Source organism: Caballeronia sordidicola (genome assembly GCF_000729995.1).
GTDB classification, from domain to species: Bacteria; Pseudomonadota; Gammaproteobacteria; order Burkholderiales; family Burkholderiaceae; genus Caballeronia; species Caballeronia sordidicola_A.
Genome location: NZ_JNFG01000203.1, coordinates 1 through 56,799 on the forward strand (window position 1 = coordinate 1; position 56,799 = coordinate 56,799).

The 56,799-nt window shown below is 61.9% G+C and carries 53 protein-coding genes and 1 riboswitch (1 of these 54 only partly in view); of the genes, 25 read left to right on the forward strand and 28 right to left on the reverse strand.

Features of this window, described 5'->3' with window-relative positions; genetic code table 11:
- Positions 1-54: 54 nt before the first annotated feature.
- From FH08_RS0142250 to FH08_RS0142265, 4 genes are all read left to right on the forward strand, one after another.
- The gene (locus FH08_RS0142250) at positions 55-1,086 is read left to right on the forward strand and encodes a biotin-dependent carboxyltransferase family protein (protein ID WP_031364144.1); all 1,032 of its coding nucleotides are present in this window, start codon (positions 55-57) and stop codon (positions 1,084-1,086) included.
- 17 nt (positions 1,087-1,103) lie between these two features.
- Positions 1,104-1,856, forward strand: a complete 753-nt coding sequence (gene pxpA / locus FH08_RS0142255; protein WP_031364145.1) for a 5-oxoprolinase subunit PxpA — start codon at positions 1,104-1,106, stop codon at positions 1,854-1,856.
- Between the two features lie 243 nt (positions 1,857-2,099).
- Positions 2,100-2,819: a DUF969 domain-containing protein gene (locus FH08_RS0142260; RefSeq protein ID WP_031364146.1), complete on the forward strand. Its 720-nt coding sequence runs from the start codon at positions 2,100-2,102 to the stop codon at positions 2,817-2,819.
- Positions 2,816-3,772: a DUF979 domain-containing protein gene (locus FH08_RS0142265; RefSeq protein WP_031364147.1), complete on the forward strand. Its 957-nt coding sequence runs from the start codon at positions 2,816-2,818 to the stop codon at positions 3,770-3,772. The genes FH08_RS0142260 and FH08_RS0142265 overlap by 4 nt, the downstream gene beginning before the upstream one ends.
- A gap of 15 nt (positions 3,773-3,787) precedes the next feature.
- Here the strand turns inward: FH08_RS0142265 and FH08_RS49015 are convergent, their stop codons facing one another.
- The 9 genes from FH08_RS49015 to ahcY form a co-directional block, all read right to left on the reverse strand.
- Entirely contained in the window at positions 3,788-4,873 is a 1,086-nt protein-coding gene (locus FH08_RS49015; protein ID WP_075583454.1) for a TraB/GumN family protein, read from the reverse strand.
- On the reverse strand, positions 4,866-5,870 hold the full coding sequence (locus tag FH08_RS0142275) for a peptide ABC transporter ATP-binding protein (protein ID WP_031364149.1): 1,005 nt from the start codon (positions 5,868-5,870) through the stop codon (positions 4,866-4,868). The genes FH08_RS49015 and FH08_RS0142275 overlap by 8 nt, the downstream gene beginning before the upstream one ends.
- A complete protein-coding gene (locus FH08_RS0142280; RefSeq protein WP_031364150.1) occupies positions 5,867-6,862 on the reverse strand; it encodes an ABC transporter ATP-binding protein in 996 nt (331 codons plus the stop codon). Before FH08_RS0142280 ends, FH08_RS0142275 begins: the two co-directional genes overlap by 4 nt.
- Positions 6,863-6,864: 2 nt before the next feature.
- The gene (locus tag FH08_RS0142285) at positions 6,865-7,782 is read right to left on the reverse strand and encodes an ABC transporter permease subunit (RefSeq protein WP_031364151.1); all 918 of its coding nucleotides are present in this window, start codon (positions 7,780-7,782) and stop codon (positions 6,865-6,867) included.
- 4 nt (positions 7,783-7,786) lie between these two features.
- Positions 7,787-8,797: an ABC transporter permease subunit gene (locus FH08_RS0142290; RefSeq protein WP_031364152.1), complete on the reverse strand. Its 1,011-nt coding sequence runs from the start codon at positions 8,795-8,797 to the stop codon at positions 7,787-7,789.
- A 113-nt stretch (positions 8,798-8,910) separates the two neighbouring features.
- Positions 8,911-10,545: an ABC transporter substrate-binding protein gene (locus tag FH08_RS0142295; RefSeq protein ID WP_031364153.1), complete on the reverse strand. Its 1,635-nt coding sequence runs from the start codon at positions 10,543-10,545 to the stop codon at positions 8,911-8,913.
- A gap of 466 nt (positions 10,546-11,011) precedes the next feature.
- A complete protein-coding gene (gene metF / locus FH08_RS0142300; protein ID WP_031364154.1) occupies positions 11,012-11,851 on the reverse strand; it encodes a methylenetetrahydrofolate reductase [NAD(P)H] in 840 nt (279 codons plus the stop codon).
- 48 nt (positions 11,852-11,899) lie between these two features.
- A complete protein-coding gene (locus tag FH08_RS0142305) occupies positions 11,900-12,250 on the reverse strand; it encodes a phage holin family protein (protein WP_031364155.1) in 351 nt (116 codons plus the stop codon).
- Positions 12,251-12,330: 80 nt separating this feature from the next.
- Entirely contained in the window at positions 12,331-13,752 is a 1,422-nt protein-coding gene (ahcY, locus tag FH08_RS0142310; protein ID WP_031364156.1) for an adenosylhomocysteinase, read from the reverse strand.
- A gap of 33 nt (positions 13,753-13,785) precedes the next feature.
- Positions 13,786-13,919: riboswitch (S-adenosyl-L-homocysteine riboswitch) on the reverse strand.
- 119 nt (positions 13,920-14,038) lie between these two features.
- Between ahcY and FH08_RS0142315 the strand changes: the two genes are divergently transcribed.
- Positions 14,039-14,992: a LysR family transcriptional regulator gene (locus FH08_RS0142315; RefSeq protein WP_051888955.1), complete on the forward strand. Its 954-nt coding sequence runs from the start codon at positions 14,039-14,041 to the stop codon at positions 14,990-14,992.
- A 106-nt stretch (positions 14,993-15,098) separates the two neighbouring features.
- On the opposite strand, the gene FH08_RS0142320 is transcribed toward FH08_RS0142315, so the two are convergent.
- A complete protein-coding gene (locus FH08_RS0142320; protein WP_031364158.1) occupies positions 15,099-16,790 on the reverse strand; it encodes an OmpA family protein in 1,692 nt (563 codons plus the stop codon).
- 329 nt (positions 16,791-17,119) lie between these two features.
- Here FH08_RS0142320 and FH08_RS0142325 point away from each other — a divergent pair, with 329 nt between their 5' ends.
- The gene (locus tag FH08_RS0142325; RefSeq protein WP_031364159.1) at positions 17,120-18,820 is read left to right on the forward strand and encodes an isovaleryl-CoA dehydrogenase; all 1,701 of its coding nucleotides are present in this window, start codon (positions 17,120-17,122) and stop codon (positions 18,818-18,820) included.
- A gap of 102 nt (positions 18,821-18,922) precedes the next feature.
- On the opposite strand, the gene FH08_RS0142330 is transcribed toward FH08_RS0142325, so the two are convergent.
- The 5 genes from FH08_RS0142330 to fliE form a co-directional block, all read right to left on the reverse strand.
- The gene (locus FH08_RS0142330; RefSeq protein ID WP_235210680.1) at positions 18,923-19,258 is read right to left on the reverse strand and encodes an EscU/YscU/HrcU family type III secretion system export apparatus switch protein; all 336 of its coding nucleotides are present in this window, start codon (positions 19,256-19,258) and stop codon (positions 18,923-18,925) included.
- Positions 19,259-19,260: 2 nt separating this feature from the next.
- The gene (locus FH08_RS0142335) at positions 19,261-20,616 is read right to left on the reverse strand and encodes a flagellar hook-length control protein FliK (protein ID WP_051888957.1); all 1,356 of its coding nucleotides are present in this window, start codon (positions 20,614-20,616) and stop codon (positions 19,261-19,263) included.
- Positions 20,617-20,702: 86 nt separating this feature from the next.
- Positions 20,703-21,035 (reverse strand): flagellar protein FliT, encoded by a 333-nt coding sequence (locus FH08_RS0142340; RefSeq protein WP_031364162.1) that lies wholly within the window; start codon positions 21,033-21,035, stop codon positions 20,703-20,705.
- Between the two features lie 24 nt (positions 21,036-21,059).
- Positions 21,060-21,473, reverse strand: a complete 414-nt coding sequence (gene fliS / locus FH08_RS0142345; protein ID WP_031364163.1) for a flagellar export chaperone FliS — start codon at positions 21,471-21,473, stop codon at positions 21,060-21,062.
- Positions 21,474-21,830: 357 nt separating this feature from the next.
- Entirely contained in the window at positions 21,831-22,181 is a 351-nt protein-coding gene (fliE, locus tag FH08_RS0142350; RefSeq protein WP_031364164.1) for a flagellar hook-basal body complex protein FliE, read from the reverse strand.
- A 334-nt stretch (positions 22,182-22,515) separates the two neighbouring features.
- On the opposite strand from fliE, the gene fliF reads away from it, so the two are divergent.
- From fliF to FH08_RS0142435, 17 genes are all read left to right on the forward strand, one after another.
- The gene (fliF, locus tag FH08_RS0142355) at positions 22,516-24,300 is read left to right on the forward strand and encodes a flagellar basal-body MS-ring/collar protein FliF (protein WP_031364165.1); all 1,785 of its coding nucleotides are present in this window, start codon (positions 22,516-22,518) and stop codon (positions 24,298-24,300) included.
- The gene (gene fliG, locus FH08_RS0142360) at positions 24,290-25,285 is read left to right on the forward strand and encodes a flagellar motor switch protein FliG (protein ID WP_031364166.1); all 996 of its coding nucleotides are present in this window, start codon (positions 24,290-24,292) and stop codon (positions 25,283-25,285) included. Before fliF ends, fliG begins: the two co-directional genes overlap by 11 nt.
- Complete coding sequence (gene fliH / locus FH08_RS0142365) at positions 25,278-25,979, forward strand: flagellar assembly protein FliH (RefSeq protein WP_051888958.1); 702 nt, start codon at positions 25,278-25,280, stop codon at positions 25,977-25,979. Before fliG ends, fliH begins: the two co-directional genes overlap by 8 nt.
- Positions 25,973-27,523: a flagellar protein export ATPase FliI gene (gene fliI / locus FH08_RS0142370; protein WP_268810846.1), complete on the forward strand. Its 1,551-nt coding sequence runs from the start codon at positions 25,973-25,975 to the stop codon at positions 27,521-27,523. Before fliH ends, fliI begins: the two co-directional genes overlap by 7 nt.
- A gap of 24 nt (positions 27,524-27,547) precedes the next feature.
- Positions 27,548-27,997: a flagellar export protein FliJ gene (gene fliJ, locus FH08_RS0142375; RefSeq protein WP_031364169.1), complete on the forward strand. Its 450-nt coding sequence runs from the start codon at positions 27,548-27,550 to the stop codon at positions 27,995-27,997.
- A 45-nt stretch (positions 27,998-28,042) separates the two neighbouring features.
- Positions 28,043-29,602, forward strand: coding sequence for a flagellar hook-length control protein FliK (locus FH08_RS0142380; RefSeq protein WP_031364170.1), 1,560 nt, complete (start codon positions 28,043-28,045; stop codon positions 29,600-29,602).
- A 239-nt stretch (positions 29,603-29,841) separates the two neighbouring features.
- Entirely contained in the window at positions 29,842-30,336 is a 495-nt protein-coding gene (gene fliL / locus FH08_RS0142385) for a flagellar basal body-associated protein FliL (protein WP_031364171.1), read from the forward strand.
- 121 nt (positions 30,337-30,457) lie between these two features.
- On the forward strand, positions 30,458-31,456 hold the full coding sequence (fliM, locus tag FH08_RS0142390; protein ID WP_031364172.1) for a flagellar motor switch protein FliM: 999 nt from the start codon (positions 30,458-30,460) through the stop codon (positions 31,454-31,456).
- Positions 31,449-31,886, forward strand: a complete 438-nt coding sequence (gene fliN, locus FH08_RS0142395; protein ID WP_031364173.1) for a flagellar motor switch protein FliN — start codon at positions 31,449-31,451, stop codon at positions 31,884-31,886. Before fliM ends, fliN begins: the two co-directional genes overlap by 8 nt.
- A complete protein-coding gene (gene fliO, locus FH08_RS0142400; protein WP_031364174.1) occupies positions 31,883-32,431 on the forward strand; it encodes a flagellar biosynthetic protein FliO in 549 nt (182 codons plus the stop codon). The genes fliN and fliO overlap by 4 nt, the downstream gene beginning before the upstream one ends.
- Entirely contained in the window at positions 32,431-33,195 is a 765-nt protein-coding gene (gene fliP / locus FH08_RS0142405; RefSeq protein WP_031364175.1) for a flagellar type III secretion system pore protein FliP, read from the forward strand. Before fliO ends, fliP begins: the two co-directional genes overlap by 1 nt.
- A 19-nt stretch (positions 33,196-33,214) precedes the next feature.
- Positions 33,215-33,484, forward strand: coding sequence for a flagellar biosynthesis protein FliQ (gene fliQ, locus FH08_RS0142410; protein ID WP_031364176.1), 270 nt, complete (start codon positions 33,215-33,217; stop codon positions 33,482-33,484).
- A gap of 2 nt (positions 33,485-33,486) precedes the next feature.
- Positions 33,487-34,278 (forward strand): flagellar biosynthetic protein FliR, encoded by a 792-nt coding sequence (gene fliR / locus FH08_RS0142415; RefSeq protein WP_031364177.1) that lies wholly within the window; start codon positions 33,487-33,489, stop codon positions 34,276-34,278.
- A 103-nt stretch (positions 34,279-34,381) separates the two neighbouring features.
- Complete coding sequence (locus tag FH08_RS0142420) at positions 34,382-35,836, forward strand: DUF3375 domain-containing protein (RefSeq protein ID WP_031364178.1); 1,455 nt, start codon at positions 34,382-34,384, stop codon at positions 35,834-35,836.
- A gap of 2 nt (positions 35,837-35,838) precedes the next feature.
- On the forward strand, positions 35,839-36,489 hold the full coding sequence (locus FH08_RS0142425) for a DUF4194 domain-containing protein (RefSeq protein ID WP_031364179.1): 651 nt from the start codon (positions 35,839-35,841) through the stop codon (positions 36,487-36,489).
- A complete protein-coding gene (locus tag FH08_RS0142430; RefSeq protein WP_031364180.1) occupies positions 36,482-39,856 on the forward strand; it encodes an ATP-binding protein in 3,375 nt (1,124 codons plus the stop codon). Before FH08_RS0142425 ends, FH08_RS0142430 begins: the two co-directional genes overlap by 8 nt.
- Positions 39,853-41,031, forward strand: coding sequence for a Wadjet anti-phage system protein JetD domain-containing protein (locus FH08_RS0142435; RefSeq protein ID WP_031364181.1), 1,179 nt, complete (start codon positions 39,853-39,855; stop codon positions 41,029-41,031). Before FH08_RS0142430 ends, FH08_RS0142435 begins: the two co-directional genes overlap by 4 nt.
- A gap of 111 nt (positions 41,032-41,142) precedes the next feature.
- Here the strand turns inward: FH08_RS0142435 and FH08_RS0142440 are convergent, their stop codons facing one another.
- The 13 genes from FH08_RS0142440 to flgB form a co-directional block, all read right to left on the reverse strand.
- Positions 41,143-42,258, reverse strand: coding sequence for a Fic family protein (locus FH08_RS0142440; RefSeq protein ID WP_031364182.1), 1,116 nt, complete (start codon positions 42,256-42,258; stop codon positions 41,143-41,145).
- A 208-nt stretch (positions 42,259-42,466) separates the two neighbouring features.
- Entirely contained in the window at positions 42,467-43,741 is a 1,275-nt protein-coding gene (gene flgL / locus FH08_RS0142445) for a flagellar hook-associated protein FlgL (protein WP_031364183.1), read from the reverse strand.
- A 10-nt stretch (positions 43,742-43,751) separates the two neighbouring features.
- Positions 43,752-45,704: a flagellar hook-associated protein FlgK gene (gene flgK, locus FH08_RS0142450; RefSeq protein WP_031364184.1), complete on the reverse strand. Its 1,953-nt coding sequence runs from the start codon at positions 45,702-45,704 to the stop codon at positions 43,752-43,754.
- A gap of 344 nt (positions 45,705-46,048) precedes the next feature.
- A complete protein-coding gene (locus tag FH08_RS0142455) occupies positions 46,049-46,798 on the reverse strand; it encodes a flagellar brake protein (RefSeq protein ID WP_031364185.1) in 750 nt (249 codons plus the stop codon).
- A gap of 399 nt (positions 46,799-47,197) precedes the next feature.
- The gene (flgJ, locus tag FH08_RS0142460) at positions 47,198-48,184 is read right to left on the reverse strand and encodes a flagellar assembly peptidoglycan hydrolase FlgJ (RefSeq protein ID WP_031364186.1); all 987 of its coding nucleotides are present in this window, start codon (positions 48,182-48,184) and stop codon (positions 47,198-47,200) included.
- 57 nt (positions 48,185-48,241) lie between these two features.
- Positions 48,242-49,360: a flagellar basal body P-ring protein FlgI gene (locus FH08_RS0142465; protein WP_031364187.1), complete on the reverse strand. Its 1,119-nt coding sequence runs from the start codon at positions 49,358-49,360 to the stop codon at positions 48,242-48,244.
- A gap of 2 nt (positions 49,361-49,362) precedes the next feature.
- On the reverse strand, positions 49,363-50,055 hold the full coding sequence (locus tag FH08_RS0142470; protein ID WP_031364188.1) for a flagellar basal body L-ring protein FlgH: 693 nt from the start codon (positions 50,053-50,055) through the stop codon (positions 49,363-49,365).
- Between the two features lie 45 nt (positions 50,056-50,100).
- Positions 50,101-50,889 (reverse strand): flagellar basal-body rod protein FlgG, encoded by a 789-nt coding sequence (gene flgG / locus FH08_RS0142475; protein WP_031364189.1) that lies wholly within the window; start codon positions 50,887-50,889, stop codon positions 50,101-50,103.
- 23 nt (positions 50,890-50,912) lie between these two features.
- On the reverse strand, positions 50,913-51,665 hold the full coding sequence (gene flgF, locus FH08_RS0142480; protein WP_031364190.1) for a flagellar basal-body rod protein FlgF: 753 nt from the start codon (positions 51,663-51,665) through the stop codon (positions 50,913-50,915).
- A 36-nt stretch (positions 51,666-51,701) separates the two neighbouring features.
- A complete protein-coding gene (flgE, locus tag FH08_RS0142485) occupies positions 51,702-52,964 on the reverse strand; it encodes a flagellar hook protein FlgE (protein WP_031364191.1) in 1,263 nt (420 codons plus the stop codon).
- Between the two features lie 42 nt (positions 52,965-53,006).
- Entirely contained in the window at positions 53,007-53,750 is a 744-nt protein-coding gene (locus FH08_RS0142490) for a flagellar hook assembly protein FlgD (RefSeq protein WP_031364192.1), read from the reverse strand.
- Positions 53,751-53,760: 10 nt separating this feature from the next.
- Positions 53,761-54,186 carry a flagellar basal body rod protein FlgC gene (gene flgC / locus FH08_RS0142495; RefSeq protein WP_031364193.1) on the reverse strand — a complete coding sequence of 142 codons (426 nt, stop codon included), beginning with the start codon at positions 54,184-54,186 and terminating at the stop codon, positions 53,761-53,763.
- A 33-nt stretch (positions 54,187-54,219) separates the two neighbouring features.
- Positions 54,220-54,711: a flagellar basal body rod protein FlgB gene (flgB, locus tag FH08_RS0142500; protein WP_031364194.1), complete on the reverse strand. Its 492-nt coding sequence runs from the start codon at positions 54,709-54,711 to the stop codon at positions 54,220-54,222.
- 334 nt (positions 54,712-55,045) lie between these two features.
- On the opposite strand from flgB, the gene flgA reads away from it, so the two are divergent.
- Together flgA and flgM are read left to right on the forward strand one after the other, a co-directional pair.
- Positions 55,046-56,566, forward strand: a complete 1,521-nt coding sequence (gene flgA / locus FH08_RS0142505) for a flagellar basal body P-ring formation chaperone FlgA (RefSeq protein WP_035568671.1) — start codon at positions 55,046-55,048, stop codon at positions 56,564-56,566.
- 190 nt (positions 56,567-56,756) lie between these two features.
- A protein-coding gene (gene flgM / locus FH08_RS0142510; protein ID WP_031364196.1) for a flagellar biosynthesis anti-sigma factor FlgM crosses the window boundary here: on the forward strand, positions 56,757-56,799 show its 5' end (the start). The gene runs 287 nt beyond the window's last position; 43 of the gene's 330 nt are visible here — the first part of the coding sequence; it begins with the start codon at positions 56,757-56,759; its stop codon lies off the right edge, out of view.

The following is a 56,799-nucleotide window of genomic DNA, read 5'->3' on the forward strand; positions in this document are numbered from 1 at the left end:
CACCCTGATGCAACCCGGCGATCACGTGCGTTTTACCGCGCTGGAGGTGCTCGCATGATCGACGTGATTCGCGCCGGCATGCTCTCCTCCGTGCAGGATCTTGGACGCGCGGGGTATCGGCACCTGGGTGTCAGTTCGGGCGGCGCACTCGACGCATTGTCGCTGGAAGTCGGCAACCGGATCGTGGGCAACAAGCCCGACGCGGCCGGCATCGAATTGACGCTCGGACCCACCACGCTGCGCTTCACGCGCGCCACGCGCGTGGCAATCACAGGTACGGATTTCGCTGCAACGCTAGACGATAAACCCGTCTATTCGTGGTGGAGCCTGCCGGTCCAGGCCGGCCAGGAACTGACGCTGCGCGGTGCGCGGCACGGCATGCGCGGTTATGTGTGCGTGGCTGGCGGTATCGACGTTTTGCCCATGCTCGGTTCCCGCAGCACCGACCTCGGCGCGTGCTTCGGCGGTCTCGGCGGCCGGGCGTTGCGCGACGGCGACCGGTTGGCCACGGGCGTGCCTCAGCCGACCAAAACCGCGGTGTTTTCATCGGCGGGAACGGCCTTTGGCGTGAAAGCGCCCGCGTGGTGCAAGTTCGTTTATGTGGAAGAACCGGTACGGCGCGGCAAACACACGCCGGGCAATTCATGGTCGCTGCCGATCCGCGTGTTGCGCGGTCCCGAATACGAGACCTTCACGCAGACGGCCCAGCGCGACTTCTGGAATGAGGAGTGGACGATCACCCCGAACAGCAATCGCATGGGTTTCCGGCTCGCCGGCACAGTGCTGGAACGCGTCGATAAAGCCGACCTTTTGTCCCACGCCGTGTTGCCCGGCACGATTCAAGTCCCGCCGAACGGTCAGCCGATCGTGCTGATGGGCGATGCCCAGACCACCGGCGGATATCCAAAAATAGGCTCGGTCATCAAGGCCGACTTGTGGAAGCTCGCGCAAGCGCGGCTCAACAGCGGTGTGCGCTTTATCGAAACAACGGTCGAAGCCGCGCGTCACGCGCTGGCGGATGAGCGCATGTATGTGAAACAGGTCGAATGGGCGATCGCGATGCACGCGGAACGCCTCGGCCGGTAAATGAACAGGGAACAAAGATGGAAATCGATCTGAACGCCGATCTCGGCGAAGGCATGGGCACCGACGAAGCACTGCTCGATCTCGTGAGCTCCGCGAATATTGCTTGCGGCTGGCACGCGGGGGGAGCTACTGCCATGCGCGATTGCGTGCGCTGGGCTGTCGCGAAGGGGGTCGCCATTGGTGCGCATCCAAGTTTCAACGATCCCGCCAATTTCGGCAGGAAGGAGATGGATCTTCCCGCATCGGAAATTTACGCAGGCGTGTTGTATCAGCTGGGCGCGCTGGCCGGGATCGTGAAGGCCGAAGGCGGCCGAATGGCGCACGTGAAGCCGCACGGCGCGCTGTATAACCAGGCCGCGAAGAATCCGGAAATCGCCGAGGCGATTGTCGCGGCCATTCGCGACTTCGATCCATCGTTGCTCGTGTTCGGGCTGGCGAACAGCAATCTCGTCGATGCCGCGCGCAACGCGAACATGGTGGCTATCGAGGAAGTGTTCGCCGACCGCGGATATCGTGCAGATGGCTCGCTCGTCCCGCGCAAGGACCCCGGCGCGTTGCTCGAGGACGAGGAAGCCGTGATTAGCCGCACGCTGGAAATGGCAACGGAGCATCGTGTCCAGGCGGTCAGCGGAGAGTGGGTGCCAATCAACGCGCAAACGGTCTGTCTTCACGGCGACGGCGCGCACGCGCTCGCATTCGCCCGGCGGATTCGCGGGGCGCTTGAAACGGCGGGCATCGAAGTTCGCGCTGCGCACGCGGCCGAGGTTTGATGACCGGTCGTTAGCGTTATTCACGCGGGTCGAACGCCTGACTCGCTGCTTGCGTCATACCGCGCGGCGGGTCGAATCGACACCTCATGAAACCTGAATGCCTCGCATAATCGCGGGGCGTTTTCGTAAGCGGCCGTAGAGCCGTTTTATCAAGCCAACGGAACGGTCCGCTCGAAGCAAGCGGTTCGTCCAGCGGTGGAAGAAGCCCTTACCGGGGCATTACCCCGACCACTTGGAGATCTTATGGGTACCGCTGTCAACCTATGGCCACTGATAGGCGTGGTCGTCATCATCGTGGGGTTTATCCTGCGCTTCAATCCGATGCTGATCGTGGCCGCCGCTGCCATCATCACCGGCCTGGCGGCGCACTTCCCAGTCGATCGCATCCTCACCGCGATCGGTACGGGCTTCCTCAAGACGCGCAACATCCCGCTCATCATCTTCCTGCCGCTGGCCGTCGTCGGTTTGCTGGAACGGCACGGCCTGCGTGAACGCGCGCAAATCTGGATCTCGGGCATCAAGGCAGCGACGGTCGGGCGCCTGCTGATCGTCTATTTGCTGATTCGCGAGTTGACGGCGGCGGTTGGGCTGACCGGTCTCGGCGGGCATCCGCAAATGGTTCGCCCGCTGCTCGCGCCCATGGCAGAAGGCGCTGCGGAAGCACGCTTCGGCAAGCTTTCCAGCGAAACCCGCTTCAAGCTGCGCGCGTGGTCCGCCGCGACCGACAACGTCGGCCTCTTCTTCGGCGAAGACATCTTCGTCGCGTTCGGCGCGATCGTATTGATGACGACCTTCCTGAAGGAAGCGGGGATCGTGGTCGAACCGCTGCACGTGGCCGTCTGGGGCATCCCGACCGCGATCTGCGCGTTCCTGATTCACGGCTTCCGGCTGTGGCTGCTCGATCGACGGCTGAATCGCGAACTCGGCGCGTTGACCAAAAACGTTCGCGGAGAAACCGCATGACACTCACGCTCAACTATCTGTTCTATCTGCTGGGTATCGTGCTGGTCGTTGTGGCCGGCATGATCTACGTCGACAAGAAACATCCGCGCCGCCTCACCGCCGGGACGTTCTGGCTCGTGTATGCGCTGATTTTCCTGATCGGCGACTGGTTACCGGCCAATGTAGTCGGCGTGCTGGTTATCGTCATGGCATTGATCGCCGGCTTTGGCGGCGTCACGGCCGGCAAGCCGAAAATGCTCTCCGACGAAGCCCGCCGCAACAGCGCCCTGCGTCTTGGCAACAAGCTGTTCGTACCGGCGTTGACCATTCCTGTGGTGACCGTGGTTCTGACGCTGGGAGCGAGTTACCTGGTGTTCGGCGGCAAGCCGCTGCTCGATCCGAAGAACGTCACGCTGATGGGCTTTGGCATCGGCTGTATCGTCGCGCTTGGCGTGGCCTGCGTGATGACGCGCGACACCGTCGGGCAATCGATGAAGGAAACGCGCCGTCTCGTCGATGCGCTTTCGTGGGCAGCCGTGCTTCCGCAAATGCTGGGCATGCTCGGCTTGGTGTTCTCGGATGCGGGCGTGGGCAAGGCGGTCGCGCATGTGACAACGGCCTATGTGAACCTCGATTACCGCTTGGTCGCGGTGGCCGTGTATTGCATCGGCATGGCGCTTTTCACCATGGTCATGGGCAACGGCTTCGCCGCGTTTCCGGTGATGACGGGCGGTGTAGGCGTGCCGATCCTTGTCGGCGTATTCCACGGCAATCCGGCAACGATGGTCGCCATCGGCATGTTCTCCGGCTACTGCGGCACGCTCATGACGCCGATGGCCGCAAACTTCAACATCGTGCCCGCCGCGCTGCTCGAATTACCCGATAAAAACGCGGTGATCAAAGTGCAGATTCCAACGGCGTTATCGATGTTGGTGATCAACATCTTCTTGTTGAACTGGCTGATGTTCCTGTAAAGCAAGGGCGTGGGTTCAAGCCGGATCCACCACGAACCCACGCTTCCTAAGCAACGCCAATACGCCCCGGTTACCCCCAAGATGCAACGCGCCGATAGCCACGAACACCGGCTTGTTCGGCGCGGCCGTGGCCACCATCCGCGCCGCGAATCGATAGTTCCGGTCGATCACCACGCGGTTATCGATCTGCCTCGCAAGCTGCTTCGATCGCGCCAGTTTCTCCGTCTTGGCGTCGTCCCAAGCCTTCAGCGCATCGGCGTCGCCAATCCGCCATAACCGATGCAGCTCCTTCACATCGGCAACGTTCTCGGCAGGCGTCTGCACCAGATCCTGCGCGAGCATTTCCCGCTGTTGCGCCTGCGTGAGCCGCGTGAACGCGGCAATCTGCTCGTTGAGCGTCTCCAGTCCGATCACCCGCCCGCGCGGCCGCAAATACACGTTCTGCAATTGCGTCTCCGTGCCGAACTCGGTTTGAAATCCGGCCTTCAGGGTATCGACGGTTTCAACCAGCATCGACGCAAGCCACGGCCTTGAGCGGCTGATATCGTCGAGCATGACCGAGTTGCCGTGCATGCGCGCTTCGAGCTTTTTCCACAGCGCATCGGGCAGATACCGCGACAGGCACGGCTCCCGGCACGTGCCGTATCGGCTGACTTCATCCGCCGAAACGACCAGGTCGTCGGGAGAGATTTCCAGCGCGAGAATAGGCGATGCGTCGAGTGCGCCGAGGATCGGTTTGCGAAATGGCTGGCGGGCAGGATAGTCGTCGGCGAAACCGACATGCAGCGTGCCAAGCACGTAGATAGTGACTTGGCCTTTGGTGGCGACGTAGAACGGCATATGCGCCGGCTGCGCCTGCACCGGACCGCTGGCGGTGGTGCCATCGGAATGGTCGACATCGGGCGGCGCCGGACGCGCGGGCGGCACCCGCAAGCCCGGCAGCGAAGAAGAGGACGTGGGCGGCACCGCGGCGCCCGGCGGCGAGCGCGCGCCGGTCACGGCGAAAGCCAGACGCGGCGCCACGCAAAGAACGGCAAGCGTGGCCGCCACAACAACAGCAAAACGGCGCGCAACCTGCCGCGCCGTTCGCGTTTCAGGCATCGATCTCCCCGACTTCCTCGGCTCGGTGACAGGAGACGTGCCGACCATCGACGAAACGCAGCGCCGGTTCTTCCACGCGGCATTTATCGATTGCATACGGGCAGCGCTGATGAAATGTGCAACCTGATGGAGGGTTAAGCGGCGAAGGCATTTCGCCCTGCAGCCGGATCTTGATGCGCCGATCTTCTTCGAACAAGGCAGGCGTCGCCGACATCAACGAGCGCGTGTACGGATGACGCGGCCGTGCGTAGATCGTTGCCTTGTCGCCAAGTTCGGCAACACCGCCAAAATACATCACCATGACGTCATCGGCGATATGTTCCACCACCGACAGGTTATGCGAGATGAACACATAGCTTGTACCGAACTGCTGCTGCAGATCCATGAACAGATTCAGAATCTGCGCCTGAATGGATACATCGAGCGCGGACACGGGTTCATCGGCCACCAGGATCTGCGGATCGAGAATCATCGCACGCGCGATCGCAACACGCTGGCGTTGCCCGCCCGAAAACATGTGCGGATACCGCGCCGCGTGTTCGGGCCGAAGCCCAACCGTGCGCATCATGTGCGCGATACGCTCGGCGCGCTCGGCGGACGACAGCTTCGTGTTGATCGCGAGCGGTTCGCCCAGCGTCTGCTCGACCGTCTTCCGCGGATTCAGCGACGCAAACGGATTCTGGAACACCATCTGCACGCGTTGCCGCAAGTCGGCTACTTTCGCGCGGTTTGCGCCCGCTACATCCTCGCCATCGATCAGCAAACGTCCCGATGTGGGCGCTTCGATCATCGTCAACTGGCGCGCCAGCGTCGATTTACCGCAGCCGGATTCGCCCACCACGGCGAGCGTCTTGCCCCGTTCGAGCGAGAACGACACGCCGTTCAACGCCTTCACGGTGCCCTGCTGGAACATGCTGCGCTTGACGCTGTAGTGCCTGGTCAGTTTATCGGCGACGAGGACAGTGTCTTTAGTGAAAGTCTCAGGAACGGCATTCATTGCGCGCCTCCATGGTCTGCCACGAGTTCCATGTTCAGCGGCTTGATGCAGCGTGCGCGCACTGCCGGATCATTCGGGGCGAGTTGAAAGAGCGCCGGCCGCGCCTTGCGGCAATCGTCGACGGCGTAGCTGCAGCGGGGGGCGAACAAACATCCGAGCGGACGATCATCGCGGCCCGGCACCATACCCGGCAACGCCGCGAGACGCTCGGCGCCGCGGCTATGTTCGGGAATCGCGGCGAGCAGCGCTTCCGTGTACGGATGATGCGGCTCGCTGAAAATCGTAGGCACGTGATTCGTTTCGATAATCTCGCCCGCGTACATCACGGCCACTCGCTGCGCGACCTCGGAGACGACCGCGAGATCGTGCGAGATCAGCACGAGCGCCATGCCGCGTTCCTTCTGCAGCTTGACGAGCAGCTCCATGATCTGCGCCTGGATGGTGACGTCGAGCGCGGTGGTGGGTTCATCGGCGATCAGCAGCTTCGGATTGCACGCGACCGCCATCGCGATCATCACGCGCTGGTTCATGCCGCCGGACATCTGGTGCGGGAAGGCATCAATGCGGCTCTTTGCATCGGGAATCCCGACTTGATCGAGCAGGTCCAGCGCACGTTGATGAAGTTTCGATCCTCTGAGGCCTTCGTGCAGCTTGAGGACTTCCTTGATCTGGTAGCCGACGGTATAGCTCGGATTCAGGCTGGAGAGCGCGTCCTGAAAGACCATGGCGATGTCCTTGCCGATAATCTTCCTGCGTTGCCCCGCCGACGCCTTCAGCAAGTCGACGCCGTTGAACGTGACCTGATCGGCCGTGACAATGCCGGGGGCGTCGATCAAGCCCATCAGCGCCATCATGGTGACGCTTTTGCCCGATCCCGATTCGCCGACTACGCCGACCACTTCGCCGGGTTTGACTGATATATCGATTCGATCGACCGCCGGGAGTCCATTGAAACTCACGGCGAGATTGCGGATGGTTAGGAGATCGTCCATTTTTAGGCCATCCGTTTGAGTTTGGGATCGAGTGCGTCGCGCAGACCATCGCCGAGCAGGTTGATCACGAGCACCGAAATCAGAATGGACAGCCCAGGCATGGTCACGATCCACCACGCACTTTCGATGTAATCACGCGCGGAGGCGAGCATTGCGCCCCACTCCGCCGACGGCGGTTGCACGCCGAGGCCGAGAAAACCAAGCGCGGCGGCATCCAGAATGGCGGACGAAAAGCCCAACGTCGCCTGCACGATCAACGGCGCGGCGCAATTCGGCAGAACTTGCGAGAACATCAGCCGCACGGTGCCCGCCCCGGCCACCCGCGACGCCGTCACGTATTCGCGTTGCAGTTCGCCGAGCGCGGACGCACGCGTCAAACGCACATAACCCGGCAACGCGACAATCGCGATAGCGAGCATGGTGTTCACCAGTCCCGGTCCGATGATCGCGACCACCGCGACTGCCAGCAGCAGCGAAGGCAGCGCGAGCAGCACGTCCATGATGCGCATGATCGGCGTATCGAGCCATTTCGGGAAAAACGCGGCCGTCAGTCCGAGCACGATGCCGGGAATTAGCGCCAGCACCACGGACACGAAGCCGATCCAGAACGACAGCCGCGCGCCGTACATCAGGCGCGAGAGGATGTCACGGCCGGCTTCGTCGGTACCCAGAATGAAGTGCCAGTTACCGCCGTCGAGCCACGCGGGCGGGATCTTGACGTTGTCGCGATACTGCTCGATCGGGCTATGCGGCGCGATCAACGGCGCGAAGATCGCGATGAAGACCAATATCAGCACGATCGCGCCGGCCACAACAGCGCCGCGATTGCGTGAGAAATTGGCCCAGAATTCGCGGCCGGCGATGAAGCGGCCACTCGGGACGGGGATCAGCGCCCCGGGGTTGTTTTGGATATCGGCCATGGGCTTACCTCGTGTGGCGAATGCGCGGATTCAGCACGCCGTACAACAAGTCGACGACCAGATTCACAAAAATGACGAGCGTCGCGATCATCAGGATACCGCCCTGCACGACGGGATAATCGCGCCGGCTGATGGCATCGATGAGCCATTTGCCCACGCCCGGCCACGAGAACAACGTCTCGGTCAGCACAGCGCCCGCGAGAAGCGTACCGACCTGCAAGCCGATCACGGTCACCACGGGGATCAGCGCGTTGCGCAGCGCATGCACGATCACCACGCGGCTCGGTGAAAGACCTTTGGCGCGCGCCGTGCGGATGTAATCCTCGCGCAGCACTTCGAGCATCGACGAACGCGTCATGCGCGCGATCACGGCCAGCGGGATGGTGCCCAACACGATAGTCGGCAGAATCAGATGACTGACGGCGGACTTGAACGCGCCTTCATCGGTGGAAAAGAGCGCGTCCCACAGCATGAAGCCGGTGCGGTGCGGAATGTCGTATTCCACCGCAATGCGCCCCGACACCGGCGTCCAGCCCAGCTTCGCCGAGAAAAACATGATGAGGATCAAGCCCCACCAGAAGATCGGCATGGAGTAACCGGTAAGCGCCGTGCCCATCACGCCGTGATCGACGACCGTGCCGCGCCGCAACGCAGCGATCACGCCGGCGGGCAGTCCGATCACCAAGGCGAAGATCATTGCGCAGATGGCGAGTTCGAGCGTCGCTGGAAAGCGCGCCAGGAATTCGCCCATTACGCTGGTATTGGTGATGATCGACGAACCGAGATCACCTTTCAGCGCATGTCCAACATAGTGGAAATATTGAACAGGTAGCGGCAGGTCGAGCCCGAGCCGCTTCATTGCTTCGGCATGCATTGCCGGGTCCACGCCGCGCTCGCCCATCATGACTTCGATAGGATCGCCCGGGATCAGGTGGATTAACGCGAACGCCAGGATCGTGATGCCGATGAACGTCGGGATCACCATGCCTATGCGCCGCAGAACGAATCGGAACATGGTTCGTCTCTTTGGGGAGGAAAAATGCGACCGGCGACGCGGGCTTGTGACCCTTGTCGCCGGACCTTTTCGACTAGTTTTAGTTTTGGTGCATAAAGCGTACCGCTAACAGCTTACTGCACGCCGACGCCGTCGAAACGCAGGTAACCCAGCGGCTCGATCATCATGCCGGTCACCTTCTTGCTCGTCGGCTGATAGACCGTGGAGTGAGCGATCGGCGAGAACGGCAGTTGGTCAGCAAAAATTTGCTGCGCTTGCATATAAGCCTGCGTGCGTTGCGCCTGATCCGACGTATTGCGGCCCTTGATCACCAGGTCGTTGAACGGCTTGTAGCACCAGTGCGAGAAGTTGCTGCCGTTGACCGCTTCACAACCGAGCAGCGTGCCGAGCCAATTGTCTGGATCGCCGTTGTCGCCGGTCCAGCCGATCAGCATGGCGTCGTGTTCGCCTGCGTGGCCGCGCTTGATGTACTCGCCCCATTCATACGTCACAATATTCGCCTTCACGCCAATCTTCGCCCAGTCGGCCTGGATCATCTCGGCCATCAGACGCGCGTTCGGATTGTACGGACGCTGGACCGGCATGGCCCACAGGTTCATCTCGAAGCCGTTCGGGAAACCGGCCTTCGCGAGCAGCGCCTTGGCCTTCTCGGTGTCGTACGCCTGAACCTTCAGATTCTTGTCGTAGGACCATTCGGTCGGCGGAATCGGAGCGGTTGCGGCCTGGCCTGCGCCTTGATACACCGACTCGATGATCGCCTTCTTGTTGATCGCCATGTCCAGCGCGCGGCGTACTTCGACGTTATCGATGTTCTTCTTCGTCGTGTTGTACGCGACGTAGCCTTCGTTGAAGCCCGGTTGCGACGGCGTGTCGAGGTTCGCGTCGGCCTTCAGCGGTGCAATGTCAGCCGGGCGCGGATACGCCATCACCTGGCATTCGTTGCTCTTCAGCTTTTGCACGCGTACGGCGGCGTCCGGCGTGATCGAGAAGATCAGCTTCGAGATCTTGACTGCGCCCGGCTTCCAGTAATCAGGATTGCCGTCGAAACGGATGGTCGCGTCTTTCGTGTAGCTGCGGAAAATAAACGGGCCCGTGCCGACCGGCTGCTGGTTGATATCCGCTGCCTTGCCCGCTTTCAGCAGTTGCTGAGCGTATTCGTCCGACTGGATCGACGCGTATTCCATCGCCATGTTCTGGATAAACGGCGCGTTGACTTCCTTCAGCGTGAACTTGACCGTGTACGGATCGACTGCTTCGATCTTCGTGATCAGCTTGTCCAGGCCCATGTCCGTGAAGTACGGAAACGATGCCGGGTAAGCCTTGCGGAACGGCTGGTTCGGATCGAGCATGCGGTTGAACGTGAAGAGCACGTCGTCCGCGTTGAAGTCGCGCGTGGGCTTGAAGAACGACGTGGTCTGGAACTTCACGCCATGGCGCAGGTGGAACGTGTAAGTCAGGCCATCCGCCGATACATCCCACTTTTCCGCGAGACCCGGTTCGACTTTCGTGCTGCCACGCTCGAATTCCACGAGGCGGTTGTAGACCGTGAACGTGTTCGCGGTGAAATCGGTACCCGTCGTGTATTGCGCGGGATCGAAACCGGCCGGGCTGCCTTCTGAGCAGTAAACGAGCGTTTTGTTGGGAATCGGTGCCGCGTGAGCGACGCTCGCGGTTACAAGCGAGGCCGCGATGGCGGCGCTTAATGCCATCGACAGACGAGCGGCTCGTAACAGGCCAATTTTCTTCATGTTTCCTCCAGGAACGGTGCCGGCTAAAACCAGCGTAGCGCGATATTACTGAGCTTTGCCGGGGGGAACAAGGCGACGAAATTCCCTATGGGAAATAGCGTCCGGGCGTGTGTCCGGCAAGCCAGGCATCAGGGTTGAAAAAGCCGTGTTTTTGCTTAACTTCTCCGAGTTAGGGAGGTTTTGGGTCGATTCAGCGCGATTTTCATCGATTCACGCTGTGTCGCCACACTCACGGGCAACGGCAAATTCGGGCGCTACCGTAGCACGAAAGAAATGTAAATTTAAGTCAAAGAGCAGGATTGTTGCGCGCCGAAAACATAAGTCCATCATGTTTCGTTATGCACAATGTTTCAAGGTGATTAAACGAGAGGGAGGGTAAATACGAAAACCGGGAGGGGAACGCGCGGCGAATGCCGCGCGGGTCAAGCAAAAACATCAGGCTTTATCGGGCCTCGTTCAGGCCTATTCAACCTTTAGATAATGCCAACCGCTCGCAAATCGTCTTGCTTGCGGCTGCGCCGTTCAGCGTATAAAAATGCAGCCCCGGCGCGCCTTCCTCCACCAGCCGTTCGCACAAACCGGTCACCACATCCAGTCCGAACGCGCGGATCGCTTCTCTATCGTCACCAAAACTTTCCAGGCGGCGTGCAATCCACTTCGGCACTTCCGCGCCGCACATCTCGGAGAAACGCATCAACTGCGAGAAGTTCGTGATCGGCATGATGCCCGGCACGATAGGCACATCCACGCCCAGCTTGCGGGCGTCATCGACGAAACGGAAATACGCGTCCGCGTTGAAGAAGTACTGCGTGATCGCCGAGTTCGCGCCGGCCTGCACCTTGCGCACGAAGTTGTCCATATCGGACTTGGGCGAACGCGCTTGCGGGTGATATTCCGGATACGCCGCGACTTCAATGTTGAACCAGTCGCCATGCTCGGCCCGGATAAAACCGACCAGTTCCGATGCGTACCGCAACTCGCCGACTTCGCCCATGCCCGAAGGCAGATCGCCGCGCAACGCCACAATATGACGAATGCCATGCTCGCGATACGCGCCGAGAATGGCGCGCAGACTCTCCTTCGACGACCCGATGCACGACAAATGCGGCGCCGCTTCGAGTCCCTGCTTCATCATCTCGACGACGGTATCGAGCGTGCCTTGCTGCGTGGAACCGCCCGCGCCGAACGTCACGGAGACGAACTTCGGGTTGAGCGTCTTGAGCTGCGCGCCGGTTGCGCGCAATTTCTCGATTCCTTCCTGCGTTTTCGGCGGGAAAAACTCGAATGAGAGTTCGATCGGCTTCATGGGAGAAAGTTGAACGCGGTTGAACGCGCGCGCAGGACGCGCGTGTTCTTAGAAGTTGCGCTGACCGAGGATCAGCGCCGACAGCAGCCAGGACACGATGCTGTACAGAATCGAGCCGAAGAACGCTGACCAGAAACCCGATACTTCGAAGCCTTTAAGCAACGAAGCGCACAGCCAGAAACACAGCGCATTCACGACGAGGATGAACAACCCGAGCGTGAGAATGGTCACCGGCAGCGTAAGCAGCACCAGCAACGGACGCAGGAACGTATTGATCAGCCCGAGCACGATCGCCACGATCAGCGCGGTGCCGAAACTGCGAATGTGAATCGACGGCACAAGGTAAGTGATGATCAACAGCGCGAGCGCGTTGATCAGCCAGGTCAGCAGCACGGACATCGATGGTCTCCTGGTACGTGAGGAAGGGTCACGTGCGTGAGCTTGATCAAACCCACGCACGCTTTGAGACTAAACCGCTATCAATAACGGTAGTGGTTCGGCTTGAACGGACCCATCTTGTCCACGCTGATGTAGTTCGCCTGATAGTCGGACAACACGGTCAGTTCTGCGCCAATACGGCCCAGATGCAGGCGCGCGACCTTTTCATCAAGGTGCTTGGGCAAAACGTAGACCTTGTTTTCGTACTTGTCGCCATGCACGAACAATTCGATCTGAGCGATCGTCTGGTTCGTGAACGATGCCGACATCACGAACGACGGATGGCCCGTCGCGCAACCCAGGTTCACCAGGCGGCCTTCAGCCAGCAGGATGATGCGCTTGCCGTCGGGGAAAATGATGTGATCGACTTGCGGCTTGATGTTGTCCCACGTGTACTGGCGCGTGGAGGCTACGTCGATTTCCGAGTCGAAGTGACCAATATTGCAGACGATAGCGTTGTTGCGCATCGCCTTCATGTGGTCATGGCCGATCACGTGGAAATTGCCCGTCGCGGTCACGAAAATGTCGGCCTTGTCGGCGGCATATTCCATGGTGACCACGCGATAGCCTTCCATGGCTGCCTGCAGTGCGCAGATCGGGTCGATTTCCGTGACCCACACCGTCGCGCCCAGACCGCGCAGCGATTGCGCGCAACCCTTGCCCACATCGCCGTAACCGGCAACAACCGCGATCTTGCCGGCGATCATCACATCGGTGGCGCGCTTGATGCCGTCGACCAGCGATTCACGGCAGCCATACAGGTTGTCGAACTTCGACTTCGTGACCGAGTCGTTCACGTTGATAGCCGGGAACGGCAGGCGCCCTTCCTTTTCCATCTGATACAGACGATGCACGCCTGTCGTCGTTTCTTCCGTCACGCCCTGGATGTGCACGAGGCGCTTGGAATACCACGTCGGGTCGATATCGAGGTGAGCGGCAATCGACTTGTACAGCGCGACTTCTTCTTCGTTTTCCGGCTTGGCAATGACCGAACGGTCCTTTTCAGCCTTCGAGCCGAGGATCAGCAGCAACGTGGCGTCGCCGCCGTCGTCGAGGATCATGTTGGCGAATTCGCCGTTCGGCCATTCGAAGATGCGGTGGGAAAATTCCCAGTATTCGTCGAGCGATTCGCCCTTGAACGCGAACACCGGCACGCCGCCTTGGGCAATAGCCGAGGCTGCGTGATCCTGCGTCGAGAAAATGTTGCACGATGCCCAGCGGACATCCGCGCCGAGTGCGGTCAGCGTTTCGATCAGCACGCCGGTCTGGATGGTCATGTGCAGCGAACCGGCGATACGCGCGCCCTTCAGCGGCTGCGATACCTTGTATTCCTCACGCGTTTGCATGAGGCCGGGCATTTCCGTTTCAGCGATGTTCAGTTCCTTGCGGCCCCAGGCAGCAAGCGACAGATCGGCGACGACGAAATCTTTGTTGGTGTTTGAATCGAGAACTGCGGCGTTCATCACGCCCTCCTTTCTAAATGGAAATATAGAAATTTGACGTGAGCGCCGTTCGATGCGGTGGTTCAACAAGCGCTTACTGGTCTGAAAGCGCTGGTCACTCCGTCCGATTGAATGCTTCGAGCCTGGCGGCCTTCATGTTGAAAACCGTCGCAACGCTCCTCGAAGCGAGTTGCGATTGTAGCAAATTGGGATGGCGGGAGCGCGTTTGAGCGTGCGCTTTGTTTTACCCGCGCCCTAATGACTTAAACTTATCAAATGCATTCCAATCTGGAATTCAAGGAACTGTATGGAATTGCGATCGTTGCGATATTTCGTCGAGGTCGTGAAGCAAAAAAGCTTCACCGGCGCGGCGGAGAAAATGTTCGTCACGCAGCCCACCATCAGCAAGATGGTGAAGTCGCTCGAGGACGAAATAGGTTCGCCACTGCTGCTGCGCGAGAGCCGCCAGATGACGCTAACGGACGCCGGCCAGATCGTCTATCAGCGCGGGCTGGAAGTGCTCGCGGCGCACGCGCAGCTCGAAGCGGAACTCAACGATCTCGGCAAACTCGGGCGCGGCACGCTGACTATCGGCATTCCGCCGATGGGCGGATCGCTGTTCACCCCGGCCATCGCCACATTCAAGAAGCGCTATCCGAAGGTGGAACTGAAGCTGTTCGAGCGTGGCTCGAAGGCGATCGAGGCGGCGCTGATCGACGGCGAAATGGAACTTGGCGGCGTGCTGCAACCGGTGGATCTCGCCACGTTCGACGTACTGCCGATCAGCCGCCAGCTACTCTGGCTCGTCGCGCCAAAAGGCTCGCGCTGGGACGCCGTGGCGGACGTGGCGCTCGCCGATCTCGCGCCGGAACCGTTCGTGTTCTACGGCGAAAGCCTGGCGCTGTCAGATCTCGTGCTCACCGCCTGCGGCGAAGCGGGGTTCACGCCGACTATCGTGGGGCGTAGCGGCCATTGGGATTTCATGGCGGCGCTGGTGCAGGCGGGTGTCGGTATTGCGTTGCTGCCGGCGCCGTATTGCCGGCGGCTCGATATCAACGCGTTCACCTGCCGGCCAGTGGTCGCGCCGGAGATTCACTGGGATATGGCCGTGGGCTGGCGCCGCAACGGTTATTTGTCGAACGCGGCGCGCGCGTGGCTCGACGTCGTGCGGCAAACACTGCCAGCCAATCTCGGCGATGACTTCCTGCAAGGCCCCGTTGAACGATTTCCGGCGCGCGTGCGCAACGCCCCACCGCGGTAACGCGTCGCCAAGCGCCAAAGTAAAAACCCCCTGTCCCGCTCGCGCGGGACAGGGGGTTTTCAGTTGCTACGTTGGTACAGAACCTTCGCAGCGTCCGTTCAGCCGATTATTCCTGCACGGCGAAGTCGATCCGGCGGTTAGCGAAACGTCCGCTGGCCGTCGAGTTATCGGCAATCGGATGTTCATCGCCGAAACCTTGCGCCGTCAGCGAATCAGCAGCAACGCCGTGCTTCACGAGGAACGCGCGCACTGCTTCCGCCCGCTTCTTCGACAACGCCAGATTCGTGCTCGCCGGCCCGACATTGTCCGAATAACCGCCCACGTTCAGCTTCACGGTCTTGCCCTTGGCTTCACACGCCTTCAGCACTTGCGCCGATTTCGCCAGCGCCAGTTGCGCGTCTTGCGGCGGCACGTCGGAACCTGTGCGGAAATTGACGACTTGCAGGTTCAGCACTTTGGCGACATCGGCGGCAGAGCAATCATCGCTCAACGACGAGAACGCGCTCATGAACGATTCCTTCGCGCTTTCGACCGCTTGCTTGACGTCAAACGTGCCGATGGTGAAGCCCGCGCCGAACAACGACTTCAGCTTGTCCATCCAGCCATTGCGCACGTCGGCAGCCGACCCGCTCAATTCGATCTTCTCACCCGACAACCTGGCTTCCGCGCCCGGCAATTGCATCAGCGGCAACAGGCCGTCGAGCTTGTCGAGCCAGCTTGCGGGCTTTGTATCCGGATCAACGGTAATGGTCGCATTCAGATGGTCCGCGCCGAACTTCGCCGTCAGTGCGGCGAGCAGCTTGGCCTTCTCTTCTTCGCTGCCGACCGTTGCGTGAATGGCCGGTGCGCCAAGCTTGTCGACGGTAAATGTCAGCAGAGCGTCCTTGGTCGGTGCGGGTGCGGCAGCGGGTGCCGAAGCCGGTGCGGCTTCCGAAGCGACCGCCGACGCCGCTTCAGCAGCAACCGCCGGAGTCGATGTCACCACCGGCGCTGCGGCGGACGCCGCAACAGGAGCTGCGGCGGGTGCCGGTACGAGCGGCGTCTGGTTACCGCAGCTACGGCCGAACAGCAATGCGAGCAACGCAAGAGCGGCAGCTACGGCCAGCCACCACCATTTCTTCGATCCAGCCTTCTCTTCCATCACGATGCGGTCGAGCGACGGGTTGACGGCGGGCGTTGAGCCAGCTGTCGACGGGTGTTCGAGATGCGACGACACCGCTTTCATCTGCGCCGCGACGCCGGACAGGAAACTGCCCGCGCCGCCCAGACCCAACGCACTGGCGATGTCTTCCGTCATGCTTGCCTTCACCATCGGCAACTGATGGCCGAGGAGCGTGGGCAATTGACCGACATTGCTGCTGGATTTCGTGAAGTAGTGCTTTAGCACGCCGAACAATACGGTCGTGACGATGCCGCCCACTGCATGCGTGGCGCCAACCGATACGCCGGTCTTGGCTGCCACCGCGTTGCTGAGTGCGTTCACACGTTCTTCGGATGCGACGCCGCTCGCGAGCCGCGTACCCGACGCGAGCAACGATTGGAGGCCGTCGCCGTGGACGAGTTGCGGCAGCATATCGACAATATTCGCGTTCGCATCCGGTGACATGATCGACGAGAACAAGCTGCGCGCGCCTTCAGGCGACGCGGCTTTGTTCATCAGCGACCCGACGAGCGCCGGCGCGATCATGCCGACCACGCGCTTGGCCGCTTCGGGCGCGACGCCCAGTTTTGTAGCGAGTTGCTGCAACACGCTTTCGGTCAAAGCGCCCTGTACTAGCTGAATAACATTGATGCTCATTTAAATTGCCTTTTCCTTACTTGCGTGATTTCGCCAACCGCCCAGAGTGAGCGAAGCGGATTATAGGTTCGGCCTATAAGAAATAAGGACTTCCGACTAAAAATCGGAAATACCTCAAAGCGGAAAGTTTGAGACGATTCTCAATGCGTCTTGCATTACCCACGAATGCCATCGCATTGACGCGGTAATCGACGCGCAAACTTTGAATGAACGTCAATTCGCACTATTCGGTTGAATGGACGAAGCCGTAGCGCATGACGTCGATCAAGCTTTTTGCAAAAATTGAGACAAGCGGGCAAACTGAATGAACGCATGACGGAGGCAACGCGATGAGCTCATCCACCTACGGCCAAACGCACGAAGTCACGAACCAGGTGCCACCGCTCGAACGCTACAACGCGATGACCACCGACGCGTCTCTCGTGCCCGCGCTGGAACGCGAAGGCGCGGCGTGGCACCTCGACGCCCTCACCCGCGACGGCCTCGCGCTCACGCAACCCGACGTCCTCGCGCTCGCCGACCTGGCCAACCGGCATACGCCCGAACACCATCCGTTCAGCGCGCGCGGCGAGCGTATGGATGCAATCGAATTCCATCCGGCGTGGCACACGCTGCTTTCCATGCTGCGCGAGCAAGGCCTTCACTCGCTGCCGTTCGAAACCGCTACGCCGAAACCCGGTTCAATGGCAGCGCGCGCCGCCGGATATTTTCTTCACGCGCAACTGGAAAGCGGTTCGTTGTGCCCGCTGACCATGACTTTCGCCAGCATTCCCGTGCTGCAACAGGAACCCGCGCTGTACGCGAACTTGCGAGAGCAATTGCTCTCGCGCCGGCACGATCCACGCGATATCCCGCTCGGCGCCGGCAAGCAGTCGATGATGATCGGCATGGGCATGACCGAAAAACAGGGCGGCTCGGACGTGCGCAGCAACAAGACCCGTGCGGTGGCGACGGGCGCAGGCGGTCGGGGCGGCGAGTATCGGCTGATCGGCCATAAGTGGTTCTTCTCGGCGCCTCAATGTGACGCGCATCTCGTGCTGGCGCGCATGGGTGGAACCGACGAAAGCGACGACGGCAAAGGCCCGGTTTCCTGCTTCTACGTCCCGCGTTTCGCGCCGGATGGATCGAAGAACGCCGTGCAAATCCAGCAACTCAAGGACAAGCTCGGCAACCGCTCGAACGTCAGCAGCGAAGTCGAATTCCTCGATGCCTACGGCGTCATGATCGGCGACGAAGGGCGCGGCGTACCGACGATCATCGAAATGGCGAACTTCACGCGTCTCGATTGCGTGATCGGCAGCGCCGCGTTGATGCGCGCCGCGCTGATCCAGGCGATTCATCACGCGCGGCATCGGCGGGTCTTTGGCGCGAGGCTTATCGACCAGCCGTTGATGCGCAACGTCCTCACCGACCTTGCGCTGGAATCGGAAGCGGCCACCGTACTGTTTATGCGGCTCGCCGGCGCTTTCGAGAATTCAGCGAAGCCGGAGGAGCGGGCGTGGCGCCGTATCGTGACGCCGGCGGCGAAGTTCTGGGTCTGCAAGCGCGCGCTGGAATTTACCGGCGAGGCGATGGAGGTCTGGGGAGGAAACGGTTATGTCGAAACGGGGCCGATGGCGCGGTTTTATCGCGAGGCGCCGGTGAATTCGATCTGGGAGGGTTCGGGGAATGTGATGTGCCTCGACGTGCTGCGAGCGTTCGAGCGCGAACCCGATGCGGCCCGCGCGCTGTTCGATTCATGGCACGCGGTGGCGGGTGAACATCGTGTACTCGGCGATGCGCTGAAAACGCTGCAGGCCATGCTGACTGGTGACCCGGCTACGCGCGAAGCATCGGCGCGGGGGATCGTGCAGCAGTTGGTGCTGACCGCGCAAGCGGTTCTGCTCGCGCAGCACGCACCAGCGGACGTGGCGGCGGCGTTCATCGAAACCCGTCTCGGCGATGCCCGTGGTTCAGTCAATCGCGTATATGGAACGCTGCCGGCCACGTTCAATTTCAACGGAGTGATCGAGCGTGCGTTCGCGGGGTAGCGCGCAAAGGCATCGCCCGTCGAGCGCGTGTTTGCAGGGTAATTTGTTTGGGGACAGCGCGGGGTGGTTTCGGGGTAGCGCGAAAACGCAACGCCCGATGCCTCAAGTCGCGCGGCTGCGCCCCTTGCGCACTGGAATTGCCGGGTCGACTTCGGGCCGCGGCCCCACTTCCACCCCGTTCTCCAGCCGATACAACCATGCAAGAAGTTCTGCCACCGCCTGATAAAGCGCGGGCGGGATGCGCGAGTCCAGGTCGACCTGCATCAGCAGCGACACCATCTCCGGCGACTCATGCACGTATAGCCCCGCGTCTTTTGCGCGCTGCACGATCATTTCCGCGACCAACCCGTAGCCCTTCGCGACCACGCGCGGCGCCGCATCGGCATTTTTGGTGTCGTAGGTAAGCGCGGTCGCCTGCTTGCGTGAATCGTTGCGCAGACTCACGTGTCGCTCCCAGCCGATGGCGGAGTCGACAAAGCTGCGCTCGCGGCATTGATGACATCGCGGAAATGGGGAAACGCCGGATCAGCGGCCAGGTCGGCCAGCGCATCGCGGGCGTGCACCGTCAACCCGGCGAGCTGCAATCCCGCGGCGTCGAGTTGTTGCCGGAAATGATCGCCATCGGCGGCAAGACGGGCCGCGCCGCCCTCGCTCGCATTCAGCCGCACCACCAGTTGCTGGCCAGTGAGCACCAGGTCCGCGTCCACATTGCCGAGCGTGGGCAAGCTCAGCGTGACACGCGTGTGCCAGGCGCGATCCGTATCGGCCGAACTGGTTCCCGCGCCGCCATCCTGAAACGCATCGCGTCCATAAGGAGCGCGGTTTTGAGGCTGGATTTCCCAATCGAACTTCGCGCCCGGCCACGCTTCGCCGGACCAGCGAAACTGGTCGGAGGCGAGTACGTCGAGCTGCTGGCGGACCAACGGAATAGTCGATGGATGAATACCGGCGGCCACCGCTGCCTGCACGGCCGAATCCTGCAGATGCGCGGCCGAAGGCGGCGCGAGCGTTGCCGGTGTCCCGGCCCCCTGCGCCGTCGATGAAAACACGCTTGCCGGCATTGCGCGCACCGATGCCGCCATCGCCGCCGCCTGCTGCGGCGTTTGCGGCGTCGGCACGGGACGCATTGGATTGGGCGCGTCGGGGGTATCGGCTGCGGCGAAAGTCGGTGGAAGCAGCGTTTCGTCGATGGCGGCTTCGGGCCCGGCTTCCGCCGCAGCCGGGAAGGAATCCGACAGCAATCCATCCGCCAATTTGTCCACCCGCGCCTGCGGCTCATTTCCCAGCGACGCAAGCGAACGCTGTCCGCCCAGCCAGAGCGCGATATGGTTTTCGTAGAAAAGGCCGCTGTCCGCGACGGTCCGAGCCAGCATGGCCGCCAGTACGGGCGCGGGCAAAGGCGGCGCAGGCGGATTGACCGCGCTCGCGGCATTCGCCGAACTGGAGGAAAACAACGACCCGGACAGGCTCTCGAACGCGCTGGCAGCCAGGATCAGGCGCGGCGCGGTCGGCCACAACGGCGAGCTGCCGAGCAAAGCGGGCGTCGCGCTGCCGCCGAACCGTGAAATGATGTCGAGCGTGCGCGCGATCTCGCTCAGCGCGGTCTGCGTCGACGGGCCTGGCGCGGCATACGCGTTGATAACGGCCGCGGGCGTGGCGACCCTCGGGGTATCGACAGAAAGTTGCGAGGCATTGGCTTGAGGCGCGGTCGAACTGGTCTGCGTATTGAGCGCGGACAACAGCATGTCAGTGCGGCTGGCAAGCAGCGCAGCGACGGCGGAGTCCAGTCCAGTCATGCCAATATCCTCGGGTCAGCAGTTCAGCCGAAAGGCCGGCCACCGGTTTTAACGAGCTGCAAACGCAACAACCACATCAACCGCGTCTAGCGAAACCCGATCATCTTCTTCAAAACTCGCACTGGCCTGTTCACCGTGAATAGCGCTGCGGACAAACGCGCGAGGCTGGGGGTGCTGAGGTCGCGTATGGCAGCGTCGTCGGCCAGAATCCGGCGCACCAGTTCGAGCTTGCGGGCACGCGCGGAGTCGTCCAGTTCGGAACGGGGATCGACTTCTCTCAAGCCGTCGACCAAATCCCGGTATGCGCCCTGCATAGTCTTCAGTTCACCCCACTCTCCACTGCGTGCTGCGGCCAGCATGCACGAAGAAAGTGCGGCAATCGCTTCATAATGAGCGAAATATTCGTGTGTGGTTTTCATTATGTGCAAGCAAGTTTCGCGGCTTCACGCCGCAGCCATTTTTGCTGCATCGGGTGCAATCGCCATCCAGGCTTCCTCCAGGGTCGCCAGCAGGCCATCGATCTCCACCAGCACTTCTTCGCTCTGACGCACGTTCGCTTCAAGCAGCCGGTGCGCCATGTAGGTGTACAGCGCGTCCAGGCGTGCCGCGATATCGCCGCCAATGTCCTTGTTCAGCGACTGCTGCAAACCGCTTTCAATGATGCTGATCGCTTTCGAGATCGCCTCGCCGCGTGCCGGGATATTGCCCTTCTGCAGGTGCATCCGCGCCTGGGCAATCGCCTGTCGCGCGCCCTGATACAACATGGCGACCAGCCTGTGCGGGCTCGCGCCCATTACCCCTGTCTGAACGCCGACGCGCGCATAGGCGTTGGCCCCACCGTGTGCCTGGGAAAACATCCGACCCTCTCCTGTGTCGACCAGAGTTGGCGCTTTAGCGCCTTACTCTGGTCCCATGCCGTTGTCCGCGATCGACCAGAGTTGGTGCAAAGCTCCTTACTCTGGTCGCATGTTTCCGTCGCTTCATGGGCGTTCGCGCGAAGGCGCTGCACACCAGCCTACCTAGTGACGAAAACCCTGATGAACCGGTGCCGATAAACGGGTTAGGACCCTTCTATTTGTCTGACCGTTTATCGTGCTGCTATCCGGGTTATCGGAGAAAGCGGCAAAAGCTTTAGGCGTGCTTTGCGTCACAGCGAATTCCAGGAAGGGAAATAGTCGGCAGGTCGATGAGGCGGAAAACCGGCGGCACAGTGTTCAGACCGAGATATTCATGATGTCGTTGTAGGCCGAAACGAGCTTGTTGCGGACCTGCAAACCGAACTGGAAGCCAACGTTCGCCTTTTGCATGTCAACCATCACATCGTTCAGCGAAACGTTTGGCGCGCCTACTTCAAACGCGTGCGCCTGGGTGATCGCGTTGTTCTGGCTGCTGCTGATACTGTCGAGAGACGACTTCAGCGCGTCGGCGAAACTGCCGGCGCTCGCTGCACCCGATTCGGGCACGACGCTGCCGCCGGCGACGTTGCCGGCGCCGCCCGCAGCCTGTGTCGACATGGCCTGCATTTGCTGAAGCGCCGAACTCAACGGGCTGATGGGAGCATTCATGGTGTCTCCAGAAGGAACGGAAAGGAACTGAAAATCGGCGGCAACATATGGATGACGGTACTTCTGGGACAATTCGAACCGGGGCCTGTCCCGGGCCTCAGGCCGGCGTCTGCGCCGGAGCCTGGGCGGTTCGCCATATGGCTTGACCGATTAGGAAAAAGTCTAGCAGCAGCGCCATTTCCCAAAGCGGGGAAAGGGAACCAAATCTCGCTTCTGTTCGCTGAATCGACTTACCTCTCCTTACGGATAATTCCTCTCATGAAACTGCCTGCAGCGCGCACGGTCATCGCCGCCACGCCTCGCAGAAAACGCAAGACTCGGAGAGTTTCGAAGCATGGATTCCACAACCAACCTGATCAACCCGGACGCCCGCATGGGTCTGACCGGCGCGCAGCCGGGCGCGGCCGGGTCGATCACCGCAGGAACGGGCGGAGCCGGCTACGCGGGCGGCGCGGACTTCAGCGGCGCTAACGGCTTCGGTCCGCGCATGCCGATGCTCAACCAGTTCCGCAACAACCCGCGCATGCCGCTGATCATTGCTGTCGCTATCCTGGCCGTGGTGGTCGCGGGCCTGGTGATGTGGTCGCGCCAGCCGGATTACCGGGTGTTGTTCAGCAACCTCTCCGACCGCGACGGCGGTGCGATCGTCGCGGCGCTCCAGCAAGGCAATATTCCCTACAAGATTGCCGAATCGGGCGGCGCGATCCTGGTTCCCAGCGACGCGGTGCACGAAACCCGCCTGCGCCTGGCGTCGCAGGGTTTGCCGAAGAACGGCTCGGTCGGCTTCGAATTGATGGATAACCAGAAGTTCGGCATCAGCCAGTTCGCCGAGCAGGTCAACTATCAGCGCGCGCTGGAAGGCGAGCTGGAAAAAACCATCGCGTCGATCTCCTCGGTGCGCGAAGCCCGTGTCCATCTCGCCATTCCGAAGCCCACCGTGTTCGTGCGGGAAAAGGAACTGCCGACCGCGTCGGTCATGCTGAATCTCTACCCCGGCCGCGCGCTGGACGAGGGTCAGATCATCGCGATCCAGCACATGGTGTCTTCCGGCGTGCCGGATATGCCCGTGAAGAACGTGACGATCGTCGATCAGGACGGCAACCTCCTCACGCAGCAAAGCTCGGCGAACGGGCTTGACGCGTCGCAGCTCAAATATGTGCAGCAGATCGAGCACAACACGCAGGGACGCATCGACGCCATCCTCGCGCCGCTGTTCGGCGCCGGCAACGCGCATTCGCAGGTGAGCGCGGATATCGACTTCTCGAAGCTCGAGCAAACCGCCGAAAGTTACGGCCCGAACGCTAATCCGCAAAACACGGCGATCCGCAGCCAGCAATCGAGCCTTTCGAATGACAGCGGCGGCGCAAACGCGGGCGGCGTGCCGGGCGCACTGTCGAACCAGCCGCCGGCCGCGTCGTCCGCGCCTGTCGACGCACCCGCGAGCGGCGCCGACGGTGGAAAAACCGCGCCGGTCAGCATGCGCAAGGACACCACGACCAATTACGAAGTGGACCGCACCGTGCGTCACTACGAGCAGCCGATGGGCGGCATCAAGCGCCTGTCCGTCGCCGTGGTGGTGAACTACCTGAGGCAGGTCGACGCCAAGGGCAAGGTCACCATGCTGCCGCTGCCCGCCGACAAGCTCGAGCAGGTGCAGCAACTGGTCAAAGACGCGATGGGCTACGACGAAAAGCGTGGCGATTCGGTGAACGTGGTCAACAGCACCTTCCTGGTGGATTCGACCGTAATTCCCGACGTGCCGTGGTGGCGCACCCCGGACATGATCGCGCGCGCGATCCAGCTCGCAAAGTACGCGGGGATTGGAGCGGTGGCGTTGTTCCTGTATTTCAGCATGGTGAAGCCGGCGCTGCGCCGCGCCTTCCCGCCGCCTCCGGAGCCGGCAGCGCTGGCCGCGCCGGATGACCTGTCGCTGCTCGACGGGCCGTCCATGCCGAAATCGCAGGTGGAAGAAGAAAAGGATGCCGAGGTAAGTTTGCTCGGTCATGAAAGCAACAAGGCCAAGTTCGAACGCAATCTCGACTACGCGCGCATGGTTGCGCGCCAGGACCCGAGAATCGTCGCGACGGTCGTCAAGAACTGGGTGTCCGATGAACGCTGAAGGCCTCAATAAAGCCGCGCTCCTGCTGATGTCGATTGGTGAATCGGAAGCGGCGGAAGTGTTCAAGTACCTTGGCCCGCGCGAGGTGCAGAAGATCGGCGCGACCATGGCGACGTTGAAAAACGTGACGCGCGAACAACTCGATAACGTGATGACCGAGTTCGTCAACGAAGCCGAGCAGCACACCGCGCTGTCGCTCGATTCGAGCGAATATATCCGCGCTGTGCTGACCAAGGCGCTCGGCGAAAACAAGGCGGGCGCGCTGATCGACCGGATCCTGCAGGGCAGCGATACCAGCGGTATCGAAGGCCTGAAGTGGATGGATTCGGCCGCCGTCGCCGAACTGATCAAGAACGAGCATCCGCAGATCATTGCGACGATCCTGGTTCACTTGGACCGCGATCAGGCGTCCGAAATCGTGGCGCTGATGACAGAACGCTTACGCAACGACGTGCTGCTGCGCATTGCCACGCTCGACGGTATCCAGCCGGCCGCGCTGCGTGAACTCGACGACGTGCTCACCACCCTCCTCTCCGGCAGCGACAACCTGAAGCGCGCACCGATGGGCGGCATCCGCACGGCGGCGGAAATCCTCAACTTCATGTCGACGGCGCACGAGGAATCCGTGATCGAAAACGTGAAGGAATTCGATGCGGAACTCGCGCAGAAGATCATCGATCAAATGTTTGTGTTCGAGAATCTGCTCGAACTTGAAGACCGCGCAATCCAGTTGCTGCTGAAAGAAGTGGAATCCGAAACGCTGATCGTCTCGCTGAAAGGCGCGCAACCGCCTTTGCGGCAAAAGTTCCTGTCGAACATGTCGCAGCGCGCCGCCGAACTGCTGGCCGAAGATCTCGACTCGCGCGGCCCGGTGCGGCTCTCGGAAGTCGAGGCGCAGCAGCGCAAGATCCTGCAGGTCGTGCGCAACCTGGCCGAATCGGGTCAGATCCAGTTAGGCGGCAAGGCCGAGGACGCGTATGTCTGACGCTGCCGAAGCCGCCAAGAAGGCTCACGCTATCGATGCGGCCAAAAAGGCACGCATGTCCGCTTATCAGCGCTGGGAGATGGCGTCGTTCGATCCGGTTCCGGTCGATCGCAGCGCCGCCGATCAAGCCGCGCTGGAAAAGCACTTGCGCCGTGTTCGCGATGAAGCGCACGCGCAGGGGTTGGCATCGGGCCATGTGGCGGGTCAGGCAATGGGCTACAAGGCCGGTTACGACCAGGGTTACGAACAAGCAGTGGAAGAAGGCCGCCGCCAAGCGCGGGCGGAAGCAGCGCGGCTCGTACAAATGGCCGATACTTTCAAGATTGCGCTGCAAGCCGCGGACGCAGTCGTTGCCGAGGCGCTGACGGCGCTGGCGCTGGACATCGCGCAGCAAGTGGTTTCGCAGCATCTGACACTCGATCCGACCGCCGTGCTGGCCGTTGCGCGCTCGGTGATCGCGGCTGAGCCGGCGTTGGCCGGAGCGCCGTATCTGACCGTGAATCCGGCGGATCTGCCGATTGTCGAAGCGTATTTGCTGGAAGAACTCCAGGCGGCGGGATGGTCGGTCAGGACCGACCCGGATATTGAGCGCGGCGGTTGCCGGGCGCACGCGGCAAGCGGTGAAATCGATGCAACCAATGTCACGCGCTGGGAGCGCGTGGCGGCGGCGCTCGGGAGGTCACAACCGTGGTGAACCTAGCCCATGTCAATGCAAGCCCTGCGCGCCGCGTTACGCAGGAAGGCTTGAGCGAGCTCGAACAGGAACTGGCGCGCGCGTCGTTCGGTCCGCTCGCGGCGGACGACGACGTTGAACCGACGATCGAAGAAATCGCGGCCCAGACCATTGTCGATCTCGCCGACATGGCGAACAACCCGTATCTGGATGGCTGGCGCGCGCAGCTCGAAGCGAGCAAGGCGCGCAGCCAGATATCGAAACCGTTGCGTGCGTGCGGGCGTCTCACGCGTGCAGCCGGCCTGGTGCTCGAAGCCGTCGGATTGAAGCTGGGCGTGGGCTCGGAATGCATGATCGAGTTGCCGGCCGGCAGTTCGATTCCCATGGCCGAAGCCGAAGTCGTCGGTTTCTCCGGCGACAAGCTGTTCCTCATGCCGACCACCGAAGTCTCCGGCCTGTTGCCCGGCGCGCGCGTGTATCCGCTGGAAAGCGCGCCGATCAACGACCCGATGGCCGGCGCCAAGCGTCTGCCGGTCGGCTGGGAAATGCTCGGCCGCGTGGTCGATGCGTCGGGCAAGCCGCTCGATGGGCTTGGGCCCCTTGGCTCGAAGATCGATGCGCCGCTGACCGCGCCGACCATCAACCCGCTCAATCGCGAACCCATTCACAAGGTGCTCGACGTCGGCGTGCGCGCGATCAATGCGTTGCTGACCGTGGGACGCGGCCAGCGCATGGGCCTGTTCGCGGGTTCGGGCGTGGGCAAGTCCGTGCTGCTCGGCACCATGGCGCGTTATACGAGCGCCGAAGTGATCGTGATCGGGCTGATTGGCGAACGGGGCCGCGAGGTGAAGGAATTCATCGAGCAGATTCTTGGCGAGGACGGGCTTGCGCGCTCGGTCGTGGTGGCGGCGCCGGCTGATGTGTCACCTATTTTGCGGATGCAGGGCGCGAGTTACGCGACCTCGCTGGCCGAATATTTCCGGGATCAGGGCAAACACGTACTGCTGCTGATGGATTCGCTCACGCGCTATGCCATGGCACAGCGCGAGATTGCGCTCGCGATCGGCGAACCCCCCGCCACCAAAGGCTATCCGCCCTCCGTGTTCGCCAAATTGCCGGCGCTGGTCGAGCGGACCGGGAACGGCCGGGAGGGAGCCGGATCGATCACGGCGTTTTATACGGTCTTGACTGAAGGGGACGATCAGCAGGATCCTATCGCCGACTCAGCACGGGCCATTCTCGACGGCCATATTGTGTTGTCGCGTTCGTTGGCCGAAGCGGGGCATTATCCCGCCATCGATATTGAAGCGTCCATCAGCCGGGCAATGACAGCGCTGATCGACGACAAGCACCTGGACCGGGTGCGTTTGTTCAAGCAGATGTTGTCGCGCTACCAGCGCAATCGCGATTTGATCAATGTCGGGGCGTATTCCACGGGGCGGGATGCGTTACTCGATCGGGCGATTGCGCTGTACCCGCGGATTGAAGCGTTTTTGCAGCAAGGATTTCGTGAGCAGGCCATGTTTGAACCCAGCCTGGCTCAACTCGATGCTTTATTCGAATAGAGATAATTTAGGAATCTGACGTCCATGTCCAAGCATCTGCCGATCACTACCCTGATCAACCTCGCGGAAGAAGAACTGGAGGCTGCCACGAAAAAGCTTGGCAAGCTCCAGCAAGAGCGCGACGAGGTGGAAGGGCAGTTGAATTCGCTGGTCACGTATCGCGATGAATATCACGCGCGTTTTACGGCGTCGGCGCAGGAAGGCACGACCGCGCAGACGCTGCGTAATTTCCAGGCATTCGTCGATACCCTCGATTCCGCCATCAATCAGCAGCGCAAGTTGCTTGTGGGCGCGAACCACCGGCTGGAAGCGGCCAAGCCGGAATGGCAGCAGCGCAAGCAGAAGCTGGGTTCTTACGAAGTGCTGGCTGCGCGCGGCGACGCAGTGCGGGCGAAGCAGGAATCGCGAATCGAACAACGTGATTCCGATGAGCACGCTTCCAAGATGTTGCGGATGCGCGCCGAAAAGGCATGATTTTTATAGCGATGTTTATCTTGCACAAGATGCGAGGGCTCCTGCATGTCCACCGTTAATACTTCCAGCACGATGCTTAGCTTGAGCGCTGCCCAATCGCGGAACGCGGCGGCAACGTCGGCGAGCGATGACGCGGCGGCATCGTTTGTTTCAACGCTGCACAACATAACCACCAAGGCTAACGAGGAAGCGGCGGCTCAGGCGCGGGTGCAAGCGCAGGCGCAGGCGGCGAAAGCTGCAGCGGCGGCATCGGCGGCGAGGGGCGGCGTTCACGACGCAGCCAAGCCCGACGATGCTTCAACTGCACAGGCTAAAGCAGCGGCGGATCAGGCCGACAGCGCGGACCAGGCTGCGGCGGCAGATCAGACGCAGGGGGCGGGTTCGAGCGCTTCGACGTCGTCGGATTCTTCGACGTCATCGACCTCGTCCGCTTCATCGGCTTCATCCGCGGCCGATCAAACGCAGGCCGCGACCGCATCCGCGGCTGCGGCAAACGCGACGGCTTCGGCTCAGACCGATTCCGATGCAGCGAAGACGCAGCCCGAAGCCACAGCGGCGGCGGCAGCAGCGACGGCGGCTGCGACCGTAGCGGCCATGTTGAAGGCACGCGGCGGTGCGGCCGCCGATCCGGCCACGGCTTCGACTGATCCGGCTACGGCCGCGATGGATGCGCAAGCGGCGAGTGCGACGTCTTCCACGCAGTCGAAGGACAAGCCGAGCGACGCCAAGACCGCGGATGATGCGCTTCAGGCTGCGCTCGCGCAGTTGGCGAATACGCAGGGTGCTGCAACGCCATCGCCCGATGCAGCGGCAGCGGCGGCCGCAGCCGCGGCGAATGGTGCGATTGCGGCCAACGCTGCGAATGCGAACGCGGGCGGCAAGGGCGGTGGTTCGAGGCAGTCGGGCCGGGCGATATCGCTCACGGCGTCCTCGGGCGATGCGGCGAGCCGGCCATCAACGACGCAGCAAGCCGGCGCGACATCGGCTACGCAACAAGCCGAGGCAACGGCGCTGGCTTCCGCAACGCCTGCCGATGATGGCAGTGCTGCCTACAAAGCGACTGCTGACGCTGCGGCACATTCGGCTTCCATGCAGGCAGCGTCGGCGAGCGCGGGCAGCGCTCCCGTGCAGAGCGCTGCGACGGCTGCTGGCAGCGCGGCTATTGCGCCGCATGTCGGGGCGAGTGGATGGGACGAGGCGTTTAGCCAGAAGGTGGTGTTTCTGTCGAATGGTCATCAACAGAGTGCTGAATTGACGTTGAATCCGAAGGATCTGGGGCCGTTGCAGGTGGTCTTGCAGGTCACGGACAACCACGCGCACGCGTTGTTTGTTTCGACGCATGCGCAGGTTCGGGCGGCGGTCGAGGCGGCGTTACCGACTTTGCGTGAAGCGATGCAGGCGAGCGGAATTGGATTGGGCAGCGCGAGCGTAAGCGATGGGTTCGTGGGTCAGCAGTCGAGCCAGCAGAATGGCGGAGCGTCATCGAATGCGGGGCGAGGCGGGCGGGGCTTGGGCGGAGTGGACGACGGCGGAAGCGCGGACACACTGAGCTCGATCAGCATCCCGATGCGCAAACAGGTGGGATTGGTCGATACGTTTGCTTGATTTAGCGTAAGCAGCCAATACCAAAGAAGCCGCGTTCCCGAAAGGGGCGCGGCTTTTTTGTCGTGGTGCTTTTCTACCGCCCTTGGCTCGGCGTTGTTTGCTCCGATCGCAACCAGCCCCTTCCACCAACCCCCGCAAACGGCTAACTCACGAGTAAGCCCCAATTCCCCCCTCTATTCCCCTCATCGCAACCCTCCGAAATCGCCAACAATTCAGGCTACAGAAAGAGGTCCGCAACCATGGCAAGCACCACCGCAACTCAACAACCCATCGTCACCGCGAAGAGCGGCAAGATGAAGCGCATCCTGCTGATCACAGTGGGCATTATCGTTTTGCTGGGCGCCGGCGGGGCTGGTGCTTACTACTACTTCCTGCAGAAGCCCCCTGTGGGTGCGGTGAAGAAGGCTGCACCCGCCGCGCCGCCGGTGTTCTTCCCGCTGGAGTCGATGACGGTCAATCTCCAGTCCGACGACGCCATGCATTACTTGCGTATCGGCTTGACGCTGAAGCTGCCGGACCAGAAGGCGCAAGCCGCGTTGACCGAACGCATGCCGGAAGTACGCAGCCACATCCTGATGTTGTTGTCGGCGAAGCGGCCGGACGATCTGGCGGGCATCGACGGCAAGCGTGAGCTTGCGAAGGAACTGCTGGAGACGGTCCAAAAGACCGGAGGTGCGCCTGGCGATCCGGCGCAGGTCCAGGAAGTGTTGTTCACGGAATTCGTCGTTCAATAATCCGCGCGACAACCCTCGCCTTCAGCCGCTTTAGCAAAAGCAAACGCTAACGCGCGCGCTAACTGTAAGAAGCACGACAGCCAGGCATCAAGCAACCGCGCACAGGAACCAAGGAACACTCATGGGCCACGAAGAGTTCATGTCGCAGGAGGAGGTGGATGCCCTGCTCAAGGGCGTCACCGGGGAAGTCGACGCAGTCGCCGACGAAACACGCTTCCATGGCGTGCGCCCCTACAACCTCGCGACGCAGGAACGCATCGTCCGGGGCCGGATGCCGGGCCTGGAAATCATCAACGACCGCTTCGCGCGCCTCTTGCGCGTGGGCATCTTCAACTTCATGCGGCGCTCGGCGGAAATCTCCGTCGGTCCGGTGAAGGTGCAGAAGTACAGCGAATTCACCCGCAACCTGCCGATCCCGACGAACCTGAACCTCGTCCACGTGAAGCCGTTGCGCGGCACCTCACTGTTCGTGTTCGACCCGAACCTCGTCTTCTTTGTCGTCGATAACCTCTTCGGCGGCGACGGCCGTTTCCACACGCGCGTTGAAGGCCGCGAGTTCACGCAGACCGAGCAACGCATCATCAGCAAGCTGCTGAACCTCGTGTTCGAACACTACGCGGCATCGTGGAAAAGCGTGCGGACGCTTAACTTCGAATACGTGCGCTCGGAAATGCACACGCAGTTCGCCAACGTGGCCACGCCGAACGAGATTGTGATCGTCACGCAGTTTTCCATCGAATTCGGATCGACCGGCGGCACGCTGCATATCTGCATGCCGTATTCGATGATCGAACCGATCCGCGACATCCTCTCCTCGCCGATTCAAGGCGAAGCGCTGGAAGTGGATCGCCGCTGGATCCGGGTGCTGTCGCAACAAGTGCAGGCGGCCGAAGTGGAACTCACGGTGGATCTGGCGGAGATCGGCACGACCTTCGAAAAGATTCTCAACATGCGGGCAGGCGATGTCCTGCCGATCAACGTGCCCGAAGTCGTCACGGCAAAAGTGGACGGCGTGCCAGTGATGGAATGCGGCTACGGAATTTTCAATGGTCAATACGCGTTGCGCGTCCAGAAGATGATCAGCGCAACCGACACGATGAAGGAAGGTGGATATGAGTGACGTAACTGAACCGGGCACGCTGCCGTCCGATCCGCTCAAGGGCGAGGACTTCGGCATGGACGACTGGGCGAGCGCGCTGGCTGAGCAGAACGGCAATGAAACGCCGGCGGCGGCTTCATCGGCGGGATTGTTCCAGCCTTTGTCGAAAGTCGAGGCGCCCACGACGCGCAATGACATCGACATGATTCTCGACATCCCCGTGCAGATGACGGTGGAACTCGGGCGGACCAAGATCGCGATCCGCAACCTGCTGCAACTGGCGCAGGGATCGGTGGTGGAACTCGACGGCCTGGCCGGCGAACCGATGGACGTGCTGGTCAACGGCTGCCTGATTGCGCAGGGCGAAGTCGTGGTGGTCAACGACAAGTTCGGTATCCGTCTCACCGACATCATCACGCCGTCCGAACGCATCAGGAAGTTGAATCGATGAAACGCTTTGCCGCCGCGCCGGCCGCATTGGCCTTGGCAGCGCTTGCCATGACGCTTAGCGCCCACACAGCTCACGCCGCCGACATGAACGCCGTCAATCACGCGGCGCAGATTGCATCGGGCGTTGGGGCCGGCACAGCCGTGCCGTCGCTCGGCGTGGGCGCGGTGCTGCAGACGCTGCTCGGACTGGCGATCGTGATCGCGTTCGTGTTCGGCTGCGCGTGGCTTGCACGCAAGTTCGGCGTTGCCGGTACGAAACGCACGGGGCTGGTGAAGGTGATTGGCGGAGCGTCGCTTGGCAACAAGGAGCGCGTCTCGGTGGTGGAGATCGGCGATACGTGGCTCGTGCTCGGCGCGGCGCCCGGCAATGTGCGGCTGCTGCACACCATGCCGGCGGGATCGGCGGAACTCAAGCTCGACGGCACGCAAGCAGGCGTCTCCCCTGAAGGGCAGGCGCTGCAAGGCAGTTTCGGTCAACGTTTTCGCGATGCCCTCGCCGGCGAAGCGACCAAACGTCTGCAAAAATTCGCAGGCGGGAGCAAGTGATGCGGTTTAAGTTTCTAGCACGCTGTGTGGGATTGGCGGTACCCGTGGTCATGCTGGCCCTCCCCTACACCGCTTTCGCCCAAAGCACAGCAGGACTTCCGGCGTTCAACACGAGCGCTGGTCCGAACGGCGGCACGACATATTCGCTCAGCGTCCAGACGATGCTGCTGCTTACCATGCTGTCGTTCCTGCCGGCCATGCTGCTGATGATGACGGGCTTCACGCGCATCATCATTGTGTTGTCGCTGTTGCGGCAGGCGCTGGGCACGACCAGCACGCCGCCTAATCAGGTACTCGTCGGACTCGCTCTGTTTCTCACGCTGTTCGTGATGTCGCCGGTCCTCGACCGCGCTTACGTGGACGCATACAAGCCTTTCTCCGACGGCACGATCACGATGGACCAGGCCATGACGCGCGGCGTCGCGCCGTTCAAGCAATTCATGCTGCGCCAGACCCGCGAAGCCGATCTCGCGCTGTTCGCCCGGATCGCAAAAGCGCCGCCGATGAACGGTCCCGAAGACGTGCCGCTCTCGCTGCTTGTGCCGTCGTTTGTGACGAGCGAGCTCAAGACCGGCTTCCAGATCGGCTTCACCATCTTCATCCCGTTTCTCATCATCGACATGGTGGTGGCGAGCGTGCTGATGTCGATGGGGATGATGATGGTGTCACCCACCACCATTTCGCTGCCGTTCAAGCTGATGTTGTTCGTGCTGGTGGACGGCTGGCAGTTGCTGATCGGCTCGCTCGCGCAGAGCTTCGTTTAATAGCGTCAGGAATCAAACGATGACACCCGAATCCGTCATGTCGATAGCGCACCAGGCCATGTACGTGGCGCTGTTGCTCGCGGCTCCCTTGCTGTTGGTCGCGCTCGTGGTTGGCCTGGTCGTGAGCCTGTTCCAGGCCGCGACCCAGATCAACGAAAGCACGCTTTCGTTCATTCCGAAATTGCTCGCGGTAGCGCTTACGCTCGTGATCGCTGGACCGTGGATGATGGAAACGCTGCTCGATTACATGCGCCACGTTTTCACCATCACACCCGCCATCACCGGCTAACGATGTTCTCCGTCACTTACGCGCAGCTCAATGTCTGGCTGACGTCGTTCCTCTGGCCGTTCACGCGCATCCTCGCGCTGATCGCAACGGCGCCATTGCTGAGCCATCAGGCTATTCCAATTCGCGTCAAGGTCGCGATCGCGGCGTTCATGGCGCTGATCGTGGCGCCGACTATCGGCGCGGTGCCGCAAGTGACCGTGTTTTCCGCCGATGGCGTGATGATCATCATCAACCAGTTCCTGGTCGGCGCGGCGCTCGGCATGACGATGCAGATTGCGTTCGCTACCATCGACGCCGCGGGCGAGTTTATCGGCATGCAAATGGGCCTTGGTTTTGCGATGCTTTACGACCCGCGCGCCGGTGGGAATTCGGTGGTGATATCGCGGTACCTGAACACGATCGCCATGCTCGCGTTCCTTGTGTTCGATGGCCACCTGCAAATGATCAGCGCGCTCGTGCAGACGTTTCAGAGCGTGCCGGTGAGCGCAAACGTGCTGGGTTCAGCCACGTTCGCGCGCGGGTGGCAGACGCTTGCCACGTACGGTATGAGCGTGTTTTCGACGGGTTTGCTGCTGTCGCTGCCGGTGGTCACCGCGTTGCTGATCGCCAACCTCGCGCTGGGCATCCTGAATCGCGCGGCGCCCCAGATCGGGATTTTCCAGGTGGGCTTTCCGGTCACCATGCTGGTCGGATTCCTGCTCATCCAGTTGATGATCCCCAACATGATCCCGTTCTTCCAGCGCATTTTCGATAGCGGTATCGACCAGATGGGGCGCGTGGCGGCTGCGCTTTAGATTCTCCTCGACACGTAACAAATCAACCTCACGCGCTTGGCGGCTCCGCCGCGCGGCTATCATTCCATTTATTTCCCTTGGCCGACGGTCACGTGCTTCGCCCATGAACCTCGACTATTTCACCCTCGATCAGTTGCGCCAGAACCATCCGGCGTGGCGCCTCCTGCGATCCGATCACTCTCCCCTCGTCGCAAGCTTCCTGCAACGGACCTTCATCGCGCCCAACGTGCGGGTGATGTCACAGGCCGATCTAGCCGAGGCGCTGGAGGATGAATTGTTCGGTCTGCGCGAACAGTTGGGGTCCGCAGCCTTCCCGAAAACGGCGCAGGGTTACCTGGACGACTGGGCCGCCAACGACAAAGGCTGGCTGCGCAAGTTCTATCCTCAGGGTTCGGACGAACCTCACTTCGATCTAACCCCTGCCACTGAGAAAGCCATCGCGTGGTTGGGGACGCTGGTTGAACGCAGCTTTGTCGGCACCGAGTCCCGGCTGCTCACCCTCTTCGAATTGCTCAAACAAATGAGCGAAGGAAGTGAAAGCGACCCGCAGGCCCGGATCGCGGAGTTGCAGAAACGGCGCGACGACATCGACGCGGAAATCGCCCGGGCGCTGACAGGCGATATAGCGCTCCTCGATGACACCGAGCTGAAAGACCGGTTCCAGCAATTCATCGCGTTAGCGCGGGAACTCTTGACCGACTTTCGTGAGGTGGAGCAGAATTTTCGGGGCCTGGACCGGCGCGTGCGCGAACGTGTTGCGTTGTGGGACGGCGCCAAAGGTGCGCTGCTGGAGGAAATCCTTGGCGAGCGCGACGCCATTTCCGACTCCGATCAGGGGCGAAGTTTTCGCGCCTTTTGGGATTTCCTGATGTCTAGCAGCAGGCAGGAAGAGTTGTCGATGCTGCTAGAACGCGTGCTGGCGCTGCCGCCTGTCGCGGAACTTAAGCCGGACGGCCGCACTCGCCGGGTTCACTACGATTGGCTGGAAGCCGGTGAGCATACACAGCGAACCGTGGCCGCGCTTTCGCAGCAGTTGCGACGGTTCCTCGACGATCAGGCGTGGCTGGAAAATCGCCGCATCATGGACATCCTGCGCGACGTGGAGATGCATGCATTGGCTGTGCGCGAGCAGCCGCCACCCGGTCAGATAATGAGCATCGCCGACACGGCGGCAGACATTGAGTTACCTATGGAAAGGCCACTGCACGTCCCGTCTTTCAAACCACGCTTGGCCGATATTGCACTCGAAGCCGGTGACGCCGACGTGGATGCGGGCGCGCTCTATTCGCAGGTCGTGATCGATCGCGAAAGGCTTGCGTGGCACATCCGTCATGTCCTGCAGGATCGCGCTCAAGTGACGTTGCGGGAGCTATGTGACATGCAACCGCTTGAGCACGGTTTGGCGGAACTGGTGGCCTACCTGCAACTCGGCAGCGACTCATTTACGACGGTGGTGGATGAACAAGCGGTCGATATTGTGACCTGGCAAGGCAAGGGGCCAAGCGGCGGGCAACAAACGCGGCAAGCCAGCTTTCCGCGTGTCATTTTTGTGAGGTAAGGATGCCGGATCAAGCTTTAGACGCAGCAACAACCGCTGCAGCCGATCTCTCCAGCGTGGTTATTCCGCTGCTCAAAGGAGTCTGCTACAGCGAGAGCGATCCCGTTCTCTGGCAAGCGTTGCTCGAGCTGCAGGCCCGCGTGCGCGACTATGTTTCGGTACTGGGCCTCGCGCTGGTGCTCGACGAATCGGAGGGGTACGCTTTTTTGCGCGCGCGTCCGGAGGAAGACGGGACAGACGACGCCCCCAAACTGCCGCGTCTCGTCGCACGGCGGCCGCTGTCGTTCCCGGTCAGCCTGCTGCTCGCGTTGCTCAGAAAAAAGCTCGCCGAATCTGACGCTGGCGGTGCGGATACTCGCCTTATCCTCACGCGCGAACAGATCACTGAACTGATGCGGGTATTTCTGCCCGCCGGCAGCAACGAAGCGAAAGTGGTCGATCAGATCGAGACGCATATCAACAAAATCGTCGAGCTGGGATTTCTGCGACGGCTCAAACCTGCGGCAGGTAAACAGGAAGGTCCGCCTGCGTTCGAGGTGCAGCGCATCCTGAAAGCGTTCGTGGACGCTCAGTGGCTTGCCGATTTCGATGCGAGGCTCGCCGCCTACCGCGCTCAGCTCGTTGGTTCAGCGGAGGCAGACGCCCATGACTGACATGCAGCTGCCAGGGCTCGACTTCGTAGCCGACGACGCGCTGTCGGGTTTCCGCCTTCAGCGCCTGGAGGTCTACAACTGGGGCACCTTCGACGCTCGCGTATGGGTGCTTAATCCACACGGCGAGAACGCGCTGCTGACGGGTGATATCGGCTCGGGTAAATCGACGCTGGTCGACGCCGTCACCACGCTGCTCGTCCCGGCGCATCGCATTGCCTACAACAAGGCAGCGGGCGCGGACAATAAGGAAAGGTCGCTTCGTTCGTACGTACTCGGTCACTACAAATCAGAACGCAATGAGGTAAGCGGCAACGCCAAACCTGTCGCCCTGCGGGATCACAACAACTACTCCGTCATCCTGGGCACCTTTCATAACGCCGGCTATGACCAGACCATCACGCTCGCCCAGGTCTTCTGGATGAAGGAGCCACACGGCCAGCCCGCAAGGCTTTTCGTGGGCGCCGAGCGCGCATTGTCGATAGCCGCGGACTTCGCGAACTTCGGCACGGATATCACGGCATTACGCAAGAAGCTGCGCGGCCTCGGAACAGAAGTATTCGACAGTTTTCCCCCGTACGGCGCGTGGTTCCGCCGCCGCTTCGGGATTGAAAATGAACAGGCGCTGGAACTGTTCCATCAGACCGTATCGATGAAGTCCGTGGGGAACCTCACTGACTTCGTGCGCAGCCATATGCTCGAGCCCTTCGAGGTCGCACCGCGCATTGCCGCGTTGATTGCCCATTTCGACGACCTGAACCGCGCGCACGAAGCGGTGCTCAAAGCCAAGCGGCAAATGGACCGCCTCACGCCACTCACCGACGACTGCGAGCGATACGCCAAGCTGCTGCTTCAGGTGGAAGGACTTCGCGCATGCCGTGAAGCGCTCCGCTACTACGCCGCAGGCCTGAAACTTGGCTTGCTCGATAAGCGCATCGCGGGGCTGACCGCGGACTGGGAAAGGCAAGACGGCCAGATCAGGCGCCTCGAAGCCTTGCGTGACAACCAGCGCGTGGAAGAGAGCGAACTCAAGCGCAACATCGCCGAGAACGGCGGCGACCGCCTGGAGCGGCTTGACGCCGAAATACGCAAGAAGGACCTCGATTGCGAAAACCGCAAACGCAAGGCGGAGCATCACGCCGGGCTGGTGCGTGCCGTCGGTGAACATCCCGCTGAAGACGAAGCTGCGTTCCAGACGCTGCGCCAACGCCTGTCCGCCATGTCCGAGTCAGCTCAGGAAGCGGACGTCCGCTATCAGAACGATCTGACCGAGCACGGCGTCAGCCTGCGCCAGGGAAAACTGGAGCACGACGCGTTGTCGGCGGAAATCGACAGCCTGAAAAGCCGCCGAAGCAACATTCCCGCCGAACAAGTCGCCATGCGCGTGGCATTGTGCAAGGCGCTCGATCTGCCTGAGGCGGCGCTCTCGTTCGCTGGCGAACTGCTCCAGGTCCGCGAAGACGAGCGCGATTGGGAAGGCGCCGCCGAACGGCTGTTGCGCAGCTTCGGCCTGTCATTGCTGGTCCCTGACACGCATTACGCGGCGGTCGTGGAATGGGTCGACAGAACACACCTCCGGGGACGACTTGTGTTCTTCCGGATCCGGTCCGGCATGCGGGGCGAGCTGCCCGCTCTGCAGGCCGATTCCCTCGCCCGGAAGCTGGCGATCAAGCCCGATTCGCCCTTCTATGACTGGCTTGAGCGCGAGGTCGCACACCGCTTCAACGTGGTTTGCTGCAGCACCCAGGAACAGTTCCGCCGTGAAACGCGGGCAATCACGCGCGCGGGCCAGATCAAGGCGCCGGGTGAACGTCACGAAAAGGACGACCGTCATCGTCTGGATGATCGCAGCCGATATGTACTGGGATGGACCAACGAAGCCAAGATCGCGGCCCTTGAAGTCAAAGCCCGGCAGTTGGCCGCTCAACTGAGCGAGCTGGGCGGTCTTGTCGCCAAAATCCTGGCTGATCAAAAAGCTTGCAAACTTCGGCTGACTGTACTTTCCAAGCTGGAGGAGCATGCCGACTTCAGTGATCTCGACTGGAATTCGCTCGCGGTGGAAGTCGCTCGATTGCGCGATGAAAAGCAGCGGCTCGAGTCGGCCTCAGACATGCTCGCGCAACTGACTGCGCGGTTGGGTGAAATCAGCGCCGCGCTGAAGAGCACAGAAGATCAGCTCGACGAGCACAAGGATTCGCGCTCCCGAACGGGGGAAAAGCAAAGCATCGCGGAAGAATTGCGTACGCAGACCCGCGCCATCCTCGATGACCCCGGCTACGAAAGCCACACGGCTTATTTCGAGCAACTGGAATCGACCTGGCACGAAGTGCTTGGCAAACATCAACTCACGGTGGAATCCTGCGATAACCGCGAAAGCGACCTGCGCGGATTTCTTCAGACCAGCATCGACGCCGAAGACAAGAAAGTCTCGCGCCAGCGAGACAAGATCATCGACGCAATGAGCGCCTATAACCTCGCATTCCCGCTGGAAACGCAGGAAGTGGACGTTGCCATTGAATCGGCGGGTGAATACCGAACGATGCTGGATAAGCTGAAGGGCGATGATTTGCCGCGGTTCGAAAGTCGCTTCAAAGATTTGCTGAACGAAAATACGATTCGGGAGGTGGCCAACTTCCAGTCACAGCTGGCGCGAGAGCGCGAGACGATCAAGGAACGCATCACGCGCATCAACGAGTCGCTCACGCAGATCGACTACAACACGGGGCGCTATATCGTGCTCGAAGCGTTGGCAACGCCCGACGCGGATATTCGCGACTTTCAAACCGAGTTACGTTCTTGCACCGAAGGCACGCTGACGGGTTCCGACGACGCCCAATATTCGGAGGCCAAGTTTCTGCAGGTCAAGCGGATCATCGAGCGCTTTCGGGGACGCGAGGGTCTGGGTGAACAGGATCGCCGCTGGACCACCAAGGTCACCGACGTACGCAGTTGGTTCGTATTCGCCGCCAGCGAACGTTGGCGCGAGGACGATACTGAACATGAGCATTACTCGGATTCCGGCGGCAAGTCGGGCGGCCAGAAAGAGAAGCTCGCCTACACCATTCTCGCGGCTAGCCTCGCTTACCAATTTGGCCTTGAATGGGGCGCGGTGCGCTCCCGCTCGTTTCGCTTCGTGGTGATCGACGAAGCGTTCGGCCGTGGCTCCGACGAGTCCGCGCAATACGGCCTGCGCCTGTTTGCGCAGCTCAACTTGCAACTGCTGATCGTGACCCCTTTGCAGAAGATCCACATCATCGAACCCTTCGTCGCGAGCGTGGGTTTCGTCGACAACAAGGAAGGGCGCGAGTCGAGGTTGCGCAATCTGTCGATCGAAGAGTATCGCGAGGAAAAAGCAAGGAAGAGCCCATGAGCTGGACCACGCCAGCCGATCTGCGCAAGCAGGTCATGCGGCTTTGGGAACGGGGAGAATTGCTTGGCAGCCTGGCGACGGGCGAAGCGCTTTTTCCCAGGCGTCTCACGCTCAAGGGACCGTCGTCGGCCGAGATAGCAGATCGATTCGATGACATCCGGCAATGGATCGTCGAGCTTCGCGCGATGACCCACTGCCGCGTTGAGATGAGAGAGTTCAGGCATCGGGTCTTCGGCGCCAATGCTTTGCCCGACGCGGTATGGCTCGATTCGCTCGAGTACGCGGTGGCCTTTATCGGCAAGCAACGGGAAACCGCCCGCTTCGCAGCGTTGCTGGAAATGACGCGCACGCGGGAGGCGCGCCTCGTGGCGTGGCTGGCCGAGCGGCCGCTGCGCGCGCTCGAGCTTGCCGATGTGTGGGGCAGGCTGCTGGATATCTGTGACTGGTTCCAGGCTCATCCGCGTCCCGACGTCTATCTCCGGCAGGTAGACATCCCGGCTGTTCATAGCAAGTTCATCGAGGGTCATCGCGGCGTGCTGGCGGAGCTGCTCGATCGCGTGTTGAGCCCGGAGGCGATCGACCCCTCTCGCTCCGGCGTGAATCAGTTCGCCAGCCGTTTTGGCTTGCGCGACAAGCCGTTGCGCATCCGCTTTCGCATGCTCGACGCGGACAAGGCCTTGTTTCGGACCACGCACGCCACGCAAGACATTACGCTCGATGCCGCGAGCTTTGTCGAACTCAACCCCGATGTTGGCCGCGTTTTCATCACCGAAAACGAGATCAACTTCCTGGCTTTTCCGCCGGTCAAAGACAGCATGGTCATCTTCGGCGCGGGATATGGCTTCGAGATGCTGGCCAACGCGCGATGGCTTACACGTCGCCGGATTTATTATTGGGGCGATATCGACACCCACGGCTTCGCGATCCTCGATCAACTGCGCAGCCGGTTCGACCACGCCGAGTCGTTTCTGATGGACCGCGAAACGTTGCTGGCATTTGCGTCGCAATGGGATCGCGAGGAACAGCAAACCCTGCGCGATCTGCCAAGACTCAACGAGCAAGAGCAGGCCCTGTTCAACGACTTGCGAGATAACCGGCTGCGTAAAAACCTGCGTCTCGAGCAGGAGAGGATTGGCTTCGGCTGGGTCGAGGCGGCATTGGCTGCGCTAGCGTAGCCCGAGATGTCCGCGCAGCGTTGCCCGATGATCTACGGGTTGTGGCGGAATGGTCGCGGCGTGCATTCAGATTCGGCCTTCGGTCGCGGACGAAGACACGGGTGCAGGCGGTCAATCAACCAGCTCGTACGCCGTGCTGCGCCCGCCCGACATCGATCTCCGCAGCACCCCCAACGTCATCAGTTCGCCAATGTCACGCAATGCGGTATCCGGCGAACACTTCGCGATGGCTGCCCACTTGCTGCTGGTCAGCTTGCCTTCGAAACCATCTAGCAGCCGGTTCAGCAGCTTGATCTGCCGCTCGTTGAATGGAGCCCCGGCCCAGCGCTGCCAGAGACGCGCCTTGACCAGCACCGCGTCCACCGTGTGCTGTGCGTTATCCACGGCGCGGTGCAACGCGTCCAGGAACCACGTCAGCCACGCGGTGACATCGAGGGACCCGTGCTGGGTTTGCTCGAGGATGTCGTAATAAGCGCTGCGCTCCGACTGGATCTGCGCCGACAAACTGTAGAAGCGCTGCGGGCTGCCGTCGGCACGGGCGAGCAGCAAGTCGCCTATTGCCCGGGCGATCCGGCCGTTGCCGTCATCGAAAGGATGCAGCGTGACAAACCACAGGTGCGCCAACCCGGCCTTGATCGCCGGCGCCACGTCAGAGTCGCGATTGAACCAGTCGAGAAAACGCGTGGTCTCGACGTTGAGGCGAGCGGCCGGCGGCGCCTCGAAATGAACCCGCTGACGGCCGATAGGACCGGAGACCACTTGCATGGCGCCGTTTTCGTCGTTGCGCCATGCGCCGACCTGGATCCGCAACATGCCGCTGAAGCCGGTTGGAAACAAGGCCGCGTGCCACCCAAACAAGCGCTCCCGGGTCAGCGGGGCGTCGCAGCGTGCGGTAGCGTCGAGCACCATTTCAACCACGCCCTCCACATGCCGGTCGACCGGTGCAAGTGCGCCGATATCCACCCCAAGCCGGCGCGCGATAGACGATCGGACCGAATCCGCATTCAGCCTTTCCCCTTCGATCTCGCTGGTCTTGAGCACGTCCTCGGTGAGCGCGGCCAGACTTGCCTGATTGCGCAGGGTCAAACCGACATCGGCGAGCCGTCCGAGCAGCAAACCCTGGGCGCGACTGACCGCGGCCAGCGGCGCGGCGATCAGCGACAGATCGTAGCGCCAGGCCGGCCAATCAGGATCTTCCCAGATATAAGTCCATTCTCCGCGTTTCATGCGGTGATTATGAGGTGCAATCACCGCAAACGGTGATTTATTCTCCGCATCAAATGCGGAGAATAGACCCGCTATTCTCCGCACGCCTTTTGCAGAAAGGGTTCCAGCGCGCCGGCATGACCCAATAAAAAGGGCCGCCCTTCAAACAGGCGGCCCAAAACACATCCTACAACCCACATCAATTCCTTCCCTACACGCCCCCCGGCGTTTAGCTGCTCAAGTAGTTGAACAACGACATCTTCTGGATCTGCGCAAAAGCCTGCTGTGCGGCCTGCAGCGAATTCTGCGTCATCTCGTACTGGCTGATCGCACTGGGCAGATTGACGCTTACCAGGTCCGACAGATTGTTGGCGGTCTGCGTCGCGGTCGTCTGCATCGCGGTCTGCGTCGCCGTGACTTCCTGCTCGCGGCCACCCACCGCCGTCTGTGTCGTCAGCACGTTGTTGTACGTGTTGCTGATTTTCGAGCCTGCCGTGGTCAGCGCGTTTTGTAACGTCGCCTGCGCGGCCGGCGTATCGGCAGGCTGTTTCAACGCATTGACCAACGAATCGAGCGTCGTGAAGATGTCCGTATCGCTGACGTTGCCAGTGTTCGCCGGCGCCACGGTGAACGTATCGCCCGATGCCGGCGTGCCGGAAATAGCGACGGTCTGCGAACCCACCGTGATGTTGCCGCCGGCCGTATAAGGCGTCGGCGTGGTCGGCGCGGTTGTGGTGGGCGGCGTCGTCGACGGATCCGTGGACGTGATCGAGTACGAACTGACGCTCGTGGGCGGCGTGCCGCTGGTCGTGGTCCCGAACGTGATGGTGTATATCAGCGAGTTGGCGGGGTCGCTGCTGTTGCTCACGCTGACCGGACTGATCGTGCCCGAACCTGTGTTGGCGGCCGATCCCGACGAAACTGGCGAACTTTCGTTCGACGAAACGCTTTGGAATATCGCCGAGCCTGCGTCGGCTACGTTGATCGTGCGGGTGTCGGAAATCTGCACCTGCCGTTGGCCGGGACCGCCGTCGTAGGTCGCACCAACGCCGGAGGCGTTGTCGCTGAATGGCTTCGAGCCGCCCTGGAAACCGGCAAAGATGTAGTTGCCGTTGGAGTCGGTGGTGTTGGCAAGTGTCGTCAGCGTGCTGCGATAACCCTGGAGCTGGGTCGCAAGCGCGCTGCGGTCGGTGTCGTTGAGCGTGCCGTTGCCGGCGTTCACGACCAGCGACTGGATGCTTTGCATCACGTTCGTCACGCTGGTGAGCGTGGAGTCTTCCTGCTGCAGCGAGGTCAGCGCGGACGACTGGTTGGTCGAGTATTGTGCGAGGTTGGCCGCCTGCGCAGTCAGCGCCACGGCCTGCGCGGCGCCGAGCGGATTGTCTGCCGCGGTCTGCAAGGCCTTCCCCGATGAGATCTGCGCGTACATGTTGGCGAGCGATGCCTGCTGATTGTCCATCGTCTCGACATTCATCGTGAAGTACTGGGAGCTGGAAATGCGCATCGTGAAAGCCTCAGTTGAAAATGCCGAGCAGCGTCGTGAACAGCGTGGAAGCGGTCTGGATGACCTTGCTGTTGGCCTGGTACAACTGCTGGTACTGGATCAGGTTCGCGGCCTCTTCATTCAGGTTCACGCCCGACACAGACTGCTGCGCCGTCGTCGCCTGCGTAAGCACCGCGGTCGCCGACGTACTCGAACTCTGCAGATTGTTGGTCTCGTTGCCGATCTGGTTGACGAAGTTCGCGTACGCACTCGTCAATGAGTCCGTGCCGCCGTTCAGCGACTTCGCCGTCCCGAGATTCGCCATCGCGAGCGCGTTGCTGCCGTCGCTGCTGCCGCCCGTGTTCGCGCTGATGGTGAAGGTGTCTCCGTTTGCCGGCGTGCCGCTGATCGTCGCGCTGACGTCCGTGCCGTTCGATACGGTGAGGCCCTGCGCGGGGTTGTAGGCGAACGCCGTGCCTGCCGGAACGATCGTGCCGCTCGGCAGCGTGACGGGTAAATTCGACGTGAATTGCTGGGCGGTCGAGTTGTACGTCAGCGTCATGGTGGCCGGGATCGAATAACCGGTGGTGGCCGTCGCCGCCGAGATGTTCGCGGTGCCGGCGTTGCTCGCTCCCGCCGATGCCACCGCCGGGGATGCTGCCGCAATCGCGGTCGGATTCGTGGTCACCAGCGAGAAGGCGGAGAGCGCGCCGCTCGTTGGCTGGATCGTGAACGAATCGCCGGACTGCATGGTGCCGCTCGTCAGCGAAATATTCAGGCCCGCAATCGTGCCGGCGACCGCGCCGGTCGTCGGGTTAGCCGTGAGAGTGCCGAGCGCCGCGCCGGTTTCCTGGTCGGTCAGCGTGTAGGTCGCGCCGTTGCGGGACAGCGTGTAGGTGCTGCTGGGCGGCTGGGTCAGATTCGCAATCGATACGCTCAGCTGAGCATTGCCCGTATTGCGCGAATTCGCATAAATGGTCGGGCTGCCGGTCGAGAACAGCGCGGTGCCGGGATTGCCGTTGAGGTCCACGCCCAGCGAGTTTTGCTGGTTCAGCTGCGCGGCGAAACTGGTCGCGAGCGAGCCAAGCTGGGCCTGCGCGGGATCTAGCGACTGGCTGCGGAACGCGAGCAATCCGCCCACCGTACCGCCGCCGAAAGTAGAGTCCGGCAGATATTGCGTTTGCGCGGGCGTCTGCGGCGAGCCGTCAGGCGATGCATACGCAATCGACAACTCGCTCGGGTCCGACGTCGACGTCACCGCCTGCAGTGCATACGACGTAGTACCGGAGACCAGCGGCTGGCCCGTGCCGATCGACACGTTGTACGCGCCGTTGACGGTGGTGACCTGCACGTTCGTCAACTGGCTCAGGTTCGATACCGCCGTATCCCGTGCATCGAGTAACTGGTTCGGCGGCTGCCCTTGCGCGCTCGCGGCGGCAATCTGGCCGTTCAGCGTGGCGATCTGGGTGGTGTAGCTGTTGATCTGCGTGACTGCGTTGGTGAGCGACTGGTTCACGCCGGAGCGGAGCTGGTTGTAGTTCGCAGCCGCGGCGTTCATCTGGTTGGCGAGCGATTGCCCGCTGCTCATCAGCGACTGGCGTGTCGACGTCGTGGCGGGGCTGTTCGCCACCGACTGCAAGCTCGTGAAATAGCTCGTCATGCCGGCGCCAATACCCGTGGTCGGATCGCCCACGAGGTTGTTCAGCTGCGACAACATCGAGTAGTAGGTGTTCAGCGAACTGCTGTTGGACTGCGCGGCATTGAGCTGCGTGGTCAGGAACGAGCTGTATGAACGCGCGACGGTCGCCGTCGTGACGCCGGACCCCAGATAACCCGACGTCGTGTATTGGCCCGACGCCTCCTGGTACACCGGTTTCTCCTGGGTGTAGCCCGGGGTCGCGGCGTTGCTGATGTTCTGTCCGGTGGTCGTCAAACCCCATTGGGCTGCATTGAGACCACTGACGCCGATATCGAATAGGGACATGCAAGGAATCCTGGTAAAGGCACGATGCCCGGGACATGTAGCCGAGACATGTAGCCGGGCCGCCACTGTTTGACGACAACTGGTGTATATCGGCCAATTGCAGAAAAAGTTGAATCCCGGCGCGGTGAATCGGAGCGCGCGCGGCGTGAGCGCCGTGAGCGCCGTCCAGCTCCCGCTCCGATGAAAACCGCACGCGCACTGCGCCATGACGGATTATTCACCGGCATTGATCGGAGCAATCGGTGAAGCAGCGGGGGGATTGGGCGTCAGTTCGCCGAATGGAAGGGGCGTTACGGGGAAAGCAGTTGGGAGCAGCGAGCGCGGGGCTCGCTGCCGTATTCCAGTTACCGCGCCAGCGAACGGCGCTTCATTTCGAGTTGCGTAATCAGGCGCTGCAGCGTGTTTTCGGCTGACCCGGGCAAGCTCATGAACTTGAAGCCCAGCGTATAGCGCAGATCGCCGCGTGTATTCACTGTGTGCCGGTTCGACATCAGTTGCAAATCGAGCACCACCTTGCCCGGGTTGCTGAAGTGCAGTTCCACGGAGCGCAGGATCACGCCAACTTCCATCGATGCAACCCTTTCGTCCATGGTCCGAAGCGCAACGCCGCCGAGTGAGAGGTCGTTCACCTCAAAGCGAAAACGCTCGCCGTTCGGCAGTTCGCCGCTGCAAATGTACGGATCGAGCACGGGCGCTTCCACGCGGAAATACTCGCGCCGCTGCATATAGAACAGCACCGGCGGGAAATCCGCTTCGAATGCCGGGTGGCCTTCGAACATGACTTCGCGCGGCGTGCCCGTGGCGAATTCGACGCGGATTCCGTCGGGACTCGCGTGGAACATCAGGTTTTCCGTGCGCAGCATCGCCTGGTTCTGCTCGGGAATGCCACCCCAATCGAAGATGAACGTGTGCGCCGACGGATTCACGTCGAGCAGGCGCGTAACAATCTGCCCCGTGCTGTGATCGACGGTCAGGAAGTCGGCTCGATTAACGAGGTTGCGTAGGGAGACGCCGATTTCCAGCGGATTGCGCCGGCCGAAATCGTGCGTGTCGGACTCGTCGTCCGGGATGTCGGAACCGTTTGGCGGATTCATGTTCATGGAGCTTGCCGTGTTCGTTTGCTCGCTGGCGTCCCGGTCCACGGGACGGTTCGAGCGTCTAACCGGACCCAGCGGATCCGGTACTTCGATGTTTCATTTAGCGGCAACCGGGATTGAATATTTAGGGTTGGCTGTAAAAAAACTTTCCTAATTTTGTCACCGGCGGCCGAAAACGGTCGCAAAACGCGCAAATCGAAACGAACCAGCACATTCTCTCCATTTCGATGCGTCCCGGCCAGCTGCTACCGGGCGCACCATGCGCCCGTTCCTCGCCGTCAGCCTGCATCGTCTTTTTTATTGCGACATTGGCCCCGTCGCTTGTCACACATTACTCGTAATACGTTTTGTCTACCTATATTAGATGCAGCAAAAGGTGCGCCAGTGCGCACTCGATCAGGCAATGTGCCGCATGATCGAAATCAACTTTTTAGCGTATTGCGGGTCGGTTGCGTAGCCCGCTTTCTGCATTCCGTGCGCAAAACCGGCGGCATCGCGCGAGGCTTCCACGACCGGCGCGTAGCGGGGATTGCTCTTGAGCACGCTGGCGTAATCGGTGAGTGCGTCTTCGTACGAGTCGTAGGAGCGGAATTTCTCCACCACCTTTTGCGATTTACCGTTCACGAATTCCGTGGTCACCGCGCTGGTGGTCTTGCCGGTCCAGTCGCTGGTCGCCTTGATGCCGAACACGTTGTGACTTGAGCTGCCGTCGGTGTTCTTTATCTCGCGCTTGCCCCAGCCGGACTCGAGCGCCGCCTGACCGATGATAAACCGCGCCGGAATCCCGGTCGCCGAGCTCGCGGCCTGCGCCGGCGCGGCGAGACGGTCAACGAACGCCGCCACCTTGTCCGATCCCACACCGCGCGCGGGCGGCGTCAGCGCGCTGTCGGCGCTATAACCGTTGCCGGCGAGCGATGCCTTCGAGGATGCAGTCGATGACCCCGCCGCGTTGGCATACGCCTTCGCCATCGCGTTCATGGCGGCCATGTTGCCGGCGTTCGCGCTGCTGTCGCCGCCGGCGCTCGCGCCCGAGCTGTCCGCCCCTGCCGCAGACCCGGCCCCGGCGTTGCGCATGAGTTGCTTAAGCATCATGTCGGCGACGCCAATGCCCTTCGCGCCTATGTTCTGCGAAAGCTGCTGGTCGAGCATTGAGGTGAAGGTCTTGCTGTCGTTCGAATCGAAGGGACTGTCCGACGGCGTGGCGTCCCGCATGCTCTTGAGCATCATCTGCGTGAAAACGGCGTCGAATTGCTTGGCCGCCGCCTTCAACCCCTGCTGCGGGTTCGCGTTGGCCTGGGCGCGCATGGCGTCGAAGCCCTGTACGTCGAGCGCAAACTTGTTCGACAACGAATTCAGGCCGCTGCTCGAGTCTGTTGTGTTCATTGATGCGAGCGCGTTGCTTGTCGTACCGGTCCCGTTCGCGTTCATGACCTGTCGCCTTTAAATAATTTCAAGATCGGCGCGCAACGCACCCGCCGCTTTCATCGATTGCAAAATCGAGATCAAATCCGCCGGCGTCGCCCCGAGGGCATTCAACGCCTTGACCACGTCCGCGAGCGTCGCGCTTGCCGCAACCGACTTGAGCGCGCCCGTGTCCTGCTTCAACTGGATATTCGATTGTTTCGCAGCCACGGTTTGGCCGTTGGAGAACGCGCCCGGCTGGCTCACGGCGGTCGTCGTGTTGATCACCACGGACAAATTGCCGTGTGCGACCGCGCAGTTCTGCAGCGTGACCATCTGGTTCATCACAATAGAACCGGTGCGCGCATTGACGATAATCTTCGCTGCGCCCTGTGCCGGCCTGACATCGATATTCTCCAGGTCCGCCATGAACGACACCACTTGCGATGGGTCGGTCGGGGCGCGTAACTGGATCGTGCGGCCGTCGAGCGCGATCGCCGTCCCCATGCCGAACTGGTTGTTCACCGACGCCACGATCTTCTGCGTGGTGTCGAAGTCGAGCGTGTTCAGTTCCATCGTCATCACGCCGCCGGCTTGCGTCACCGCAGCGGGCACAGCCCGTTCGACCAGCGCGCCGCCCGGAATGCGGCCGACCGCGAGCTGGTTGACCTGGACCTTGCTGCCGTTGGCGCTGGCGCCCGCACCGCCGACCGCGAGATTGCCCTGCGCCATGGCGTAGACCTGGCCGTCGGCGCCTTTGAGCGGCGCCATCAGCAGCGTGCCGCCGCGCAGGCTCTTGGCATTGCCGAGCGACGACACGGTTACGTCAATCGCTTCGCCCGGCCGCGAGAACGGCGGCAGCACGGCCGTCACCATCACGGCAGCGACGTTCTTCAACTGCATGTTCTGGGTGGTCGCGGCATTCAGCGTAATGCCGAGGTTGCCGAGCATGTTCACCAGGCTCTGCGTGGTGAACGGTGTCTGCGTGGTCTGGTCGCCGGTGCCGTCGAGCCCGACCACGAGGCCATAGCCGATCAGCGGATTGTCACGCACGCCCTGGAACGAAACCAGGTCCTTGAGGCGTTCCGCCTGAGCGGCCTGGGGAAGTGCGGCAGCGAGCGCCAGCGCGATGAAAACGAAGCGAAGAAAGAGTTTCATGATCAGAAGGGCGCCACGTTGAGGAAGAAGCGCTGGAGCCAGCCCATCTGCTGCGATTCATCGATATACCCCTTCGCCGAATACTCGATCTTCGCGTCCGCCACCTGGGTGGAAAAGACCGTGTTGGTACCGGAGATGGTCGTCGGATTGACGACGCCGGAGAAGCGTACGAATTCGTTGCCCTGGTTGATGAGCATCTGCTTCTCGCCGCTCACTTCCAGGTTGCCGTTAGGCAGGACACCGGTGACGGTAACCGTCAGCGTGCCGTTGAAGGTATTGGCCGCGCTCGCTCCGCCCGCGCCGTTGAAGCCGTTTGAACCGCTGGCGCTCAGGTTGGTGTTATGGAACAGGCCGCCGAAGATACCCGGCGTGACCGGCACGGCGAACGCTTCGCTGGCGTTGCGCGCCGCCGCGGCCGCCGACGACTTCGTCGCGTTGACGTTTTCCGCGATCACGATGGTGATGATGTCGCCGGTATTGCGCGGGCGCTGGTCCTCGAACAGCGGCCGTCCCGCGTAGCCTGCGTTGTAGATCGCGCCGGGCGATGCCGAATTGAGCGGCGCCGCCGGCGGCCGGGCGGTCATCGGCTGTTGCGTGATCGGCTCTTTGGGCACGAGCGCGCAGGCCGCCAGGGCGACCAGCGCCAGCACCGATGCACTGCGGAAACGCGAAACGCGTGAAAATTGTGATGACATCTTCGTGGTCCTTCGGAATGACGCTGCTGATGCGGTTGGTGCCGCTTAAACCTGCATCTGGCTCAGCGTCTGCAGCATCTGGTCCGACGTGGTCACGGCCTTGCTGTTGATTTCATAGGCGCGCTGGGTCTGGATCATGTTCACCAGTTCCTGGACCACGTTCACATTCGACGATTCCACATACCCCTGCTGCAACTGTCCCGCGCCGTTCAAACCCGGCGTCACGACGTTTGCCGTACCGGACGAAGCCGTTTCAGCAAACAGGTTTTCACCCTTCGCGTCGAGGCCGGCCGGGTTGACGAAGGTCGCGAGCTGCAACTGGCCGACGGTCGTGTTGGCCGAGCTGCCCTGCGCCGTGGTCGTGACCGTGCCGTCCGAGCCGATCGTCACGCTGGTCGCAGTCGTGGGGATCGTGATGGCCGGGGTGACCTGATAACCGCTCGACGTGACGAGCTGGCCTTGCGCGTTGGTCTGGAACGAGCCATCGCGGGTGTAAGCAGTCGTGCCGTCGGGCATCGTCACCTGGAAGAAGCCGTTGCCGTTGATGGCGACGTCCTTCGAGTTGCCGGTCTGCTGCAGGTTGCCCTGCGTGTAGAGCCGTTCGGTCGCGACCTGTTGCACGCCGGTGCCGATCTGGCTGCCCGACGCCAGTTCGGTCTGCTGCGTGGAGCTCGCGCCCGGCTGGCGGACGGTCTGGTACAGCAAGTCCTCGAACACCGCGCGCGAGCCCTTGAAGCCGTTCGTGCTGACGTTGGCGAGATTGTTCGAAATCACGTCCATCTGCGACTGCTGGGCGTTCATCCCGGTTGCGGCGATGTAAAGAGAGCGGTTCATGTTTTTTATCCTGGTACTGCGGATTAACTGAAGTCGAGCAGTTTGTTAGCCGACTGATCGTTCGAGTTGGCTGAATCGAGCAACTTGGTCTGCATCTGGAACTGGCGGGCGTTGGTGATCATGTCGACCATCGCGGACACCGCATTCACGTTGCTGCCTTCCAGCGACGCGGGCGCTACCGCCACCGTTGGATCGGCATCGGCGGGCTGGCTGTCGGCGGTGCGGAACAGGCCGTCGTCGCCGCGTGTCAGGGCCCCCGCTTCGGGATTGACAAGCTTCAACTGGTCGATCGTCGCAATCGATGTTGGCGGGTCGCCCGGCATCAGCGCGCTCACCGTCCCGTCCCTGCCGATGGTGACTGCCGCGCCCGGCGGAATCGACATGGGACCGCTGTTGCCGAGCACCGGCAAGTTGTTTGCCGTGACCAGCTGGCCGTTGGCATCCACATGCAGGTTGCCGGCACGCGTGTACGCCTCGCCGTCTTGCGTCTGCACGGAAAGCCAGCCCGGGCCCTGGACGGCGACATCGAGAGGATTGCCGGTCTGCTGGATCGGACCCGGCGTGTAATCGGCGCTCGGCGTGGACGACAGCACGAAGGTGCGCGTGGTCGCGTCGCCGGACGCGCCGTTTTCGAAGTTCATCGGCACCTGGCGAAACGCCGAAAGCTGCGCACGAAAGCCCGTCGTCGACGCATTGGCGAGGTTGTTCGCCGTGACGCTCTGCTGCTCGAGCGCCTGCGCGGCGCCGCTCATCGCGGTATAGATCAGACGGTCCATTTATGACTCTCTCGTGCCCGGCTTGGGTGGCGGCGCTTACAGGTTGATGAGCGTCTGGTCGACGGTTTGCTGCGTCTTGATCGTCTGCGCGTTCGCCTGGTAATTACGCTGCGCCGTGATCAGGTCCACCAGCGAACTGGTCAGGTCGACGTTCGAGTTTTCCACCGCGCCGCCTTGCAGCGAACCGTGGTTGGTCGAACCCGGCACCGACACCTGCGCGAGGCCGGATGCCGCGGTCTGCTGGTAGTTGTTGCCGCCAAGGTCCTGCAAGCCGTTATTGTTGGCGAAGGTCGCGAGCGCGATCTGACCAAGCGCCTGGGTCTTGCCGTTCGTGTACGTGCCCGTCAGCGTGCCGTCCGTGCCGACCGAAAAGCCCGCCAGTTCGCTCGACGAATAGCCGTCCTGGGTGCTGCTCACGAGGCCGGTCGTTGCGCCGTACTGGGTCGTGCCTGTGAAGGACATCGACATGGTTTGCAAGGCGGTGGGGGAGTTGGACGCACCATTCGGAATCGAAAAGGAGAACGGAGCGATGGCGGTGGCGGGCGGCGTCGGGATCATGTTGCCCGACTGGTCGAACGTGACCGTGCCGAGATCGCCGGTGGTGTCAGTCGCCGAACCCGTTGTGACAGGTGTGTTGGCCGTGCCGGTGGTCGCATACGCTTCCCACGAACCCGTCGACTGCTTCACGAAAAACACGTTCACCGCATGCGTGCCGCCGAGCGAGTCGTTGACGTTGATCTGACTGGTCGCGCTATAGGTGTTCGCGTTGTTAGGATCGAACGGTGTCTGGGTCGGCACAGCGGCCTGCGAGTTCAGGTTGAACGCAAAACTCACGTTCTGGGTCGCCGACGGCGGCAGGTTCGAGTTCGGCACGACCAGCGGCACGGTTGACGAGCTGTTGATCACACCCTGCGCATTGGCGGCATAACCCATCAGCGTCTGGCCGGCGGCGTTGACGATCGTACCGTTGGCCGCAAGGTTGAACACGCCGTTGCGCGAGTACACGTTGGCGCCGTTGGCCGACATCTGGAAGAAGCCATTGCCGTTGATCGCGACATCCAGCGCCTGGCTCGTCGTGGTGATAGTGCCCTGGCCGAACTGCTGCTGCACTTCCGACATCTGCGAGCCGATGCCGATCTGGTTGTTCACGGCGGTGGCGACCGAGTTCGCGTACATATCGGCGAATTGCGCCTGGCCTTGCTTGAAGCCGACGGTATTCGCGTTGGCAATGTTGTTGCCGATCACATCGAGATCGTTCGACGCGCCGGACAAACCAGATAAACCTTGTTGGTAACCCATGACGGTCTCCGCTTCTAGAAGAAAGAGCTAATGAATAAGGGCTTAGAGAATCGATGCGATGCTGGTCAACGGCACCGTCTTGCCGGTCGTCAGCATGACGCCCGTCGTTCCGTCGGCCTGCTGCACCACGCTCTGTACTTGCGAGGAGGACAGCGCGGTCGCGGTCGCGGCAGCGCCGTTGATTGTGCCCGCCGCCGTGATGGTGTACGTACCGTCCGGCAGCGTCGCGCCGGTCTTGTCCGTCGGCGTCCAGCCCGTGATCGGCACGGTGCCTGCAGCCTGCGGCCCGAGGTCGATCGTGTTCACCACCTGGCCGGCGCTGTTCGTCACGCTCACCGTCATGTCGCCGAGCGCGTTCGCCGTCTGCGCGCCGAAAGCGCTGGCCTTGCCGCCGCTCACGGTCATCGTGCTGCCAGGGGCAAGTACGGTCGCGCCGATCAGCGACGCAGCCTGCGCCGACTGCCCCGCCGACAATTGCGTCGCAAGCGAACTCAGCGAGGTGTTCAACTGGCCGATGCCCGACACCGTGCTGATCTGCGCGAGTTGCGAGGTCATCTGCGAGCTGTCGGTCGGGTTCGTCGGATCCTGGTTCTGGAGCTGCGTGACGAGCAGCGTCAGGAAGGTGTTCTGCAGGTCCGCCGGCGACTGCGTGCCGGTCGTGCTCGAGCTCGAGCTGGCCGATGAAGTACCCGACGTGCTCGATGTACCCGATGTACCGTTCATGGTGTTCAGCAGCGTCTGCGACATCGTCGCGCCGTTATTGCCGATCGTGGTGTTGGTTGTCACAGGATTGTCCTCAGGTTCCGATCGTCAGGGTCTTAAGCATCAGCTGCTTGGCGGTATTGAGCGTTTCCACATTCGCCTGATACGAACGAGACGCCGAAATCATGTTGACCATTTCCTGCACCGGATCGACGTTCGGCAAGGTCACGTAGCCGTCCGTGTTGGCTGCGGGATTGGTCGGGTCGTAGGTAGTCTTCATCGGCGTCGGGTCGTCAATCACGCCCGTCACCTGCACGCCGCCCACCTGCTGGCCGGACGCCGTGCGCGCGCCGCCGAGCGGATCGACGCCGAACACCACCTGCTTCGCCTTGTACGGCTGGCCGTCCGGGCCCGTCGTGCTGTCCGCGTTGGCCAGGTTCGAGGCGGTCACGTTCAGGCGCTGCGCCTGCGCGGACATCGCCGAACCGGCAACGTTGAAGATGTTCATCAAAGAGGGCATTGCTTCTCCTCGTTATCTTGTTCAGTTCGTGGTTCAGTTCGACGTGATCGCCGAGAGCATCGTCTTGATCTGCGACGACACCACGGTCATGCCGGCTTCGAAATGCAGCGCGTTGTCCGCGAACTGGACCCGCTCCGAATCCATGTCGACGGTATTTCCGTCCAGCGCCGGCTGGCTCGGAATCCGGTACGCGAGACGGCCGTAGTCGTCGGTGCTGCCGCCGCTGGCGGTCAGCGTCGTCGTGCCGGACATATGTCCCGCCGATGTCGTCGCGAGAGAAGCGCTGGTCGACACGCTCACCGGTTGCGCCATCTGCAGCGACGCGGTGCTTGACGCCGTGGTGTCCGCCGCCGTCCCGCTCTTTTTCAGCGCGCCGGCGAGGGCGCTGGAGAAATCGACGTCGCGCGCCTTGTAGCCCGGGGTATCGGCGTTCGCAATATTCGACGACAACAGTTCCTGCCGGTAGGCGCGCACATCCAGCGCTTCACGGCCGAACGCGAATTCCTTGTCGAGCTTGTCCAGCATGGCGGTCCTCCTTCAACTTCGGATCGGGTCTGCGATGTTTCGCGTGTCTTTGCAGCTTTCGCGGTTAATGACGCCGGGCGATGGAGCAAGTGCCCGGTTGTCATCGACCATTGGCTATCGAAGACTTTTGCATGAGACGAATCTTAGGAGCGAGACGCAAGATGCAATCAGACGAATAACAGGGAAAGCCGGCCTCTATTCGACGCTTGCCTTTGGCCGCCGAAATCTAGAATTCGTCTCGTGGGTCGATGTTTGAAGGAATTCACCGACTTTGGATGAGGGGTTTCTCGTTGTTGTTTTGCCGGATTCGCTGGATTTGTTTGGGAGAAACACAATGCACAGCTTCACTGCGCCTGCTCGCAAGCCGGCGGTTCATCGCCTGGCCGCGAACGGCCTGGTGAAGGCCCGCACGCGTCTGGCTCGCCGTGCTGCTCCGATCGGTCCGGTTGCGCTCTGCGTGCTCGCATTGGCTCTCATGACGGCCGGCGTGACAACGGCGCACGCGCAGGAAGCGGGCGGGGGCGTGCGCAGCGGCGGGGGCAGCGGCACGATCATGATTGCCGGTCCCGCCGAAACCAATCCAGCGGCCGTCCTGGCGATGGCGAAAGACGCCGGCATGACGGTGGACGGAAGCACGAACCAGCCAACAAGCGCGGCTCAGCCGGTGCGCACCTCGCGTCCCGCGGGTTACGCCGCAGCGGCCCACGCAGCCGATGCCGCCATGCGTGCCGCCGCGCTCGCACTCGATGCCCACGCCGACGCCGCCGACGCATCCTCTTCTTCCGCCGATACCAGCGGCCTGATCGTGATCCCGGGGCCGGGTGAAGCCAAGACGGCGAAGCCTGCCGCTGCGGCCCCCAGGCTGGCGATGTCGCCGAGCGGGACCACAGCATCGAACGATGCCCCCGATGCCGGCGGCATGATCGAGATCCCCGGTAATGGCGAGCCGAAAGCCCCTACTACTATTAGTAATGTTGGAAAAACGGCCGCCGATGCCCTTCCCCGCATCACCACATCCTCACGTGACGTGATGCCCGTGGTCGTCGCGACGGACGGCAGCGCGTCGCTCCAGGGCAACCCGCGTGTTGCCTCGCGAGGCTTCCAGGTGAGACCGATCGCGGCGGCGCCCGCCACGCCGGTCGCCGGCATGATGCCCGTTTCAATGCGCACTCCGGCGCCCATTCGCGCCCCGCTCCAACCTTCACCTGCCATGGCCGGCGCGCCGAACCAGCTGACGCAGGACGGCGACTCGGTGCGAGCCGCAGCGCTCGTCTTCCTGACACAGCAGGCAGCAGGTTTACCCGGCAAGGCCGACATCACCGTCACGCCCGTCTTCCCTCGCGGCCTCGCGGCCTGTTCGACGCTCGAGCCGTTCTTGCCGGCGGGTTCGCGGATCTGGGGCCGCACCACCGTCGGCGTGCGTTGCTCCGGTGAACGGCCGTGGACGCTTTATCTGCAAGCGCGCGTCGCGGTGATGGCCACGTATTACACCGCCGCCCGCGCCGTTGCGCCCGGCGAAGTGCTCACCGCCGCCGACCTGATTCCCCGCGACGGCGACCTCACGGCCATGCCGCAGGCTATCGTCACGGACCCGTCACAAGCCGTCGGCGCAGTCACGCTGTCGCGGCTGGCACCGGGCCTGCCGCTGCGCACCGACATGCTGCGCGGCGCCGGCGCCGTCGTGATCGGCCAGAGCGTACATGTGGTGACCAGCGGTGCAGGTTTTTCGATATCGGCGGAAGGCAGCGCCATGAATAACGCTGCGCCCGGTCAGCAGGTCCGCGTCAAAACGGCTGGGGGACAGATCATCTCCGGCGTCGTCAAGGACGGCTCGACAGTGGAAATCCAGCTTTGAAGAAGGGTCCGGAATGGCCCTATGTGGGTTATCCCTCACTTGTTTCAATTTGTTGCAATTCCTTATCGGGCTTATCCGACAAGGCTGAGCGGGAGATAGCACTGACTGGCGCGTGGTCCGGGCGGCGGGAAGGTTAAAGTTTTGACGTGCGTCCGCCGATAAAGGAATCACATCGTCAGGGAAGACCATCGTGAAAATCGATTCCAGCAACACCAGCCAGATCGCAGCTTTGC

What these genes read in the sequence shown, in the direction of transcription:
- FH08_RS0142250 (WP_031364144.1), top strand. Translation starts at nt 55, where the DNA reads ATGATCGACGTGATTCGCGCCGGCATGCTCTCCTCCGTGCAGGATCTT.
- pxpA (WP_031364145.1), top strand. Translation starts at nt 1,104, where the DNA reads ATGGAAATCGATCTGAACGCCGATCTCGGCGAAGGCATGGGCACCGAC.
- FH08_RS0142260 (WP_031364146.1), top strand. Translation starts at nt 2,100, where the DNA reads ATGGGTACCGCTGTCAACCTATGGCCACTGATAGGCGTGGTCGTCATC.
- FH08_RS0142265 (WP_031364147.1), top strand. Translation starts at nt 2,816, where the DNA reads ATGACACTCACGCTCAACTATCTGTTCTATCTGCTGGGTATCGTGCTG.
- FH08_RS49015 (WP_075583454.1), bottom strand. Translation starts at nt 4,873, where the DNA reads ATGCCTGAAACGCGAACGGCGCGGCAGGTTGCGCGCCGTTTTGCTGTT.
- FH08_RS0142275 (WP_031364149.1), bottom strand. Translation starts at nt 5,870, where the DNA reads ATGAATGCCGTTCCTGAGACTTTCACTAAAGACACTGTCCTCGTCGCC.
- FH08_RS0142280 (WP_031364150.1), bottom strand. Translation starts at nt 6,862, where the DNA reads ATGGACGATCTCCTAACCATCCGCAATCTCGCCGTGAGTTTCAATGGA.
- FH08_RS0142285 (WP_031364151.1), bottom strand. Translation starts at nt 7,782, where the DNA reads ATGGCCGATATCCAAAACAACCCCGGGGCGCTGATCCCCGTCCCGAGT.
- FH08_RS0142290 (WP_031364152.1), bottom strand. Translation starts at nt 8,797, where the DNA reads ATGTTCCGATTCGTTCTGCGGCGCATAGGCATGGTGATCCCGACGTTC.
- FH08_RS0142295 (WP_031364153.1), bottom strand. Translation starts at nt 10,545, where the DNA reads ATGAAGAAAATTGGCCTGTTACGAGCCGCTCGTCTGTCGATGGCATTA.
- metF (WP_031364154.1), bottom strand. Translation starts at nt 11,851, where the DNA reads ATGAAGCCGATCGAACTCTCATTCGAGTTTTTCCCGCCGAAAACGCAG.
- FH08_RS0142305 (WP_031364155.1), bottom strand. Translation starts at nt 12,250, where the DNA reads ATGTCCGTGCTGCTGACCTGGCTGATCAACGCGCTCGCGCTGTTGATC.
- ahcY (WP_031364156.1), bottom strand. Translation starts at nt 13,752, where the DNA reads ATGAACGCCGCAGTTCTCGATTCAAACACCAACAAAGATTTCGTCGTC.
- FH08_RS0142315 (WP_051888955.1), top strand. Translation starts at nt 14,039, where the DNA reads ATGGAATTGCGATCGTTGCGATATTTCGTCGAGGTCGTGAAGCAAAAA.
- FH08_RS0142320 (WP_031364158.1), bottom strand. Translation starts at nt 16,790, where the DNA reads ATGAGCATCAATGTTATTCAGCTAGTACAGGGCGCTTTGACCGAAAGC.
- FH08_RS0142325 (WP_031364159.1), top strand. Translation starts at nt 17,120, where the DNA reads ATGAGCTCATCCACCTACGGCCAAACGCACGAAGTCACGAACCAGGTG.
- FH08_RS0142335 (WP_051888957.1), bottom strand. Translation starts at nt 20,616, where the DNA reads ATGACTGGACTGGACTCCGCCGTCGCTGCGCTGCTTGCCAGCCGCACT.
- FH08_RS0142340 (WP_031364162.1), bottom strand. Translation starts at nt 21,035, where the DNA reads ATGAAAACCACACACGAATATTTCGCTCATTATGAAGCGATTGCCGCA.
- fliS (WP_031364163.1), bottom strand. Translation starts at nt 21,473, where the DNA reads ATGTTTTCCCAGGCACACGGTGGGGCCAACGCCTATGCGCGCGTCGGC.
- fliE (WP_031364164.1), bottom strand. Translation starts at nt 22,181, where the DNA reads ATGAATGCTCCCATCAGCCCGTTGAGTTCGGCGCTTCAGCAAATGCAG.
- fliF (WP_031364165.1), top strand. Translation starts at nt 22,516, where the DNA reads ATGGATTCCACAACCAACCTGATCAACCCGGACGCCCGCATGGGTCTG.
- fliG (WP_031364166.1), top strand. Translation starts at nt 24,290, where the DNA reads ATGAACGCTGAAGGCCTCAATAAAGCCGCGCTCCTGCTGATGTCGATT.
- fliH (WP_051888958.1), top strand. Translation starts at nt 25,278, where the DNA reads ATGTCTGACGCTGCCGAAGCCGCCAAGAAGGCTCACGCTATCGATGCG.
- fliJ (WP_031364169.1), top strand. Translation starts at nt 27,548, where the DNA reads ATGTCCAAGCATCTGCCGATCACTACCCTGATCAACCTCGCGGAAGAA.
- FH08_RS0142380 (WP_031364170.1), top strand. Translation starts at nt 28,043, where the DNA reads ATGTCCACCGTTAATACTTCCAGCACGATGCTTAGCTTGAGCGCTGCC.
- fliL (WP_031364171.1), top strand. Translation starts at nt 29,842, where the DNA reads ATGGCAAGCACCACCGCAACTCAACAACCCATCGTCACCGCGAAGAGC.
- fliM (WP_031364172.1), top strand. Translation starts at nt 30,458, where the DNA reads ATGGGCCACGAAGAGTTCATGTCGCAGGAGGAGGTGGATGCCCTGCTC.
- fliN (WP_031364173.1), top strand. Translation starts at nt 31,449, where the DNA reads ATGAGTGACGTAACTGAACCGGGCACGCTGCCGTCCGATCCGCTCAAG.
- fliO (WP_031364174.1), top strand. Translation starts at nt 31,883, where the DNA reads ATGAAACGCTTTGCCGCCGCGCCGGCCGCATTGGCCTTGGCAGCGCTT.
- fliP (WP_031364175.1), top strand. Translation starts at nt 32,431, where the DNA reads ATGCGGTTTAAGTTTCTAGCACGCTGTGTGGGATTGGCGGTACCCGTG.
- fliQ (WP_031364176.1), top strand. Translation starts at nt 33,215, where the DNA reads ATGACACCCGAATCCGTCATGTCGATAGCGCACCAGGCCATGTACGTG.
- fliR (WP_031364177.1), top strand. Translation starts at nt 33,487, where the DNA reads ATGTTCTCCGTCACTTACGCGCAGCTCAATGTCTGGCTGACGTCGTTC.
- FH08_RS0142420 (WP_031364178.1), top strand. Translation starts at nt 34,382, where the DNA reads ATGAACCTCGACTATTTCACCCTCGATCAGTTGCGCCAGAACCATCCG.
- FH08_RS0142425 (WP_031364179.1), top strand. Translation starts at nt 35,839, where the DNA reads ATGCCGGATCAAGCTTTAGACGCAGCAACAACCGCTGCAGCCGATCTC.
- FH08_RS0142430 (WP_031364180.1), top strand. Translation starts at nt 36,482, where the DNA reads ATGACTGACATGCAGCTGCCAGGGCTCGACTTCGTAGCCGACGACGCG.
- FH08_RS0142435 (WP_031364181.1), top strand. Translation starts at nt 39,853, where the DNA reads ATGAGCTGGACCACGCCAGCCGATCTGCGCAAGCAGGTCATGCGGCTT.
- FH08_RS0142440 (WP_031364182.1), bottom strand. Translation starts at nt 42,258, where the DNA reads ATGAAACGCGGAGAATGGACTTATATCTGGGAAGATCCTGATTGGCCG.
- flgL (WP_031364183.1), bottom strand. Translation starts at nt 43,741, where the DNA reads ATGCGCATTTCCAGCTCCCAGTACTTCACGATGAATGTCGAGACGATG.
- flgK (WP_031364184.1), bottom strand. Translation starts at nt 45,704, where the DNA reads ATGTCCCTATTCGATATCGGCGTCAGTGGTCTCAATGCAGCCCAATGG.
- FH08_RS0142455 (WP_031364185.1), bottom strand. Translation starts at nt 46,798, where the DNA reads ATGAATCCGCCAAACGGTTCCGACATCCCGGACGACGAGTCCGACACG.
- flgJ (WP_031364186.1), bottom strand. Translation starts at nt 48,184, where the DNA reads ATGAACACAACAGACTCGAGCAGCGGCCTGAATTCGTTGTCGAACAAG.
- FH08_RS0142465 (WP_031364187.1), bottom strand. Translation starts at nt 49,360, where the DNA reads ATGAAACTCTTTCTTCGCTTCGTTTTCATCGCGCTGGCGCTCGCTGCC.
- FH08_RS0142470 (WP_031364188.1), bottom strand. Translation starts at nt 50,055, where the DNA reads ATGTCATCACAATTTTCACGCGTTTCGCGTTTCCGCAGTGCATCGGTG.
- flgG (WP_031364189.1), bottom strand. Translation starts at nt 50,889, where the DNA reads ATGAACCGCTCTCTTTACATCGCCGCAACCGGGATGAACGCCCAGCAG.
- flgF (WP_031364190.1), bottom strand. Translation starts at nt 51,665, where the DNA reads ATGGACCGTCTGATCTATACCGCGATGAGCGGCGCCGCGCAGGCGCTC.
- flgE (WP_031364191.1), bottom strand. Translation starts at nt 52,964, where the DNA reads ATGGGTTACCAACAAGGTTTATCTGGTTTGTCCGGCGCGTCGAACGAT.
- flgC (WP_031364193.1), bottom strand. Translation starts at nt 54,186, where the DNA reads ATGCCCTCTTTGATGAACATCTTCAACGTTGCCGGTTCGGCGATGTCC.
- flgB (WP_031364194.1), bottom strand. Translation starts at nt 54,711, where the DNA reads ATGCTGGACAAGCTCGACAAGGAATTCGCGTTCGGCCGTGAAGCGCTG.
- flgA (WP_035568671.1), top strand. Translation starts at nt 55,046, where the DNA reads ATGCACAGCTTCACTGCGCCTGCTCGCAAGCCGGCGGTTCATCGCCTG.